Consider the following 56041-nt stretch of genomic DNA (forward strand, 5'->3'; position numbering starts at 1 on the left):
CCGTGTCGTGAAAAAACTTTCCGGAATTTCCCCGTACGGGGAAATTCCGGAAAGTTCGTCGGTTGCGTTCGTACGCGTATCGGTCAGGAAACTCCGTTGCTCATCAGGAACGCTTTGATAAACTCGTTCAGGTCGCCGTCCAGCACGGCTTGCGTGTCGGAGGTTTCCTGTCCGGTGCGGTGGTCTTTTACCAGCTTGTAGGGATGGAGCGTATAGCTGCGGATCTGCGAACCCCATTCGATCTTTTTCTTCTGTCCTTCCAGTTCGTTCTGCAATTCCATCCGTTTTTCCAGCTCGCGCTGGTAGAGTTTGGACTTCAGGATGCGCAGCGCGTTCTCTTTGTTCATGATCTGCGAGCGGGTTTCGGTGTTCTCGACCACGATGCCCGACGGCAGGTGACGCAGGCGTACGCCCGTTTCGACCTTGTTGACGTTCTGGCCGCCCTTGCCGCCGCTGCGGTAGGTGTCCCATTCGATGTCGGCCGGGTTGACGACGATTTCGATCGTGTCGTCTACCGCCGGCGAAACGAACACCGACGCGAAAGTCGTCTGCCGCTTGTTGTTGGCGTTGAACGGCGACAGGCGTACCAGCCGGTGGACTCCGTTTTCGCTTTTTAGGTAGCCGTAGGCGAACTCGCCGACAAATTCCAGCGTCGCCGATTTGACCCCCACTTCATCGCCTTCCTGCAGGTCGACGATTTTTACCTGGTATCCGTTCGCTTCGCCCCAGCGGGTGTACATGCGCAGCAGCATGGCCGCCCAATCGAGGCTCTCGGTGCCTCCGGCCCCGGAGTTGATTTCCATGATCGCGCCCAGGTGATCCTCCTCGCCGCCGAGCATGTTGCGCATTTCGAGCGCTTCGATCTTTTCGAGCGTCGCCCGGTAATGGGCGTCCAGCTCTTCGGCGGATGTAAGCCCTTCCCGGACGAAATCGGGCATCAGCGACAGATCGTCCGCGGCCGACGCGATTTCGTCGTAGGCCGTGATCCAGTATTTGATCCCGGCGACCTTTTTCAGTTGTTTCTCGGCTTTTTCGGGATCGTCCCAGAAATCGGGAGCCTGCGTGCGGCTCTCCTCTTCTTCTAATTCGATGCGTCGGTTATCGACGTCAAAGATGCCTCCTCAACGAATCCTGTCGTCTTATAAGCTCTTTAATTTGTTCCGCGGTTATCATACTATAATATTTAAGGTGTAAATTCGAAAAGAGTTAAACTTCCGCCTCGATCGTTTTCGGACAGGCCATCGGTTTCAGGAACGTCAGGTAGATCATCCGCAGCCAGGTGAACGTGAAGCAGTAGATGTTCAGTTGCAGCGTGTCGCACAGGAACCGCATGACCGGCGTCGGGCAGACCAGATCGACCGGTACGGCGACCAACAGGACGAAGTTCGCCCAGAAGAGCGTCCTGTCGAGCCGGGTTTTGCGGGCCTGTACCCAATACCAGAGCAGATAGCCTGCCAAGGCGATGACATAAGTGTGTTTTTCGGTCGAGAGGCTGAACAGGATCACCCAGCCCATCAGGATGCCGAGCGAGCCGGCCCGGAAGTCGAACCAGTCGAACTGTTTGCGATTCACTACGAACAGGACGGCCAGCAGGGCGATCGATCCCATCTGTACGTAGGTCATGACCGGGGTCAGCAGGTCGTGGATCGGGTAGAGGTTGAACAGCGCGTAAAACTGGAACTGATCGACATGCAGCGACAGCACCTCGGCCCAGCGGGCGTAGAACGGCATCAGGCCCGACGGCTCGATGCTGACCAACGGCAGGAAGACGAAAACCGCCGCCAGCGCGATCGTGAACAGGATGTTACGCCAGAACTTCGGGTAGCACAGCAACAGCGCCAGTTCGAAAATGCCGTATATCTTGCAGAACCCGGAGATCAGGATCAGCGTGATCGCCCAGAAAGGTTTCCCGCGCTCCAGCAGCGTGAAGGCGAACAGGAACAGGTAGGTTACTACCGGGTTGAACTGCATCGACATCTGCGTCGTCGCGAGGATCATCGCCGTGTAGAGGTAAGTCTGGCATTTCTGATTCTCCGTAAGCCGGGGCAGCGTGAAAATGGCGCAGAAGAACATCGAGAAGTTGAACAGGTTCCATACGAACGGGCCGACCGTCATGCCGAGGTAGGCGAACGGCGCGAACAGGATTGCGAACAGCGGGCCGTACAGGAAGTCGTACTTTTCGACGCCGTAGGGGTCTTCCCCTTTCCAGAAATCGAACGTGCCGTTCTGGAACGTAAAAAAGTTGTATTGTTTGCCGTGCGACACTTCCAGCAGCGTCAGTACGAAAGTCAGTACAAAGCCGAGGATGAAGATATTGCGGCGGTTCAGAAAAAAACGACTGATGTTTTCGGTAAATCGGGACATGGCGTTGGTTTGGGTTTCGTGGGAAAATCAGCCGGCGACCGAGCATGGGATACCGAGCGCTTCGACGCGCGCGGCGATCGCCCGGAGTTCGGGAACGGATACTTTGCGAAGGTTCTCGGCCGGGGTATCCCGGTCGATCGTGTAGACCATTACCTGACGCGGAGCGATTTCGGCGATTCGTGCCAGCCAGGCCGATACTTCTTCTTCGGTGGTGTTGTCCACCGTCCGCCCGCCGTACTCGCCGCGCAGGAACATCGTCTGGATAATCAGCCGTCCGTCGAAGCGTTTCATGTTCTCGACCGTGCGGGCTACCGAATAGTCCCCGCGCGGAAGATCGATCTGCCGCACCGTGGCGTCGAATGCCGAATCGAGTTTCAGGATGTTGTTGTCCACCTTCAGCAGGGCTTCGCGCACCTCTTCCCGCCCGATCATCGTAGCGTTGCTGAGCACCGATATTTTGGCTTTCGGGCAGAGTTCGTCGCGCGCGGCGATCGTATCGTCGATGATGGCGCCGAACTCGGGATGCATCGTGGGTTCGCCGTTGCCTGCGAAGGTGATGACGTCGGGCGGAGTTCCCGCTCCGGTCATTTCGAGCAGTTTGGCCCGCAGTAGTTCGCGTACGGTCGCCCGGTCGTTGAAACGAGGTTTCGCACCGCGGCCGGCCCATCCGCATTCGCAGTAAATGCAGTCGAAACTGCACAGTTTGTTGTCGAGCGGCAACAGGTTGACCCCCAGCGACAAGCCGAGCCTGCGACTGTGTACAGGGCCGAAAATCACTTGATCGTACAGCGAAGTGCTCATGGCGTCTGGTCTTTTATCCGGCCAAAGATACGAAATGAATCCGGATCGTGCAATCGGCTAATCGGTTTCGCCGACCACTTCGATCAGCGCGCGGGTCAGTTTCTCCAGATCGTGGTCCTTTATTATATATGGCGGCATGACGTATGCCAACCTGCCGAACGGCCGGATCCAGACGCCCTCTTCGACGAACCGGCGCTGCATCGTCGCCATATCGACCGGTTTGCGGAGTTCGAGCACTCCGATCGCGCCGAGGACGCGCACGTCGGTCACCTGTTTCATGCCGGCAGCCGGGGCCAGTTGCGCGCGGAGCAGATTTTCGATTTCGGCGATCCGTTGCAACGGGGAGTTGTTTATCAGGATGTCCAGCGATGCGTTCGCTACGGCGCAGGCGAGCGGATTGCCCATAAACGTCGGCCCGTGCATGAATTCCGGCGGATTGCCCGAAGAGATGACGTCGGCGACCCGTTCGGTCGTCAGCACGGCGGCAAAACTCATGTAACCTCCGGTCAGCGCTTTGCCCACGCACAGGATGTCGGGCGCGATACCGGCCCATTCCGATGCGAACATCCGTCCGGTGCGGCCGAAGCCGGTGGCGATCTCGTCGGCGATCAGCAGGATGTCGTACCGCGTGCACATTTCCCGCAACCGGCGCAGGTATTCGGGGTGGTAGAACCACATGCCGCCGGCTCCCTGCACGATCGGTTCGACGATCACGGCGGCCAACTCTTCGTGATGCTGTTCGATGATTTCGGCCATCGGCGCGAAATCGCGGTCGTCCCACTCCTCTCCGAACCGGACAGCCGGTTGCGGCGCGAAAAATTGTACCGGCAGCCGTCCGGTAAAGACCGAATGCATTCCGGTGACCGGATCGCATACCGACATGGCGTGCCACGTGTCGCCGTGATAGCCGCTGCGGATCGTCGCCAGCGTATTTTTGCGCGGCGTGCCCTGCGCATACATGTACTGCATCGCCATTTTCACGGCGACCTCGACGGCCACCGACCCGCTGTCGCAGTAGAAAATTTTCTCCAGCCCGTCGGGGGTCAGGCTTACCAGCTTGCGGGCCAGTTCGACGGCGGGAGTGTGCGTCAGTCCGCCGAACATGACGTGAGCCATGTGCTGAAGCTGCGCCTCGACGGCTTCGTTCAGTTTCGGATTATTGTATCCGTGGATCACCGACCACCAGGACGACATGCCGTCCACGATCCGCCGTCCGTCCGAAAGTTCGATGTGCACCCCGTCGGCCCGGACGGCGTGGAAAACGCTCAACGGCTGTTTCATCGACGTGTACGGATGCCACAGGTGCGTTCTGTCGTAGTCGAGTATCTCTTTTGTCTCTCTGTCTTTCATCTTAAAGCCCATCTTTGTTGTAAAAATAGTAAATTTAACAGACTTTTTGCGGAAGAGTTTGTGGCAGCGCCGGACATTTGAAGGAAAGATTGTATCGAATGCGGCCGGAGCCGTTATGTATGATACGCTTCAAAGGGGTTTGTACATAGGCCCATGAGAAAAAATATGAAAAAATATTGGAAAAATTAGAATAATCCATTGCATTTTAGATTTTATCTTGTATATTTGCAATGTGAAATAGATGTAGTGCTGATTATATATAGGCAAATCAAAATATTTATCGAATCGTTAACTTTTAAAATTATTGAATTATGGCACGTTTATCTTCTCCGATTCCGGCACAGCAGCCTATGATTGTAAGGTATGTGCAACCCAACCGCAGTGGAATTCAGGCAAACAATTATGCCCGTCACAGCATCGGTTACGTAGTGCGCGGGAAGAAATGCATTTACTACGGCGATTTGTGCCACGAAATACCTCAGGGAACATTATTCTATATGGGAACCGGCAGTCATTACACGGAAGACATTCCGGAGGCCGGTAAGAATTTCGAGCAGATCGTGTTTTATTATACTTCCGCTCAACTTTCCAAAGTGTTGAATAACCTGAGCGTGGTTTATCAACTGCACATAACCAACGATCACAGCTGTCCCGATTGCGAGCAACAGACGCATGTAAGCTACCCTGCGACGAGCGCCATCAAGAATTTCTTCGGAACGGTCAGCCAGTACCTTAAGGACGACTTGTTCAGTCAGGATACGACGGCGGAAATGATCAAAATCACCGAACTGGTCTATCTGATCCTCACGCAAAAGGAATGTTGCCTGAAGAGCAAGATCCTGAGCAATATGGACCTGATGAAAGAGAGTTTCGAGCAGACGATCCAGGATTATATCTTCTCCGATATTTCAGTCGAAGAGCTGGCCGAAAAGTGCAACCGCAGCCTCACTTCGTTCAAGAAAGAGTTCCGGAAGCATTTTTACGAACCGCCTCACAAATGGTTCATCCGCCAGCGCCTGATGCATTCGCGGCTGCTGCTGATATCGACCAACAAGTCGATCTCCGAAATAGGAAACGAATGTAACTTTCCGAATACGTCCCACTTTATCAAACTATTCAAAAAAGAATACGGTTTCACGCCTGCGAACTACCGCCATCGCCATGCACAGAGCGATTCCGGGGTCGCGTCGGAAACCAAAGGTTTCGTTCCACACGGCACTCCGGCTGTTCCTCAGCTTTGATCTGAATATCGTATGGACACCGGGCGAACGGAGCGTATGAATGGTTGTGAAGATTTATAAGTCGTATTGAATGGCAGGTATTTATATATTGATTCAAGAATCTATTTTTAGTAAGAAGTTATAAAAGAAATTATAAAAAAAAGCGAAGTTTTGGAATAGAGTACCTCCTTCGTTCGGTTTTTTATCGGGTATGCGGCGACCGGGTTTTCCGGTTTTGCCGCATACTTTATTTCTGTTGGCGACGAAAAAGTATATTAAAAATTTGGGGAATTGAAAAATAGTTCTTACATTTACACTACCTAATTGATCAAAGCTAACTAACCTTTTATGAATATCGGCAGCTTCCGAACGAAGCTGCCGATATTTTTATACCCCGGAGGAGACGATTTCTTCATTTGCGGCAGAGGCGAAAAGTATATGGCAAAGAGACGCTTACCGAACGGGTGTTCCGGAGCGGATCGTCGGTCGGGAAGCCGTTCTTGCTGCCAACGGCCGTCGCGGAATCGGCCCGCTCCTGCGGATAGAAGCGGAGCCGGATGCCGTGCGTTATTCGTTGGGCAGGTCGATGTAGTAGTTCACGTTTTCGGCGGTCAGGATGTCCATCGACATGTAGTTGTCGGCACTGGCCGGCGTGGTTTTGAAAACGAACAGGTTGCACAGCGCTCTGACGCCCCGGTAGGCCTGGGTTTCGCATTTTTGGGCGATGATATAGTCGAGGTAGCCCGATTTCATGCACTTCACATTCCGCTCCAGCGGGTCGAAACCGAGCAGGATGCGATCGCCCATGCCGTGCGCCTGCAGGTATTCGGCTACGATGTAGGCGCGCGAGTTGAAGATGATGATGTGCCGGATGTCGGGATGCGCTTCGAAAAAACGGTCGAGGATTTCGGTATTTTGCGCACAGTCGGACGGATACAAGTAGTCGACCCATAGCCGGCATGCCCGCTTTTCCTGTTTTATGAAATGCAGGAAACCGTCCTGGCGGATCGATGCCGTGTTGCTGAGCGCGTCTCCGCTGCGGTGGAACCGAAAACAGGCGACCTCCGCCGGGGCCGAATTCCGCAACAGCAGGCTCGCTCCCAGGTAGCCGCTTTCGAAGACCGGCATCCCGTAATAGGCCAGATAGGGCGTGCCGGGCAGTTTCGATTCGATGAAAACGAACGGCACTTTTTTCCCGGCCAACTCCGTAACGAACTCCGTCGCGGCTTCGCGGAACATCGGGACGATCAGCACGGCGTCCGGCAGGTCGGCCAGCGTGTCGCTGCAAGCCTGCCGGAACGATTCGACTCGAAACTGGTCGTAACGTACTACCTGCACTCCGATATTGAAATCGCGGCACTCTTCATAAGCTCGCAGGACGCCCCGGTGCGCGATCTCCCAGAAGTCTCCTCCTTCGAAGTCGGGCATCAGGCAGGTGATCCGGTAATGACGCCGGGAGGCGAGCAGCGAAGCGTACGCGTTCGGTTTGTAGTCGATTTTCCGCACCACTTCCTGTACTTTCCGGAAACTTTCGGCCGACACTTCGCCGCGGTTGTGGATCACCCGGTCTACGGTGCCTTTCGAAACTCCCGCGAGCTGGGCGACGTCTTTTATCGTAACTTTTTTATCCGGTTTGCTCATGCCTTGTCGTGTTTTGTCTGTTCGCCGTGGTTTGCGGCCGGTCGTCGGATGTCCGTACCGGTAGCAAAACTCCCGGTAAAAATAGCGAATATTTTCCAGAGTGCTGAATTTTATTTCGTGCACGTGCACGAAACTCCGGAAAATTGATTACTTTTGGCTTCGGTATATCGGAAGGTTCCCTGGGGAACGACCGATAAAATCTGAAAATCACATGGGCCCGTTCATAGGAGAAAATTTCATGCTGACGACCGATGCGGCCGTCGAACTCTATCACAGGTATGCTGCGAAGATGCCGATCATCGACTATCACTGTCATCTCGATCCGAAAATGATCGCCCGCAACCACCGTTTCAGCGGTATTACCGAGGCATGGCTCGGCGGCGACCATTATAAATGGCGCGCGATGCGGGCCAACGGCGTTTCGGAAGAGTATATAACCGGCTCCCGAAGCGATTACGAGAAGTTCGGGAAGTGGGCCGAAACGGTTCCGTATACGATGCGGAATCCGTTGTACCACTGGACGCACCTCGAACTGGTCCGGCTGTTCGGGATCGACCGGGTGCTGTCGCCCGCTACGGCGCGTGAAATTTACGACGCCTGCAACGCCGCGCTGGCGACCGACGCGTTTACGGCGCAGGCGTTGATGCGGCGGTGCAACGTTCGGGCGGTCTGTACGACCGACGATCCGGTCGATTCGCTGGAATACCACCGCGAGTTGGCTGCCGGCGATTTTGCCGTCCGGGTGTTGCCTACGTGGCGTCCCGACCGGGCGTTGGCCGTAGCCGATGCGGCGGACTACAACGGATACCTCGCACGGCTCGAAGAGGCGTCGGACGTTTCGATCGGCTCGTATGCTCAGTTGTTGGACGCGTTGCGTAGGCGGCACGACTGCTTCGCAGCGGCGGGATGCCGCCTTTCCGATCACGGGATGGATACCTTCCCGACGGACGATTATACCGAAAACGACTTGCGTCGCATTTTCGATAAAGTGCGCGGCGGCAGCACGCTCCATCCGCAAGAAGTCGCGCAGTTGCAGGGCGGTCTGTTGTTCGAACTGGCCGTGATGGACAGCGAAAAGGGGTGGACGCAGCAGTTCCACATCGGGCCGATCCGCAATCCGAACACCCGGATGTTCCGCAGGCTCGGCCCCGATACCGGCTACGACGCCATCGGCGATAAGCCCTGCGCCGAAGCGGGACACCGTTTCTTCGACCGGCTCGAGTCGCGCGGCGCGCTGGCCAAAACCATTCTGTATAACCTGAATCCGAAAGATTTCGAAGTGCTGGCCGCGATGGCCTATTCGTTCAACGACGGATCGGTGCCGGGTAAGATGCAGTTGGGTTCGGCGTGGTGGTTCCTCGACCAGGAGCGGGGTATGCGCCACCAGATCGATACGCTGTCGGCCTTCGGGTTGCTGGGGCGTTTCGTCGGGATGCTGACCGATTCGCGCAGTTTTCTGTCGTACCCGCGTCACGAATATTTCCGCCGTATCCTGTGCGACGTGATCGGCGCCGACATCGAGAGCGGGCGATTGCCGCGCAGCGAGACGGCGTTTATCGGGCAGTTGGTCGAGGATATCTGCTACGGCAACGCCGAGCGTTATTTCGGTTTTTTCGAAAACGATGATAAGCGACAATAGGAAAACGTTTTACGGGCGGGCTACCTCGAAACCGATGCCCGCGATGCGACTCTCATAGTTCGGAATTGTTAAAAACGCTAAAAATATGTCAAAAGTTGTAACTTTCGGGGAGGTGATGCTGCGTCTGGCGACTCCGGATCGCCTGCGCTTCGGACAGGCCGGTTCGTTCACCGCCACGTTCGGCGGCGGCGAGGCGAACGTAGCCGTTTCGCTGGCCAATTACGGCCTGCCGGTCGAATTCGTAACGCGCGTGCCGAAAAACGATATTGCGGATGGCTGCCTGCGCGAGTTGCGCAAATACGGCGTAGGCACGTCGCATGTCGTGTACGGCGGCGACCGGCTGGGGATTTATTTCCTCGAAACCGGGGCCGTAGCGCGGCCGAGCAAAGTGGTTTACGACCGCGCGCATTCGTCCGTTTCGGAGATCGCTCCGGGCATGGTCGATTGGGAAAAAGCGTTGCAGGACGCATCGTGGTTCCATTGGACGGGCATTACGCCGGCAATTAGCCAGGGGGCTGCCGACGCCTGCCTCGAAGCGATCCGCACGGCCAACCGGCTCGGCATTCCGGTGTCGACCGACCTGAACTACCGCAAAAACCTGTGGAAATACGGCAAGACGGCGGCCGAAGTGATGCCGGCGCTGGTCGAAGGGTGCGACCTGATTCTCGGCAACGAGGAAGATGCCGAAAAAGTGTTCGGCATCAAACCTGAAGGCTTCGATGCCGCATCGACCGGCGGGCGCGTCGACGGCGCGCGTTTCGAATCGGTCTGCCGCCAGCTCACGGCGCGTTTTCCGCGGGCCAAACGCGTGGTCATTACGTTGCGCGGCGCGGTGAACGCCGATCATAACACCTGGAGCGGCGTATTATGGAACGGCCGGGAACTGTTGCAGGCTCCGACCTACGATATCACCGACATCGTCGACCGGGTCGGCGGAGGCGATTCGTTCATGGGCGGCCTGATCTACGGGCTGCTGGCCTACGGCGACGACCGCCGCGCGCTGAACTTCGCGGTGGCGGCTTCGGCGCTGAAACATACGATTTACGGAGATTTCAACCTGGTAACGGTTGCGGAAGTGGAAAACCTGATGAAAGGAGACGGATCGGGCCGCGTCGTCCGCTGACTCGCGCATCGTTCAACCTTAAAAACACGGAAAAATGGCAAGATTTTCAAAAATAGAGACATTGTCGGCGATCGTTTCGACCGGCATCGTCCCGGTATTTTACCACCAATGTCCGCAAACGGCCAAAGACGTGCTGAAAGCGTGCTACGACGGCGGGATCCGCGCGTTCGAATTTACGAACCGCGGCGAATTCGCCCACGAGGTGTTCGCCGAACTGTCGAAATTCGCAGCCGCCGAATGTTCCGGCATGGTGCTGGGCGCGGGTTCGGTTGTCGACGGCCCGACGGCGGTGCTGTACATCCAGCTCGGCGCGAATTTCATCGTTGGCCCGATGTACAACCCGGACGTCGCGAAGGTCTGCAACCGGCGGCTCGTTCCCTACACGCCGGGTTGCGGTTCGGTCACCGAGATCAGCGCGGCGCAGGAGGCCGGCTGCGACCTGTGTAAAATTTTCCCGGCGGGGTGCGTCGGCGGTCCGTCGTTCGTCAAAAACATCAAGGCCCCGATGCCGTGGAGCATGTTGATGGCTACCGGCGCAGTCGAGCCGACCGAAGAAAATCTGTCCGGTTGGTTCCGTGCGGGGATCACTTGCGTCGGCATGGGCTCGAAACTATTCCCAGCCGAGGCGATCGCCGCCGGGGATTGGGATTCGATCGCCGGCAAATGCCGCGAGGCGCTGTCGATCGTCGCCAAATACCGGAAATAACCGAAACTAACTAACCAAACTTCAACCTACGATGAGCAAACTGAACGAAAAAATGACCAATTACCGGTGGGTGATCTGCTCGATGCTGTTTTTTGCGACGACGGTCAACTACCTCGACCGCCAGGTGCTGTCGTTGCTGCAGCCGATCCTTGAGGAGGAGTTTCACTGGACGGATAACGACTACGGTTCCATAACGGCTGTGTTTTCGTTATTCTACGCCGTATCGATGCTGTTCGCCGGCCGTTTCGTAGACCGGGTAGGAACGAAAAAAGGGTATGCGTGGTCGATTGCCGTTTGGTCGCTGGGCGCGGCGCTGCACGCCGTGTGCGGCGTCGTGACCGAGCGGTGGGTAGGTCTCGAAAACGCCGAGGCGTTGCGCCTGGCGCAGGGGGCCGATCTCGTCGCGCAGATCTCGATGGTCAGCGTGACGGCCTTCGTCGTCTGCCGCTGCGTACTGGCGCTCGGCGAAGCGGGCAACTTCCCGGCGGCGATCAAGGCGACGGCCGAATATTTCCCGAAAAAGGACCGGGCTTTCGCGACCGGGATCTTTAATTCCGGGGCGAACGTCGGAGCCATCGTGGCCCCGCTGACCGTGCCGGTAATGGCCGAACTGTGGGGGTGGGAGACGGCGTTCATCGTCGTCGGCCTGGTCGGGTTCGTCTGGCTCGGGATCTGGCAGTTCGTTTACAAGAGGCCGGAAGAAAATACGAAAATGAACGCCGCCGAGCGCGCCTATATCAATCAGGATATCGAGGCGGACGCCGCCGCCGGTCTGGTCGCGGCCGAAGCTCCGGCGCGCAAAATGTCGTTCGTCGAATGCATGAAATACCGTCAGACCTGGGCGTTCGCGTTCGGCAAGTTCATGACCGACGGCGTGTGGTGGTTCTTTCTGTTCTGGACGCCCGCCTACCTGAAGGCGCAGTACGGCATGGTCGGCACGCAGATCGCATGGCCGATCGCGGTGCTCTACACGATCACGGTGTTCGGTTCGGTGTTCGGCGGAAAATTTCCGACCTATTTCATCAACCGGGGTATGAACCCTTATGCCGGACGTATGCGGGCGATGCTGATTATCGCGTTTTTTCCGCTCGTGGTACTGTTGGCGCAGCCGCTGGGATACCTTAGCTATTGGGTGCCGATCCTGCTGATTTCGGTCGGGGCCTCGGCGCACCAGGCTTGGTCGGCAAACATTTTTTCGACGGTCGGCGATATGTTTCCGCGTAGCGCGATCGCCACGATTACCGGTATCGGCGGTATGGCGGGCGGCCTCGGCTCGGTATTTATTCAGAAAGGAGCCGGGATGCTGTTCACTTACAGCGGCGATGCGAACCTCGCGTTCATGGGATTCGAGGGCAAACCGGCCGGATATGCGATCGCATTTATCTTTTGCGCCGTAGCCTATGTCGTGGCGTGGTGCGTGATGAAGGCGTTGGTTCCGAAATACAAACCGATCGCCGACCGGTAATTACGCCGGCGGATCGGTTGCTGCATGTCGGCGCACGGCAAACGGGCAACGACGCCTTTGCCGTGCTTGCGCTGGCAGCCGAGGGCGATCTATATACGGTTGGCAAGCTGCTCGGACATTCCGATATTCATTCAACACAGGTGTATGCGGATGTGGTAATGGGAACCAAGATAGAGGCAGTAAGCCGGGTTTCGGAATTGCCTGGCATTTTTATTAGAACAGAAACGCGGATTATCTAAATGCATTATTTTGTGCTATGAATAACGGGATTAATAACTGTGATAAGATTGACTTAGGTTTTGTTCACAAAAGAAATGATAGCCCTCTGCGGACTGGATTGCAGTGTCTGTATCGCCCGACTGGGGAAAAATCCGCCTTATCCGGGTTGTTGGAGCGATGGAGAAGGCAAACCCGAACATTGCGCCCGGTTATGCAAAATTGCGTTCTATGAACATCGCCGGAACTTGGATGACGGCTATTGCGACAAATGTCGGCATTATCCATGCGGACATATCCTCGGAATGGAAGAAAAATATCAGCATGAGTATCCGATGAAGGAATCACTTATGAACAACTTTTCCGAAATGCGCCGATTGGGGATGGATGTGTTTTTGCGAAACGAAAACGCGAAATGACGTTGCTCACATTGCGGCGGCGTCCTTTGCGTCCATACTGGAAAATGCATTGATTGCGGTAACGTGAACTGTTGAGTAAAAGCGTTGCACCGTAGAACCGCGACGCTTTACAGCACAAAAGAGTGTGAGGGGGAACTGTTAAGATTGGCTAAATCGCCAATCTATCTATTAGTTGATAATATCAACTAATATTGCTGCTTTTGTGCCCATAAAAAGAGAGTGAAGCATGAATGACATTCTATTCTTTGTACTGGTCGCCAAAGAATTACAGTTCACGTTTAAGAAACGGATATCCGGGAAGCTGGAGATTCCGGTCGAGTCTTTAGGTGTCCTTATGGCTATACGGCATAAAGCAAGCATGATTCAACAGGAAATCGCAGACACATTAAAAAAGGACAAGTCCGCAATTTTACGCCATATCAATCTGTTTGAAAGTCAGGGATTGATAACCCGTTCAAATACGGCGAATGACAAGCGTATGAATGTCATACAGATAACGGAAAGGGGAAGGCAGCTATTGGTGTCGGCAGATGCCGAATTGGACAGCCTGTCGAACTTTTTGTTTGACGGAGTGAGCAAATCCGACCTGGATATATACGGCAAGGTGCTGACACATCTGAAAAACAAAATCGAGGCCATCAGTCAAAAAAAATAACAAAATGACCGCGCGTCCATTCGTATCCCTTGCGACTTTCGCCACTTTTCTTTGTCTGGCGGTTTCCGGTGTAGCCTTGCAGATGACGAACCACCAGCCGTACACTCCTGTAAAAGTGTTCTTTACAGTCTTGCACAATGTCTCGGCAATCTTCTTTCTGGTATTCTCGATACTCCACATCCTGAAAAATTGGAGAGCCATTAGAGCATATATAAAAGGTAAAGCCGCAGGGAAGATAAGCCGTGAATTTATCGTCTGCTGTATTCTCCTGCTTGTTCTCCTGATTGTCTGCTGGCTGAAAACGGCATACGATACGCGTTACACATATATAACTACCAATAACCAAAATACGCCATGAGTAAGATGAATAAGCTACAACGTATCCATACTCCATACATATGGGTGAACCCCAGAGCGTGTGCTGCCTGCTGGAAATGTATCGACAACTGCCCGCGCGATGTTATTGGCAAAGTCGGTTTCTTGTGGCACAAACACATTGTCATCCGAAATGCCGATAATTGCATCGGCTGTAAAAAGTGTATGAAAAGCTGCCCTTCGGGTGTTTTCAGCGAAAGCATGTCGAATGTCGTGATGAAACTGCTTAAACGTATTTGACAAGAATTATTACCTAATCCGGGGAATCTGCACCATGTCCCATAGCGTTCGTGCCACGGCCATGCTTCGGGCAACTGAAAGTTGATTGATGTTGTCTTCATAATGGAACGGGCTTTATCGTGCTGCGAAAGTACGGTAAAGCCCAGTATGACGAAAAAACAGGGTTTTAAGATAATCTGTACCCGACTATGGAACAGAACCGGAACATCAATCTGTGGGAAATTGTCATAACCCGCATAAAGAAAGGATAGCGGTTTCTGAAAAACAGCCCCTGAGAAGATTGGCGTATCAGTTGAATACGGCTATCCCATTTCTCGATGTCGCGGCCATTGTCAAGCCCCCAGTTGAAACGTGCCGAAACTTTTTTGACGGTATCATGCTTGTTCTGATTCTTAACCGATAATGTCCCGCACAGGTCAAACCATATCTCGCAGCCGGGAAAGTGTTTCAGCAGTTTTTGAAACAGGGATTTGATTTCGTCCTCCCGGAAATACATTACCACACCCTCGGCAATAAAAAGAAATTCAGCCTCCGGATTCGCGGATTTCAGTTCCGCCATCCACTTTTCGTCAAACATTGAACCGGGGACATACGTTTCATTCTCTGCCGGAGGCAAAAGTCTGTCACGGGCAGCGATTACTTCGGGAAGGTCAAGACTGTAATACCTTGCAGAAGATTCTATTGTTGTACGTTGTGTACGGGCATCAAATCCACACCCAAGATTGACAATGATCGGATTGACGTGTGATTTCACATAATCGCGAACCACATTGTCGAGATACCAGGCACGGACATTGCACCCTACTTCGCTGAGGACTGCACCGTCGAACTTTGAATAGTCGTATGGTATCTGCTCAACCAGTCTTTCAGCGACAGGGTCGCGGATGATAGCCTTTTCTCCGCGACGGCTTTCTTTGGCCCGCATATATAGCGGAATAAGGAGCGTTTCAGAAACGGTGTCTGCGAAAAATGTGCTGTTCATTCTTTTTGTCCTTGTTTTGTCAGTTTCCAAGACATTACACAGAGAATGGCGCTGACGATTAGAATAACCGGCAGCAAGGGAAGCTGTACGATGGAAAAATCCGTGAACAGTTCACAGGTGTGGAACAGGTTGAACAACAGAATGAAGGTGGCGAGCAAGCCGTTCAGAATGTTCCATGAGCGGGTTTTCCCATATAGGGATAACAGAATACCGCATACAGGGACAAGATAGCTTATCGACATCATGAATGTAAGCAGTCCTTCGGGAGCATGCCCCGTTTCGCTTATGGCAATGGCCTCATTCCAGAAAAGCGGCATGAGATCGGCAAGCGAATGTAGAGTCAGGCCACACATGACGGCCACCCACAGGATAGCGATTTTGGTATGGCGGCCTGTCCGATTGATGATGTTTTTATCTTCCATTGTAATGATTTGTTAATAAATTCAAAGTTATACAGGGAAAACAAGGAATGAAATACCCAAAAGTGATGAAATTTAAGCGGCAGAGTAAAAAAACCACCGAAAGCACGGTGAGGTTGGCGAAGTAGTTCTGTTCGGGACGTGTGTCCGATGTGATATGGAATCGTCTTTTCATCCCGTCGCCTACTTAGTCTTATCCGCCAGTCGTAGCGACCTTCAGCCACATCGCCAATTTTCTTATAGGCGCGGTCTGTCTGTAATTCGGTCTGCTTTCCCTTGTCACGGGCAAAGTTCACAAGCCAGTTTCCTTATTTCAGCTTCCGCCTGTTTGGTAAACGGATTCTGCAGCCGTTCTTTCTCCTTTGGCAAGGATGCTTCCAATTTCCGATTCCGGTTCTTGATTTCTGCATATCTGCCGCGCCCTGCGATGTTGGCAAGCCCCGACAGTATGGTGTTGCCGCTTTCCCTGTCAGCCCAGCTGCCCTTCCCGGCAATCTCCTCGTCAAGTTTCGCGCGAGTGCGCTCTTGGGCGCGGTTCTCGATGTCGAGCCATTCAGTCTCAGTCCTCGCCTTCTCCATTTCTGCGACGGCTGTTTCCCGTCCCGCCTCCGCCTGTAACCTACACTACCTAATCTCCGTTAGAAATAGAGTTTTACCCCCATTCCCGGAACAAATGCAAATTTCTCCAGATCGGAACTGATTGTGTAAATGCCCGTGGGCTTTACGTATAGGTTGAACATCTCTGTGATGATGAACTCCACCTGGTACCGATAAATAAAATTAAAGGAAGAGGCTAAACAGTAAAAAAATTCTCTGAAAATTGAAAATCCAAAAGAAATCTCCATGAAGAGTACAAACAAAAAGAGGGCGACTAAAATTTTTTGGTCGCCATCTTTAACAGCTCATACAATATCTGCCGAATGGATCGTTTCGATCCTCGTTAGGAGATCGGATTATTCGAAGGATTCTCGTATAGGGACGAAATAAAATCCTTCAAGAGTATACCTTATGAAAGAATTAATTAACGTCGGATCAGTTGTTTGACATTGAAAGCCGACGTAAGAAACAGAAAACAGAACCGTTGCCTTTTCGTTACATCGACCTAATTATAAGAAGGTAACAGTCCGATTTTACAGACTGTTACATTGATTTAAAGACGTTCTATTTCGTGGGTTTTCGCTTTGCGGGGCAGCGGTTTGTTTTTACAAAATAATCGCTACCTTCGCACAGTGGTCGAATCTGAAGGACATTGCGGTTATGAGCGGAAAACATACGAAGATCGTTTGGATGGTCTGTCTGGTCGTACTGCTGTTTGCCGGTATGCGGGCTTCTTCGCGGCTCCGGCCGGGAAAAGGGTTTCGGCTGTGTATGCAATCTTATACTTTTCAACGTTTTACGCTCGAACAAGCCATGGACAAAATCTGTGAATTGGGAATAAAGTATCTGGAAATTTTTCCGGGTCAGCGTTTCGGCGGTTACCAGTCCGTCGAGTATGAATGCAATTGGGAAGATTCGGTTCCCGATATCCGGGAATGAATCGTCCGTTTTCGCCGTATTTGCGATAGACTTTAACCGATTTTAAGTGGAAAAGATGAAAATAAAACTGTTTACGATACCCAATATCCTGACGCTTTGTAATTTGCTGTCGGGATGTGCCGCGGCGGTTTTCGCGCTGTGCGTGAACGACCTGCAGTGGGCTTTCTGGTGCGTGGTTGTCGCGGCCGTGTTCGATTTTCTGGACGGTTTCGTGGCGCGTCTTTTGAAATCCCATTCGGCGATCGGCAAGGAACTCGATTCGCTGGCCGATATGGTGAGTTTCGGGTTCGCTCCCGCTGCCGTATTGTATACGATGTATGCGATGACCGGCGGCAGCGACGTCTGGGGTTTCGCCGTGTTCGTCGTGGCGGCCTTTTCGGCCCTGCGTCTGGCGAAGTTCAACCTGGACGAGAATCAGACCACCCAGTTCATCGGCCTGCCGACGCCCGCCTGCGCCTTGTTTTTCGTGTCGGCCGGCTATCTGATGCAGGCGGGGGCTTTTACGGCTCCGGCCTGGGTGATGATCGCCGCCGCAGTCGTTTTTGCGGGTCTGCTGGTATGCAACGTGCCGATGTTCGCCCTTAAATTCACCCATTACCGTTTCGCCGGCAACCGGGTGCGCTACGTATTCGCACTGTGTTCGTTGGCGGCTCTGTGCGCAGCGGGGATTGCGGCGATTCCGTTTATCATTCTGGCTTATATCGTCGTTTCCGTATCGGTGTATGCGTTCCGGACGCAGCGGTAAGCGACCGTCTTCGGATTGCATGAAATTTGCATGTGTAATATTTTTGCTACCTTTGCCGTTATTTCGGGAGGTAATTGCCTGCGACTGATGTTTGGAATATCAAAAGGGTATGCGTTAAAAGTGTTATTCGGGACGGTTTTTGTTCTGAACATTTGTGTCGCATCGGCGCAACGGCCGATTACTTCGAACCAGAACCGCAATCAGTACGGGACTCTTCCCGGACTTAATAACCAAAATCAGAACCAGATGCAGTACGGCAGCATCGGCGGGGTACAGGACAACGACGCCCCCGAAGAGGAGGCCGATACCACCAAAAAACCGCCCAAGATCCGCAAGCCGCTGGAATCCTATTTTTTCAACGATTCGATCCGCGCCCGGCAGAGTTTCGCGTGGAACGTGAACCTCGAGCGAAACGATATCGATATCATCGACGTGGACACTGCGCTGGTCGGTTTCCAGAACGAGTATCCTTACCTCCAGAACAACGTGGGCTCGGCCTACCTGGGCAACTTGGGCGCCGCCTCCGTGCCGCTCGACTATTTCCTTCGTCCGCAGTACCGCAACTTCAGTTTCGCCCAGTCTTTCGATGCCTACCTGTTCACTCCGCAGCGGGTGCGTTATTTTAATGTCAAGAAGCCGTTTACGCATTTGTCCTATTTTATGTCCGGGCAGACCCGCCGTCTCGAAGAGAGTTTTTGGGGGGCCCATGCGCAGAACGTTTCGCCTTCGACGGGGTTCAACGTCGATTACCGCAGCCGCGGTACGCGCGGGATCTATACGTGGCAGGGTACGCGCGAGCGCAATCTGTCGCTCGCCTTTTCGCATACCGGCAAAAAGTACAGCGTTCATGCGGGCTATATTTACAACATGCAGAACGTTAAAGAGAATGGCGGTATCATGCGCGACGAGGACATTACCGATACGGTCTTCGAAATGCCCGAGTTGATTGAAGTGCGTTTGCAGGATGCCCGCAATCAGCTTAAAAACAATACTTTTTATATCGTGCAGTCTTACGGGGTGCCGTTGCGGAAACTGACCGACGAGGATTTTTCGATCGCTCAGAATTCTTCGTTTTTTATCGGCCATTCGCTGGAACTGAGCAAATTCTATAAGAAGTACACCGATACGAAGGCGAAAAGCGGCGATTTCTACGAGAACTGGTATATCAGTCCCACCCAGAGCGTCGACTCGATGTACGAGCGCGTGCTGTCGAACCGGATTTTCGTTCAGATCCAGCCGTGGGATCGGGACGGCCCCGTCGGGGTGATCAACGCCGGGATCGGCAACGACGCCCACCATTATTACCAGTTCAGCATGGAGGACTACCTGACCAACAGGAATAAGGGGGTCAACAAGAACGGGACTTTCGTATACGGTTCCGTCGAAGGAAAATTCAGGAAATATTTCAGTTGGGACGCCAATATCAAGTACCACCTGTTCGGATACCGCAGCCAGGATCTCGAGCTGGGCGGCGACGTGGCGTTCTCGGTTTACATAGCAGGCAAGCCAATCACTCTGAAAGGCAGCATCGGGCATACGATCAGTACGCCCGACTACTGGACGGAGAACTATTTCTCTAACCACTATGCGTGGAACAACTCTTTTGCGAAAGAGTCTGAAACCCGAATCTCTGCGACTCTGAGCGTCCCGTCCGTAGGACTCGAATTGGGCGCTTATCAGAGCCTTTTGAAAGACAGGATCTATTACGACGCTCAGGCGCTCCCTGCCCAGCACGGGGGCAATGTCAGCGTTTCGGGTTTGTATGCCAGAAAGGATTTCCGCATCGGCGGACTCCATTTGAACCACAGGGTATTGCTTCAGTTTAGTACAGTTCAGGAAGTTGTCCCGGTGCCTCTGGCCAGTGCTTATCTCAGTTATTTTTACGAATTCAACGTGGTGAAAAACGTGCTGCGGCTGCAGATCGGTTTGGACGGACGTTACAATACGGAGTATTATGCGTTCGGTTACAATCCTGCGACGGCGCAGTTTTACAACCAGCGTGAAAAGAAACTGGGAAATTATCCGATGATTGATGTGTTTGTCGCTGCCAAGTGGAAACGCATGCGGATTTTGGCCAAGATGCAGCATCTGAACGACAATTTGTTCGGAGACCGTAACTATTTTACGGTGCTCCATTATCCGCAGAACAAACGGGTCTTCAAAATGGGATTTTCCTGGAGCTTCTACGACTGATGCGTAAGAGCTGCCCCCGAAAACAGTTTTTATGATTTACAAATCGATTGTATCGTGTAAGTTATTTTTGTTCTTCAGTTTATTGATCCTTACCGCCTGCGGCGAACAGCGGCAGGCCGAACTCCCCGAACGGGTACGGCTGACGGTCGCTATGGACGACGACATGCCCGGCTACTTCGTGTTCGGCGGGGAAAATTACGGTTACCAGTACGATCTGTTCAAGGCTTATGCCGATTACCGGGGGCTTGAATTGCAGGTTGTGCAAGGTCTTTCCGCATCCGAGCGTTCGGAGAAGCTGGCGCTCGGCGAGTTGGATTTCGTGACCGCGCTTACGGCTCGGATCGCTGCGGCGGAAATCCCCGCCTCGGTTCCTATTTACAACACATCCTATGTTTTGCTGGCTGATAAGTCCCGCGCTGCCGCGGCGCGCAAGGCGAAACATTTCAACCTCTCGTCTTTCGTCGGCGACGGACGGGTGCTGATCTCTTCGGGTTTTAAAAAATCGAAAACGTACGGCATGTTGCTCGATTCCCTCTCGTCGGCTGCGATTTACGTATCGTCCCGCAACAGTTTCGAAATGCTCGAGGCGCTCGGCGACGGACAGTACGACTACCTGATCTGCGAAATGAGCGAAGCCCAGCTCGGATGCGCGCTGTCCAAAAACGTCGAGCAGGTCTATACTTTCGCCGAGCCGGTTTCGCTGAGCGCGGTCGTTTCGCCGCGGGATGAAGGGTTGCGGCAGGATTTCGAAGCGTGGCTGAACCGTTTCCGCAACAGCGAGGAGTACGCCATGCTGAACTACCTCTATTTCGAAAAAGGGATCGTCCGTCAGGTGGTGGGCCGCGGGCTGGCTTCGTCCCGCGCCGGCGGAATTTCGGCCTTCGACAAACTTTTCAAGGAGATTTGCGAGAAAGAGGGCTACGACTGGCGTTTCGTCGCGGCGATCGCTTACAACGAATCCCGTTTCAATCCGTTCCTGGTGTCGAGCCGCGGCGCGCAGGGCCTGATGCAGATCATGCCGCGGGTGGCCAGGCAGTTCGACGTGCAGGGCAATGTGATGGATCCGGAAAACAATGTGCTGCTGGCGGTGAAGATATTGGGAAAGATCGAGAAGTCGCTGCGTTTCGCTCCCGGAACATCCGAAATGGATCGGATGAAAATCGTTCTGGCGTGTTACAACGGCGGGATCGGCCATGTGACCGATGCGCGGAATCTGGCCCGGAAATACGGCGCGAATCCCGATTCGTGGAACGATGTTTCGGAGTACCTGACCTTGAAGTCCGATCCGCAGTATGCCCGCGACGAAGTGGTGCGCAACGGTCGTTTCGTCGGCCGGCAGACGCTCGCATTCGTCCGCGACGTGATCAGCCGTTATTCGGTCTATTGCCGGAACGTCTCGCGGTAGCGTCCCGTACTGCCGGGTTATGGCTTGTTTAAATTCGGCCGGCGCTGTTTCTTGCGTCGGCCGAATCGGTTTTATACGGCGGATCGGTTCATGCCGTATTTGAAAGAGACCGGGCCGGTTTGCGGGAATCCCGTACTCCCGTCGCCGCGTTGCTTCCCCGCCGTTTTTCGGGCCGTAATCCGCCGATTTGTAGAATGTCGATAGCTGTTAATGCATTGAATTAAAGCGTTCTGTATTCGATAGAATGGCGGATGCGCTTGTCCGGATTCAGCTTGGTCCGATTTTATCTGACTGTTTTGGTTACTTTCTTTCTTTCCGCGAAACGCTGCGACTTTTCCCTGCTTTTTTTGCTGTCCAGAAAGAAGATCAGCGCGAGGGCCGACAGGATATCGACGAACAATAACACATTGATGTTGACAATCGGGGCCAGCAGAAAATTGGCGATGATATAGACGATCTGGATGCACAGGATGAGCCAGAAACTTTGCCGCTGGGAACATCCGATTTGCAGGAATTTATGATGAATGTGATTTTTGTCGGGACAGAACGGGGAGTGCCCGAGACAGATTCGTTGGATGAACAGCCGGGTCGTGTCGAACAGCGGGATGAAGATAATGCTCATCAGCGTTACCAGGGTCAGCTGCGAATTTCCCGTGCCGTTGTTCGCGGAAGCCAGTTGCAACAGCAGGAATGCCGTGATGTAGCCGAGCGTCAGCGACCCGCAGTCGCCCATGAACACTTTCAGCCTTTTGCCGAAGTAGTTGTACCGGAAAAACGCGGCGACCACTCCGACGGTGGACGCGGACAGCAGCGCCAGCATCGGGTTGCCGCTGTGCACCAGCAGTACGGTCAGCGTCAGTAGGGTTACGATGCTCAGCCCCGAGCAAAGCCCGTCCATCCCGTCGATCAGGTTGAAGGCGTTGATAACGACCATGACGATGAGTACGGTCAGCGGCGTCGACATCCAGTCCGGTATGGCGTATATTCCGAAAATTCCTTCCAGGTTGACGATGCGTCCCGCCGGCAATACCAATAGCAGCGCGACGAACAGTTGTACGAGCAGTTTGTATTTGTAAGTCAGGCCGATGATGTCGTCCCAGAGTCCTACGGCGGCGATTGTGATCAGTCCCGTGAAGAAATAGAAAATGGTTTCCTGGTAAATGGTTTCGACGTCCGGCATTCCGTTTCCGCCTATGGTGCATTGTATGCCCCGGATCAGAAAGTAGGCGATCAGCATACCCGGCAGGAACGACACGCCCCCGAGCCGCGGAATCTGCTGCGTATGGATCTTACGCGGATTCGGCGTATCGAAGATGCGCTTTCTTTTGGCGATTAGTATGATGCGGGGGATAGCGACCCGCCCGATCATAAAACTAATGCATGCGCCGGCGATTAAATAAAACAAAGTCGGATTCATAAAGTTGTTTGGTTGTGATAAAGGTAGGCATTTCTCTGTTCGGAACAAAATTATCCGAGCAGGTTGTCTTGATGTTTTCTTTCCCGGAAAAGCGACCGATTATCTTAATCGGTTAGGAAGTTATGAATTATAATCGAGCGTCGGTTTACGATGTTTGTTTCGTATTCGGAATATTCAGGCGAAGTTTTTTTTCAAGGGCGAAGAGTACGTTCTCGCTGCTGTTGCGTCCCGCCATGACGCTGCATACGTAATCTCTTCCCCAACCGTTTTCGCGTGCGACTTCGGCATAGACTCCCCGATGGCGTGCGGCTTCCGAACGAATAGCCGCAATACGCTCCTCTTTTCGTTCAATTCTTTTTTTCATAATCGGCAATATTTGATACCTTTGTTGTAGTAATACGCAAAAATACCCAATTTTTTTGACATAAAAAACAATATTGTCAATTATTTGTGTCACCACGATGGATTTAAAAGGGCGGATTAAAATACTGAGTGTGCATTTGGGACTATCCATCCGGGAATTTGAACGCGAGTGCGGATTGAAACGGGGGAATATTTCCAACATGACAGGCGCTCTGGGGTCGGACAAGTTGTCGAAGATTATCCAGCGTTTCCCGAGCATCGACCTGTACTGGCTGTTGACCGGGCGGGGGAATATTTTCCGGGACGCTTCCGACGCCGGCGGCAAAACGAACTGCGAGGACGAAGACTTGCCGCTGGTGATCGACAGCATGGTGTCCAACCTGACCAATTATACGGAATTGCAGTTGCGCCAGTTGAAATTGCTGCAAAAACTGATCGATCAGAATAAAAAAGAGCGCGATCCTTTGCAGAATCGATAAAAAACGGTACTTTTGCACCCTACTTACTTCAGTAGGTTGTGTAAAACCAATTAAAAATTACAAAATGCCTGTAAAAATCAGATTAGCACGCCGCGGTAAAAAGGGTTATCCTTTCTACCACATTGTCGTTGCCGACAGCAGGGCGCCACGTGATGGTAAATTCATTGAGAATATTGGGTCGTATAATCCCAATACCAATCCTGCCACAATCACACTCAACTTTGACCAAGCATTGGCATGGTTGCAGAAGGGCGCTCAACCTACCGACACCTGTAGGGCGATTCTTTCCTACAAAGGGGTCATGTACAAGAAACATTTGCTGGGAGGCGTCAGCAAAGGTGCGTTCAGCGCCGAAGTGGCCGATGCCCGTTTTGCCCAGTGGATGGAACAGAAAGCCGAAAAGATCGCAGCTAAGGAGTCCAAACTCAGCGGAGACAAAGTAGCCGATAAGAAAGCCCGGTTAGAAGCGGAAAAGAAAGTGAAGGAAGCCCGTGCCGAAGCCGTTGCCGCCAAGAAAGCGGAAATCGCCGCCGCCGCTGCTGCCGCTGCCGCCGAGTCGACCGAGGCCGAGACCGAAGCGCCTGCCGAAGAACCGGCTGCCGAAGCCTGATTTTTTGCCCGATGCAGGAGCGACGTAAAACGGCGGTCGGCCGTATCGCCAAGTCTTTCGGACTTTCGGGCGAGTTGATGGTCAGTCTGTTTGATACGTTTCCTGCCGATTTTGATACGAAGGAACCGCTTTTTGTCGTGATCGACAAACTGGCGGTTCCTCTTTTTTGCGACCGTTTCGAGCGTCGCGGAAGGCGTAGCGCGCTGGTCGTATTTTCCGATTTCTATTCCGAGAAACGCACGGACGAGTTGATCGGCTGCGAACTTTTCCTGGAGGGGGAGGAGGATGCGCCGGACGGAGAACTGCTGGATCCGGATGCCGATGAATTTTATCCGGAAGACCTGGTCGGATTCGGCGTAATGGTCGATGAGGCCGGGGAGGGGATCGTGACCGGATTTATTGACGGGGAGAATCCGCTGTTCCTGCTGTCGCTGGACGGAAAGTCCGTTTACGTTCCCGTCGCCGACGAGTTTATTACCGAGATCGACGTTGCCGGGCGGAAAATCCGGATGCAACTGCCCGAAGGACTGATCGATCTGAACGATTGATATGCGAAGCGCGCCTGCCGCGCCGTCGAAACGAGTCGGGCGGTCAGCCCTTCTCCGAAACCGGTTCCTCCGGTTTTTCGGGTTCGCTCTGCGAAAGTTTTTTGAAAATCTCGCGTCCGACCCATGCGTCGGTCGCCGCGTAAAGTTGCTGTGCGGGCGTCAGTTGCTGCGCTTCCCAGTTGCTGAGACGCTGGGCTTTCGAGATGCGGATGTTCAGCGTGATGGCGGCCAGCTTGCGTAGACTTTTGTCGGTAATCCCGTACCGCGGGGCTATGTTCTGCAATTCCACGAATTTTTTTGGAGGAAACCGGTGCCACGAACGCAGCATCCGGACGTCTTCGTATACGGCGACGCCGACTTTGGCGATCCGGTCGGAAGAGAGTACGCGTTGTACGGATTCGGGCAGCCCGATCAGGTTCAGCCGGAACAAGAAGGCTTTGTCGTCGGCCGAGAGTTGTAGCAGCGCCACCTTGTTGAAATGTCCTTTCGTGAACGACGGCCGGGTCTCCGTATCGAATCCGATCAACGGGAAGCGGCTCAGGTATTCGCAGGCAGCCTCCGCCGCTTCCGGAGTATCGACGACGACGATTTCCCCGGGGAATGCCCCTATCGACAGTTGGTTGATCGCTTCGTTGGTTATGCTTTCCGCGTAAATTTTTCCCATCGGCCGCAAATTTACGGATTTATCCGAAGTTTCCCGTCACTTTCCTCGATTATTTTCTTTTCCCGGAGCAGGACGGTCACGCACTCCAGGATATGACGGATGTCGCGGCGTATCTGCGCTGCGAGCGACCGCACGTCGGCCGGCCCGTCGGACAGCCGGGAGAGGATTTCCCGTTGCAGGGCCTGTTGTCCGGGTGTATCCGTCCCCCTTTTTTTCTGTTCCAGGCAACGGTCGCACGCGCCGCACGGGACTGCATCCGTTTCTCCGAAATAACGCTGTATCAATACGCTGCGGCACTCCGCCGGGTCGGTGGCGTAACGGAACATGCTGTCGAGCCGTTTTTCGGCCACGGCTTTGCGCCGGGCGTAGCTTTCCGGCGAGATCCGGACGTTGGCCACCGGCAAACGCTCTTCGGAAAGGATCAGCATCGGACTTCTTCCGCCCGGAATGTAGCGGATGATGTGCAACTGCCACAATTTCTTAAAAAGTTCGTGCAGACGGGCCACGGTGTATCCCGACAGATGCGCCAGTTCGTCCTCGTCGATCGCGGCGAAGTCGCTGAAAAGTCCCGTATAACGGCGCAGCAGCACGGTGATCAGGTGGTCGAGTTCCTTGCGGTCGACGCGAATCCGGTAGAGTTCGTCGCGCGGCACGACGAACCGGATCCGCGGCGGGTTATCCGACTCGTCGGTCAGGATCAGGTAGCCGTTCGTCTGTAGGATTTTGATGGCGTTGAGCGCTGTCGGGACGAAAAAGCGGAATCGCGCGGCGAATTCGTAGACGTTGAACGGGTGGACGGTTCCCTTGCCGTCCCCTACGGCGACGGAGAGGTAGTTGAACAGCGCTTCGTATACGTTCAGGATCGTTTTTACGGGCGGAAAGTCGAGTTGCATCCGGCGCGTCGCCAGCGGGGTATCTCCCTCGGACAGCAACAGCACCGCATAAGCTTTTTTACCGTCCCGTCCGGCCCGTCCGGCTTCCTGGTAATAGGCTTCCAACGAATCGCACGGGTCGTAGTGCACGACGATCCGGACGTCCGCCTTGTCGATGCCCATACCGAATGCATTGGTAGCGACCATGACCCGCAGCCGTCCCCGTATCCAGTCGTCCTGCCGCGCTGCCCGCATCAGGTATCCCATGCCGCCGTGGTAGAATCCGGCCGTTATGCCGTTTTCGTTCAGGAATCCGGCGATGGTTTCCGTCTTTTCGCGGGTGCGTACGTAGACGATGCCCGTTCCCGGAACGTTGTTCAGAATGCGCAGCAGGTGCTCGTGTTTGTCTTCTGTGTTGCGCACTACGTAACAAAGGTTGCTGCGCGCGAAACTCGTCCGCAGGACGTGCGGTTCGCTGAATTTCAGTTGTTGCATGATGTCTTCGGCCACTTCCGGCGTTGCCGACGCGGTCAGCGCCAGCACCGGTATTTCGGGCTGCAACTCCCTCAGCCGGGCGATCCGCAGGTAAGACGGGCGGAAGTCGTATCCCCACTGCGAGATGCAGTGGGCTTCGTCGACGGCCAGCAGCGATACCCGCATTTTGGCGAAACGCGTCCGGAACAATTCGCTGTCGATGCGTTCCGGCGCAATGTACAGGAATTTCACGTCGCCGTAGACGCAGTTGTCGAGAATCCGGTCGATGTCGCGCGGCTGCATACCCGAATGAATCGACTCGGCGAGGATGCGCCGGCGGCGCAGTTGGTCGATCTGATCTTTCATCAGCGCGATCAGCGGTGTCACGACGATGCACACCCCGTCCAAAGCAAGGCCCGGTACCTGGTAGATGACCGATTTCCCGCCTCCGGTAGGCATCAGCACTAACGTATCCCGACCTGCGCAGACCGATTCGATCGTTTCGAGCTGTAACGGACGGAAATCGTCGTACCCCCAGTATCGTTTCAGTATTTGGCGCAGCCGTTCGGTCATCGGCGGGCCGGGATTCCTACGGTCTGCCCCAGTGCGATATGCTGCGACGATTTCAATCCGAGCGTTTTGGCGACCTCTTCGCGGTTGACCGTCGAGTGAACCACCACGGCCAGCCCTTCGGAAGCCCCGTACAGGTAGACGTTTTGCGCGATCAGTCCGGCGTCGATACCGGCGGTGACGGCGTTGCCCTGCATGTCGCCCTGCGTCATCCGCATGTAGTCGGCCACGAAGATCAGGATCCAGTCCCCGGTGCGGGTGTACTCCTGGCTGTTGACCTTGCCGCGCAGATCGCCTTCGGCGACCGGAACCAACGCGTGCGCTTCGGCGTCGTAGCGGTAAGCCCCCTTACGACCGATCAGGTAGAGGTCGATCTCCTGGCGGTTCAGCGCCGACGGCGCCGTGCGGCGGCCGTCTTCGCGGTTGATTCCCCAAGCTGCCCACAGCAGGTCGGAGAGTTGTTGCTGCGAAAGCGATTTTTCGCCGTCCATCGTGCGGTTCGTCGCACGTTTCGACAACGCCTCCATCAAAGGCATTCCTCCGGTTTTGGACGGAGCCGGAAGTTTGATGATATTGTTCTGTGCCATAGCCCATGAAGTTAATAACAGTGTCGTAAGTGTCAAAATTGCTTTTCTCATCGGATTCGGACGTTTTGTTCCTACAAATTTAATTTATTTTTTTTACCTTTACTAATGCTAAAACGAACGGACGGCGTTGGACGCGTTCGTCTTCCGTAAATTTTATAAATTGTTTTTCCATGAAAAGAATACTTGCTTTTTTGTCGCTGGTCGTTTTGTGCTGCGCCGAAGCATCCGCTCAGACGCCGCAGCTGTTGTATCCGGACGGGAAGTTCGACGGCGACAACGGACTCGACTCTTCGGTCACGGCCGATCGCGACGGCGTCCGTTTCGGCGTTGCCGTCCCGGATTATTTCCTGTTCCGTCCTGCGCCGGACAAGGCGAACGGACAGTGCGTCGTCGTCCTGCCCGGGGGCGGTTACGGTTGTGTTTGCTACCAGCGCGAGGGGATCGACGTAGCCCGCTGGCTGAACGAAAACGGAATTACGGCCGTCGTCCTGCGCTACCGGATGCCGAACGGACACAGCGAAATACCGCTGACCGATGTGCGCCGAATGTTTCGCACCGTGCGCGAAAATGCCGCCGAATGGGGAATCGACCCGTGCCAGGTCGGCGTCATGGGCTTTTCGGCGGGGGGGCATCTGGCGGCCTCGGCTCTGACGCTGTTCGAATTCAGTTACGCGCGTCCCGATTTCGGGATACTGATCTATCCGGTGATTACGATGCAGGACGGATTCTCTCACGGGGGAAGCCGCGATAACCTGATGGGCAAAGATCCGTCCGAAGATCTGATCCGGAGATTTTCGACCGAGCGGCACATCGTTGCCGCCACGGAACATACTCCCGCCACTTCTCCGTGTTTCATCGCGCTGAGCAGCGACGACGAAGTGGTTCCGACGCGCAACAGTACGATGTTCTACGATTCGCTGTGCTCGAAAGGCGTTCCCGCCGAACTGCACGTTTATCCCACCGGTCGTCACGGTTGGATCGGCGACTTCGTCTATTGGGACGAGTACCATGCGTCGCTGTCCCGCTGGCTAAAGCAATTGCGAAAGAAAGCCGCGGCGGCCGATACCGCCTGTCCGAAACTTTCTCGGTAGCGGAGAACGGCCGTTTTGCGGATTGTAATGCCGACCGGTATGGTTCTTAGACCGGCGATTTCGATTACGTCTGCCGTTTCAGCGGGTAATGCTGGAGGCGTCCGCGCCGGACAGCGGCCGAACGGAATCGGGATTTTCCGAGTTTTCGCAAAAAATGCGGTAAACTTGGAAAATCGAAAATCTTTGTTTACATTTGTCTTATCGAAAAGGTTCTGACCCCCCGACAGGGGTCGGGATTTTTTCTTTTTGTTAACGCAAACGAATCGATGAAACCGAAGACACGATTTTATGTTTATGTGGCATTCCTGCTGCTCTCGGTGTTTTGCCTCGGGGGAAGCGTGGTGTTGTGTCTGTTCGACGGGGAGATGCGCAATTACCTGACCGTGCTGATCCTGTCGTGTTGTGCGGTAACTTTTCTTTACCTGCTGCGGCAGATGCTCAATCTGAACGATAAAGGTTGAAAAGCCGCGGCGTGAATTCCTGAAAACATTTAAACTCAATCATTATTATTATGGCATCAAACGTTGTTTATTTAACCGAAGCGGGTTTACAAAAGCTGAAAGACGAACTGGATCACCTCCGTTCGGTCGAGCGTCCTGCTATTTCCGCCGCGATCGCAGAAGCCCGCGACAAAGGCGATCTGTCGGAGAATGCAGAGTATGATGCGGCCAAAGAGGCTCAGGGCATGCTTGAGATGCGTATTGCCAAGTTGGAGGATACCGTTGCCAATGCAAGGGTGCTCGACGAATCGCGTATTGACACCAGTACCGTTCAGATTCTGAACCGCGTAACTCTTAAAAATATAACCACCGGGAAGGTCGTGGAGTACACCCTGGTTTCCGAAAACGAGGCCAACCTGAAAGAGGGCAAGTTGTCGATCGGTACCCCGATCGCACAGGCGCTGCTCGGACACAAAAAGGGCGAAGAGGTCGACGTTACCGTTCCGTCGGGCGTGCTGCGTTTCGAGATACTGAATATTTCGATCTGACCGGTTGGGTTTCCTGAATATATTTACGGATCCGGTCGATTTCGACCGGATCCGTTTTTAATTAATTTATAATCTGTCTTTTAGGGATGGCCCGTTGTCCGAGATAACCGTCCTGTTTGTTGCCTGTTAAATTAATTGTCGATTTCTTTTTTGTATAACTCCCACAATTTGTCGTTGTTGATGGGCGATCCGATTAGACGTACACGATTGTTTTTATCTAAAAGTAACGTATGATAAGCGGATTCTTGAGGTAATCCGTTTGCTGAAATAAAATTAGAGGTTGAATCGTAAATTACAGGAATATCCGGCAAAGCTTCACGGATGTAATGTTCAGTTAAATTTCTGTTTTTGCTCTGTACGATAAATATAAAAGACGGATTTTTATCGAGTAGTGACAATTCTTTCTTTTTCAGGAACCATTCTTCCAGCCTCCAGGAACAGCGCTCACAATCTGATGATTCGGCGAATATTACGATTTTAAAATGGGATGTATCCATCATGTCGGAGATTAGCGTATCTTTCCCATTGATGCAATAGGAATGGTTTTTAATTAAAATTTGCTTGTCGAGAATCTTGTCGAGTAATTCAGGCGCATCTGTGCGATTATTATTTACGCAGGCAAAAAGAAGTATGTTGGTTAATACGACAAAAATTATTTTCATTTCAAATGATAGGTTATCAGGACTCCGTCGCCTTTGTCCATATGTTTTTTTACTGAATCCGGTAATGTACATAATCCGTTTTTCATCTGAAAAATATAAGTCGAATAATCATAAAGTGAAAAAATCTGATTGTCGAAATAAGCCAGTGGTTTTTGCAAAAAGCGGGATGTATCTTTGATTATGTTCGTGCCCACCACCGTTTGGCGATTCAGATCGTATATGAAAGGCTGTCCTCCGTATTTATCTTCATTGAATTGTCCGATCATATATTTGGGTGTCATGATCGGTGTTTCGCTCAGATAATGAAATCCGGATAGTCTTTCCGGGTCGTTTTTTGCCTCTAGTGGGGCTTTTCTGTTTTTGAAATCGATGTGATAAACTTTCACTGAATCCGGCGCTTTTCTGTCGAAAACGGCTATGGAATCTGAAACCAGCGTATTAAAGACGAAATATCCCTTGGAATGAGTTAAATACGAGAATCGGGATAAGACGCTACAGTCGTTTTCATTTGTCGGGAAAATGCTGTTTTTGATATTCATATCCGAATCGGTAATATATATGCGGTAAGGTTGTTGGCCGGGAGAAAGGATGGCGCCGTCGACTACAGCCCATGAAAAAATGTAATTTCCGTTATCGAAAACAGCCATATCATAAACAACAAACGGTAGAGTTTTCTTTGTGATGAAGTTCCCGTTTTGGATGTCATGTAGCAACAATTCGTGTTTAATATTGTCGATCAGGTAAATAAATTTGTCGTCTACGGTAAAATTGCGAAGTTGGATATACTCTTTCGGCCCGCGCCCCCTGTTCCCTGTTTTGTATAGAAATTTCCCGTTTCTGTCAAAAACCAGTACTTGGTTTCGGCCTATAAAATCAAAAATAAAGATTTTATCGTTTTTTACGATTAATTTATCGATTTCTCTAAAAAGACCGTCCGGATGGGCTTCCAATAAAATATATTCTACGGTGTCGATATAGTTCGCTGCGGTACTATCCTCTTGTTCGATCCAGGAAAGATTTTTTTGATCGTTTTGCGATATCGTATTTGGTTGTTGAGTACAGGCAGAGATGCTGGATAAAATTATGCAGGGTAAAATTGTCTTTATAAAATAGTTCATCATGAGATAATATTATTTATGCTTTAACAACAGAGACAGATTTTTATATCTGTCTCTGTTGTTTATATTCGATTAACCGTGTAAATTGCATGGACGGCGTTCGCAATGTGTACCCGTTCCTTGACAGGTTACAACCGTTGTCTGGCAATAGATTGGTTTCCCTTTTTTGTCATAGCCGATAAGAGCGCCGCAAGTAAAACTCATAGGAGCTCCTTTGTCTGAAGATGATTCATCTTGACTTAGAGCCTCTATATCTCCCACCAGTAGATCATATTTAGTATTTGCCGGTGTGGAAACGTTGTAAAAAGTTACTGCCGCAACACTAAATGCGACTGCTAAAAATAAATTTCGTTTCATTTAATAGTTTTTTTAATTAATATGAATTAAATTTTGTTTGAAATAAAATCGAGAAATACGTAATTTCTCCGTCTGACTGTTTGTTTTGCTATACACATCCTTTTTGTTAATTTATAGAATGTGATTTTGATTTGCTAAATTATAATTTTTTTTGTAATTATTATTGTTTGAATTGTTTTGTGCTGTAAATTAGACTAAAATTAGCATAATGGCTGAATGTAGTAAGTAGTAACCAACAAAAAAGTGCCGAAATTGTTTCCGACACTTTTTCTTTAGCTGGTTTGTCCGGGAGGCCCGGAGAAAGCGCTATTTCACTGTTTTAACGATTTTTTCGAATGCTGCGGCGTTGTTCATAGCCAGATCGGCCAGGACTTTCCGGTTGAGCCGGATTCCTTTGGCGTTCATCTTACCCATGAATTCCGAGTAGGTCATTCCCTGACCGCGGACAGCGGCGTTGATACGCTGAATCCACAGGCTGCGGAACTGACGTTTTTTGTTCTTGCGGTCTCTGTACGCATAGGTGAGACCTTTTTCTACGGTGTTTTTGGCGACCGTCCATACATTTCCCCTTGAACCAAAGTTACCTTTGGCAAGTTTCAAAACTTTTTTTCTTCGGGCTCTGGATGCAACTGCATTTACTGACCTTGGCATAATTGTAAAGTTTTACGAGCGGTTAGCGGCATGGTTCTCCCACACTCTTCGGGGCTAAGTCACTCTTTGTTTGACATTGATGTAAAACGCGCGGCGGTTTATTTAACCAGCAGCAGTTTTACGTTGGCTTCATCGACCTTCGAGATCAGTCCCGAGTAGGTGAGATTCCGTTTTTGTTTTTTCGTTTTCTTCGTCAGGATGTGACTTTTGAAAGCATGCTTTCTTTTGATCTTTCCTGATCCGGTGAAGTCGAAACGCTTCTTGGCACCGGAATTGGTTTTCATTTTCGGCATTCTACTAAAAATTTTAATGTTAAACAGCCTTCAAAGGTAGGAATTAATCCCGGAATAAAAAAATCCCGTTTTTACGAAATATTTTTCGACTTGAGTGATTTTTAATTAAAGTTATTTTAATCAGATGTTTATGAGGGATGGCTCCGTCGTTGTTCCGGTATCGTATTTTCCGATCGCCCGATAAAAATTTCCGATTTGCAAGAACCGGGCGAAATGCTTATTTTTACGTCACCAACCAAATCGGAATCGAGTCATGGAAGAAAAAATTCTCAAAGCCCTTCAGGAAAAGGGTGCGATGCGTCCCGGCGACATCGCGGCTGCTGCCGGCGTCGAAAAAGCCGAAGCCGACAAAGCGATCAAAAAACTGGTCAAAGAGGGCAAGGTCTACTCTCCGAAACGCTGCTTTTACGACATTCAGAAGTAGCGGCATGAACAGATTGATCTTGTATCTGTCGGCGCTGATCCTGTTGTTCGGCGCCGATAGTCTCGTTGCCCGCAACCGTCCGCTGAACATAGGTTCCTACAACATCCGTTGCAACAACCCCGGCGACGGCGAAAATGCGTGGCCGAACCGTAAGGAACGGGTTAAAGCGCTGATTTTATTTCATGAGTACGATGTTGTCGGCGTGCAGGAGGCCCGTCCCGAGCAGATGGAAGACCTGCAACAAATGCCCGGTTTCGCGTCGGTCGGCGTCGGCCGCGACGGGGAGGCGGGAGGCGAGTTCTCAGCGATTTTCTACCGCGTCGACCGGATTCAGGTACTCGACAGCGGAACATTCTGGCTCTCCGAAACGCCCGAAAAGGTGTCGAAAGGCTGGGACGCCGCTTTGAACCGGATCTGTACGTGGGCCAAGATGAAGGACCGCGCCACGCGTCGGGTGTTTTACTTTTTCAATACGCATTTCGACCATATCGGTCCCGTGGCGCGGCATAAGTCGGCCGAACTGCTGGTCGCCCGGATCCGCGAGACGGTCGGGGAGAAGTATCCGGTCTTTTGTTCCGGCGATTTCAACTCGGGGGCCGGGAGCGATCCGGTCGAGGTGATGCTGAGCGCTTTTTCCGATGCGGAAGCCGTGTCGCAGACGCCGCCCTATACGCCGGGTTGGAGTTACACCGATTTCGGGGTGAAGGTTCCGGAGCGGTTGATGAAAAAAGGCAAGATCGACTTCCTGTTCGTCAACGACCGCGTGACGGTGCTGAAATTCGGCATCCTGACCGATTCGGACGGGCGCAATCATCCGTCCGACCACTTTCCCGTCTTTGTCGAAGCGTTGTTGAAATAATCACGGCGGCGAACGGGGAACTGTAAAAATGGGAAAACTGCTGGTTTGGATTATGATTCTGGGAAGCGTCGCCTCCTCCGTCGCCGCGCAAAAGCGCAGCGATCCGTTCTTTTTTATCCAACTGAGCGATCCGCAGTTGGGATTTATCGACGACAACCGTTCCTACGCCCGCGAGACGGAGTTGATGGAGCTTTTTACCGATGCGATCAACCGGCTGCGGCCCGCGTTCGTGGTCGTGACGGGCGATATGGTGCACGACCTGAACGACGCCGGACAAGTGGCCGAATTCGACCGGTTGATCGCCCGGATCGATCCGGCGATCCCGGTCTATTTTACGCCGGGCAACCACGACGTGGGCAACGAGGCAAGAGACCGGCTGGTCGAGGCTTATATTAAAAAGTACGGTTACGACCGTTTCGCATTCGCACACCGCGGCGCTTACCTGATCGGGTTGAATACGCCGGTCGTCTGGGCCGATTGTCCCGACCGCGAGCGGAAGCAGTGGAGATGGCTCGCGGCGAAACTGAAACGCTCCCGGAGGTATGGCCGTACGATCGTGCTGGGACATCATCCGTTTTTTCTCGAATCGGCCGATGAGAAGGACCGTTACGAAAATATCCCGTCCGTTCGCCGCGGAAAGTACCTCGACCTGTTCGCGCGGTACGGCGTGGACTGTTACCTGTCCGGGCACCTGCATTTCTGCGCTTCGGGTTCGTTTGGGGGCGTGCGATTCCATACCGCCGGGGCCGCCGGTCGGCCGCTGGGCAACGACCGTTCCGGATTCCGGGTCGTAAAAGTTTTCCCGGAGAAGATCGAAACCGTCTATTACGGTTTCGACCGGCTGCCGGAGCGGATCGACGGATTCCCGGCCGGGAATTAGAGCGCGGGTGGGGAATTCTCAACATTTTTTCGTTACTTTGCAGACTGACATTTATTAGCTTATCCGCATGGAGTCTAAACAAGCCCTCAAACGATGGATGCCGATATTGGTGGCGCTGGTCGTTTTCGTCGTGATCAACCTGTTCTATTTCGCCCCGCAGTTCGACGGGAAAGTGCTGGCTCAGCACGATATTCTGCAATATAAGGGCAGTGTCGAAGACATTATGCAGCACCGTGCGAAGTATGGCGAAGATCCGCAATGGGAAGGCAATATGTTCAGCGGGATGCCGGCCTACCTGATCAACGTACAGTACGAAGGCACGATCATCAAGACGCTGGCCCGCGTATTTTATTTCCTCGGACAGCCCGCTTCGCTGATTTTCATTGCGATGGCGATGTTTTTCTTCATGCTGTTGTGTATGCGGTTCAATCCGTGGATCGGAATCGTTCCGGCTCTCGCTTACGGTTTTTCGACCTATTTCTTCATCATTATAGGGGCCGGACACATTACAAAGATGCTCGCGCTGGCCTTCGCTCCGATGCTGTTCGGCGGCGTGTATTACGCGTTCCGGCGGAATATGTGGATTGGCGCCGCGCTGACCGGTGTTTTCGCCACGATCGAAATCGGGGTCAATCACCCGCAGATTACCTATTATTTCTTATTTATTTTGATTGCTTTCTGGGTCAACGAGTTGGTGCTTTCGATCCGGGAAAGGATATTGCCGCATTTTGCCAAAGCGACCGGACTGCTGGCGCTGGCGGCCGTGCTGGCCGTAGGGAGTAATGCGGGAATGCTTTATTATATCGACAGCCATTCGTCCGAGACGATGCGCGGCGGTAGCGAACTGACTTCCGCTGATGGGAAGAAGCAGGACGGACTCGGCCTGCAGTACGCTACGGCGTGGAGTTACGGTAAGGCGGAGACTTTCAACATGCTGATTCCGAACCTGTACGGGGGAACTTCGCAAGGCGGGTTTTCGCAGGACGGGGAGGTCGCCGGGGTGCTGAGGAATTACCGCGCCGACGTTTCGCAGGTTCCCGCGTACTGGGGGCCCCAGCCGATGACCAGCGGCCCCGTTTACCTGGGGGCCGTGGCGTTGTTGCTGGCCGTGCTCGGCATGTTCGTGCTGCGCGGGCGTTCGAAATGGTGGGTGTTCGTCGTGACTCTGCTCGCGGTGCTGTTGTCCTGGGGAAGTAATTTTATGGGATTCACCGAGTTGTTTTTCAACTATTTCCCGATGTACAATAAGTTCCGCACCGTGTCGATGATCTTGGTGATCGCCGAATGGAGCGTGCCGTTTCTGATGGCCGTCGTGTTGCAGCGGCTCTGGTGCGGCGAATTCGACCGGCAGCGGTTGATGAAAGGACTTCGATCGGCGGTGCTGACGGTCGGAGGAATCGCGTTGCTGTTCCTCGTGTTCGGCGGCGCGCTGATGTCGTTTTCCGGTCAGGGCGAAGATCAGCTTCCGCAGGAGGTGGCTTCGGCGATGCGTTCCGAGCGCGCCTCGATGATGCGGGCCGATGCGTTCCGTTCGTTGCTGTTCGTGCTGTTGGCGGCCGGCGTAGTCTGGGCGTTCGCGGCGGAAAAGATCAAGAAGACGGCTTTCGTGCTGCTGCTCGGCGTGTTGGTGACGGCCGATATGGTGCCCGTCAACCTGCGCTATCTGAACGGCGACACATTCGTTTTGCCGAACCGGGCCGAAATCCGTCCGACGGAGGCCGACCGGCAGATCCTGGCCGACTCGACCGGCGAGCCCGGATACCGGGTGCTGAATCTTTCGGTCAGCACGTTCAACGACGCTTCGACTTCCTATTTCCACCGTTCGGTCGGCGGCTACCACGGAGCCAAGCTGCACCGCTACCAGGATCTGATCGACCGCCATCTGTCGAAGATGAATATGAACGTGTACAATATGCTCAATACGCGCTACGTCATCGTGCCGGATCAACAGACGGGCCGGTTATCCGTGCAGCATAATCCGGAAGCCAACGGCGCCGCCTGGTTCGTCGATTCGGTAGCTTTCGTCGAAACCCCCGATCTGGAGATCGATGCGCTGACGACGACCGATACCAAACGGGTGGCCGTAGTCGACGAGCGCTTCGCCGATGCGTTGCAGGGAGTCGTGCCGGCGGCCGACTCGACTGCGTCGATCCGGATGACCGAATACAGGGTCAATCTGCAACGTTACGAATATACGGCCCCGGCGGAAGGGGTCGCCGTATTCTCCGAAATTTATTATCCGCACGGATGGACGGCCTATGTCGACGGCGAAGAGGCGCCCTATTTTCGTGCCGATTACGTGCTGCGGGCGATGGCGTTGCCGGCGGGAAACCATACGGTCGAGTTCCGTTTCCGCGCTCCGCACTATGCGGCGCTGACGGCCGTTACGCGCGCCTGTTCGCTGTTGCTTTTGGCCGGGCTGGTCGCAGCCGTCTCCGTCGCGGCGGTACGCAAACGCAAACAAACGGAAAATAGCTGATTAGGTTATGGCTGTAAACAATAACAGGAAAATCAAACGCAAGGTTCGGAATGCCTACATTATTTCGACGGTCAGCATCGCGCTGGTGCTCTTTCTGCTCGGCGCGGTGGGATACCTGATCCTCGGCGCGCTGAACGCTTCGAACCGGCTGAAAGAGAACGTGTCGGTGTTCGTGATGCTGAAAGACGGCATTCCGGAGGAGACTTCCGCTGCGGTAAAGCGGCAGTTGGAGACGAACCCCGCGATCCGGGAAGTGAAATTCATTCCGAAAGACCAGGCGGCGGCCGATTTCCAGGCCTATCTGGGAAGCGATTTCGTCGAATTTCTGCAGACGAATCCGCTGCCGGATTCCTACGAGGTGAAACTGGACGGACGTTCGGCCGAAACAGGGGCGCTGTCGGCCCTCGAGAAGCAGGTCATGTCGTGGGACGGGGTCGACGAGGTGGTCTACCAGCGGAACGTGATCGAGCAGGTTACGTCCAACATCAATAAATTCAACCTGGTGCTGTTGCTGTTCGGCGGCGCGCTGCTGATTATTTCGCTGATCCTGCTGAACAATACGATCCGCGTTACGATTTTCTCGAAACGTTACCTGATCCATACGATGAAGCTGGTCGGGGCCACGCGCTGGTTTATTACGAAGCCGTTCCTGGGCGGCAGTATCTTGCAGGGAATCTATGCCGGGCTGATCTCGTGGGCGATGCTGGCCGTGATGATCGCCGGGCTGCACGAAGGGCTGCCGGAGGTGAAGTTCGTTTCGGATCAGTTGCAACTGCTGTTCATTTTCGGGGCGATGATGGTGGGGGGTATTCTCATTTCGCTGGTGTTCACCGCTTTCGCCGTTCGTAAATTCCTGCGGATGCGGACCGATAAGTTGTATTTGTATTGATTTTTTCGGAATCCGGCCCGGTTTTACAATGATTGCCGGCCGGTTGCGTTATATTTTAGAGCATAACAGGCGGCGGGCCTGCCGTCATAAACACGGAGAACGGATGAAAAAAAATGAGAAAAACACGACGGACGCCGGAAAATCGAACCGGATGCCGTTGACTTTTACCAATTATAAGTTGATGCTGATCGGCTTTGCCGTGATCGTCCTCGGATTTATCCTGATGAGCGGCGGCGGCAGCGACGATCCGAACGTGTTCAACGAGGATATGTTCAGTTTCCGGCGCATTACGCTCGCTCCGCTGTTGGTGCTGGGCGGTTTCGCCTTCGAGATTTACGCTATTATGAAGAAACCGAAAAAGGAGGAGTAACCGATGGAGGTGTGGGAAGCGGTCGTCTTGGGGCTGGTACAGGGACTTACGGAGTTTTTGCCGGTGAGCAGTTCCGGCCATTTACAGATTTTCAATACGTTGTTCGGTCTTCAGGGCGAAGAGAACCTGACTTTCGCCGTCGCGGTGCACGCCGCTACGGTATGCAGCACGATTGTGGTTTTCCGCAACGAACTGGCCCGGTTGATCGCCGGATTTTTTCGTTTCCAGTGGAACGACGAAACGATCTATATTTGCAAAATAATGCTTTCGATGGTACCGGTGGCGATCGTCGGATTTTTCTTTAAGGATTATGTGGAGGAACTTTTCGCATCCGGATTGTTGGTCGTGGGGATTTCGTTGCTGATTACGGCTGCGCTGTTGTCTTTCGCCTATTACGCCCGTCCCCGGCAGAAAGCGGAAATTTCGTTCAAGGATGCTTTCGTAATCGGGCTCGCGCAGGCTTTCGCGGCGATCCTGCCCGGTCTTTCGCGTTCCGGATCGACTATTTCGACCGGACTGATGCTCGGCGACCGCAAGGAAGAAGTAGCCCGGTTTTCGTTCCTGATGGTGCTGATCCCGATTCTCGGCGAGGCATTCCTCGATGCGATGAAGGGCGGGTTCCACCCTTCCGAGAGCGGAATTTCGGCCGTTGCGCTGCTGGCCGGTTTCGTTACGGCCTTCGTGTCGGGATTCATTGCCTGCCGCTGGATGATCGGGATCGTGAAGCGGGGCAAGCTGATCTATTTTGCCGTGTACTGCCTGTTGGTCGGCGCGGCGTCCATCGTCTATTCGCTGGTCTGAATCCGAATTGAACAGTCTTAAAAAAATTCATTTTGAAACAACCGCTTTCTGCCGATCTGCCCTTTGCCGAAGGGTATGTGCTTCCTATCGACAAACCCCTTGGGTGGACCTCTTCGGACGTCGTCCGAAAAATTAAGGTAATAATGCGCCGGCTGGGACATCGCAAGATCAAGGTCGGACATGCCGGCACGCTCGATCCGCTGGCCACCGGCGTCCTGATCGTGTGTCTGGGACGCGCGACCAAACAGGCCGAAGCGTTGCAGGCGCAGCCGAAAGAGTACCTGACGACGCTGGCGTTGGGAGCGACTACGCCCAGTTTCGATATGGAACACCCGGTCGACCGGACTTTCCCCTACGAACATATTACGCGGCAGATGCTCGAAGAAGCCTTGCGCGCGATGGAGGGCGAACAGATGCAGTTGCCTCCGGTCTATTCGGCCAAGTCGATCGATGGCAAACGGGCCTACGAATACGCCCGGCAGGGGACGGAAGTGGAGATGCGCCGCGCGCCGGTTACCGTGTACGGGATGCGGCTCGAGTCTTTCGAACCGCCCCGGGCGACGCTCCGGATCCGGTGCAGCAAGGGAACTTATATTCGTTCGATCGCCCGCGATCTCGGTGAAAAGCTGGGCAGCGGGGCCTACCTGACGGCGCTTTGCCGTACCCGTAGCGGCGATTTCACGCTGGAAGACGCCTATACGCTTCCGCAGGTGCAGGGGCTGCTGTTTCCCGATCCGGATGGAACGGAGGACGTGCGCCGGTAGGCCGGAGGCTCCGTTCGCGCGAAAAAGATCGGCGCAGTGAAACAAAAGCCAAAATTTTGCGTATAAATAGTATTGTCCCGTTTGAATTTGCAGATTCCAAAGTTCATTTCAATAAATAATGAAATTATCTCAGTATAATTACAATTTCACGGCCGATATGTTGGCCAAATATCCGGCCGAGTGCCGGGACGAATCCCGGCTGATGGTGCTGAACCGCAAAACTGGAAAAATCGAGCATCGGGTTTTCAAAGACGTAGTCGATTATTTCAAGCCGGGGGATATTTTCACTTTCAACGATACCAAGGTGTTTCCGGCCCGCCTGTACGGCAACAAAGAGAAAACGGGCGCCGAGATCGAGATCTTCCTGTTGCGCGAGCTGAACCGGGAACTCCGGTTGTGGGATGTTCTGGTGGATCCGGCCCGCAAGATCAGGATCGGAAACAAACTCTATTTCGGTGACGACGACCTGCTGGTGGCCGAGGTGATCGACAATACGACTTCCCGTGGACGGACGTTGCGTTTCCTGTTCGACGGCGATTACGACGAATTCAAGGCCGCCCTGTTCAAACTGGGCGAGACGCCGCTGCCCAAGTGGATCCGTACGAAGGTTGAGCCGATCGACGACGAGCGTTACCAGACCATATTCGCCAAAAACGAAGGAGCCGTAGCTGCGCCGACAGCCGGCTTGCACTTCAGTAAGCACCTGCTCAAGCGAATGGAAATCAAAGGAATCCATATGGCTTTCCTGACATTGCACGTCGGCCTCGGAAATTTCCGGACGGTGGACGTAGAGGATTTGACCAAGCACAAAATGGATTCGGAACAGGTGATTATTCCGCAGCAGACTGCCGAACGGGTGAACGAAGTCAAGGATGCGGGCGGCAAGGTTTGCGCGGTCGGTACGACGGTGATGCGTTCGATCGAGAGTTCCGTGTCTACCGACGGCCGGCTGAAGCCGTTCGAAGGCTGGACCAACAAGTTTATATTCGAACCGTACGAATTCAGCGTGGCCAACTGCATGATCACCAATTTCCACCTGCCCTATTCGACGCAGTTGATGATGGTGGCGGCTTTTGCCGGTTACGACCTGTTGATGGACGCTTACGAAGTGGCCCGTACGGAGGAATACCGTTTCGGGACCTACGGCGATGCCATGCTGATCCTGTAAACGGGCAAAAAAGCCGTTGCGCAGCACGGTAATCGTAAAAAAAATAGTATCTTTGTATCAGGTCTCAAATCCTATTGATGAAAAATTCGTACCAATGAGTAACTGCAAAATTCTTTATGTCTGTCAGGAAATAACTCCGTATCTCCCTGAAAGCGATATGTCCGTTTTATGCAGAACGCTCTCCCAAAATATGCAGGAACGAGGAAATGAGATTCGAACCTTCATGCCGCGTTACGGTTTGATCAACGAACGGCGCAACCAGTTGCACGAGGTGATCCGCCTGTCGGGAATGAACCTGATCATCGATAACAACGACCATCAGCTGATCATTAAGGTCGCTTCGATTCCTGCGGCGAGGGTGCAGATCTATTTTATCGACAACGAAGATTATTTTCACCGCAAGGCGATCGTCCGCGACGAGAACGGCGTTTTGTTCCCGGACAACGACGAGCGGGCCATCTTTTTTGCCAGGGGGGTGCTGGAGACGGTCAAAAAACTGCGCTGGACGCCGGACGTGGTGCACTGCCACGGATGGTTCTCTTCGATCGTGCCGGTTTACCTGCGCAATCTGTTCGCAGACGATCCGATATTCAAAAAAGTGAAGATCGTCGTTTCGCTTTACGACGATGCGTTCGAAGGAGAGCTGGACAAAAAGTTCAAAGCCAAGATACAGGGCGAGGGCGTGCCTAAAAAATATCTCGATTATCTGGACGATCCCACATACGAAAACCTGATGAAGTTCGTTATCAACTATGCGGACGGCGTAATTTTCGAGACGCCGGAGCCTGCTGCGCCGATCGTGGATTTCCTGCATGAAAAGAAAAAGCCTTTTCTGGAGTTCCAGGATAAAACGACGGCAGAATATCTGGATCATTATCAGGCGTTTTACAACAAAATACTCGCAAATGAATAGGCCGAATCGAAGAGGGATCGCAGCGACACTGTTGCTCACGGCAGCCATCTTGTTTTCTTGTACGAAAGTGGATAATCAGTTCGGGGACGATTTCATTCCCGACGACGAGCAGATGAAGGTCTGTTTGGACACTTTGCGCGGTATCGACACTTACCTGACCGAGTCGGATTCGTTCCCGACGAGCGGAATGGTCTACGGTTATATGGGATCGGGTTGGGATCCGGTTTTCGGCCGGACGAAAGCCTCTTTTTGCGCCCAGTACAACATGAATTATTTTACGACGGGCAGCGAAATGTTCGGTATCGCGCCGGTGTTCGACTCGTTGATGTTGTGGCTGACGTTCAACGGTTCGTTTTACGGCGACTCGAGCAAAACCCAGAAATTCAATATCTACGAACTGACCGGGTACTTGGACAGCGATACGACTTATTATGCCGATTTCGACCCGTCTTCCATCGTGAGCGACAAGGTGCTGTTCAGTTTCGAGATAACCGGCGTCCCGTCCGAAGAAGTGATGCTGAAGCTGGACAGCGAAGCCGCTATCGAGTTCGCCCACCGGCTGATGGATACCACGGGGGGGACTTATACCAGCGATTCCCTGTTCCACGATGCGTATAAGGGATTCTGTTTTGCTCCGGATCCTTCGTCCGACCCCGATGCGTGCGTTTACCGGCTCGCCCTGGCGTCGATGGAGATGGGGCTCTATACTCGCAACTTTACCGATGCGACGGCGACGACTCCCAAAGATACGGTCATTACTTATTATTCGTTCGACAATACGCTGTTCAATCAGGCCCATGTCAGTATGATCAGCCATGATTACACGGGAACTCCGATTCAGGGGATCAACGATACGCTGACGACTTCGACGCCGCTGCCGTACGGTTATGTGCAGACGCTGGGCGGGGTGGCTACGTTCGTGCGGTTTACCGACGATTTCGTCGATCAGTTGCTCGGGAAGGTCGTCGCTCCGTACAATTCGATGGTTATCAACAAAGCGTCGCTGGTCTGGTCGCTGGCCGATCCTACCGCAGAGAATTTCAATCAGGCGCCTTCGCGGATCGGTTCCTATTCGGATTATAGGAAGTTTACCGGGATTCCGGACTACGACTATACTTACGAAACGAGTTCCGGCACGAGCCTGATATACGGAGGTTATCTGGATCGGACGAACGGCAATTACGCTACCGACATCACGATCTTTCTGCAAAAACTGATCGCCAAGCCCGACAGCGCTCCTCGGACGATGACGCTGGGCCCCGGCGGAGACCTACTCGCCGAATTCAAACAGGTGAAGCTGAAGACCGGGGCGAGCGATCCGCCGTTGCGGGTGATCGTCGCTTATACGTTGGTAAAATGATTCGGAAACAAATCAACGAAACCTAAAGGAGTAGAACTTTAGGTTTTCTCTTTATAATACAATAATGAAAGTCGCGGTATCGGGCAACCGGACCGCCGAAAAACGAAAATATTTATGCAGGAAAATCTGGTGATCGTGGAGTCTCCGGCCAAAGCAAAGACTATCGAAAAATTTTTGGGTAAGGGCTATGTGGTAAAATCCAGTTTCGGGCATATCCGGGACCTATCGAAGAAAGAGTTGGGAATCGACATCCAAAATGATTTTACACCGCATTACGAAATATCTCCCGATAAGAAGAAGACGGTAGCGGAGTTGGAAAAACTCGCCAAGGAGGCCGGCACGGTTTGGCTGGCGTCCGATGAAGACCGCGAGGGGGAGGCCATCGCGTGGCACCTGTCCCAGGTGCTCGGGCTGAAAGACGACAAGACCAAGAGGATCGTTTTCCATGAGATCACGAAAAATGCCATTTTACATGCCATCGAAAATCCGCGCACGATCGACCTGAATCTGGTCAATGCCCAGCAGGCGCGCCGGATTCTGGATCGTCTGGTGGGATTCGAACTGTCGCCGGTTCTGTGGAAAAAGATCAAGCCGTCGTTGTCGGCCGGACGCGTTCAGAGCGTGGCCGTACGGCTGATCGTCGAGCGCGAGCGCGAGATCATGGATTTCAAGGCCGCGGCCTATTACCGGGTGCTGGCCGATTTTACGGTTACCGATGCGGACGGGAAGAAATCCGCGTTCCGGGCCGAACTCAGTAAACGCTATGCGACCGAACAGGAGGCGCTCGCGCTGCTCGAAAAGTGCAAGACCGCCGTCTTTACCGTACGGAACGTCGAGCGCAAGCCGTCGAAAAAATCTCCGGCCGCGCCGTTCACCACGTCCACGTTGCAGCAGGAAGCCGGGCGCAAACTCGGTATGTCGGTGAGCCAGACGATGTCGGTAGCGCAGCGGTTGTACGAGGCGGGGTATATCACTTATATGCGTACCGATTCGGTGAACTTGTCCGGACAGGCGATCGCTGCGGCGAAAGCGGAGATCGTCAAGCTTTTCGGTGAAAAATATTCGGAAGTCCGCAACTATAAAACCAAAACGAAAGGAGCACAGGAAGCGCACGAAGCGATCCGCCCGTCTTACATGGATAAGACCGTGATCGACGCCGCTCCGGCCGAAAAAAGGCTGTACGATTTGATCTGGAAACGGACGATCGCCTCGCAGATGGCGGCGGCCCAGACCGAACGGACGGTGGTCGATATCGAGATCAGCAATGCGGAGGAGCGTTTCGTCGCTACGGGCGAGACCGTGCTGTTCGACGGTTTCCTGAAATTGTATTCCGAATCGACCGAAGACGAGGCGCAGGAGGGCGAAGAGGCGCTGCTGCCCCCGTTGAAACAGGGGGATCGGCCGGAGGCGAAAAGCGTTACGGCGTTGCAGCGTTTCACGCAGAGTCCGCCGCGTTACAGCGAGGCGTCGCTGGTCAAAAGGCTTGAAGAGCTGGGGATCGGTCGCCCGTCCACCTATGCGCCGACGATTTCGACGATCATCACGCGCGGCTATGTGGTTAAAGAGAACCGCGAGGGCGGCAAACGGGGGTATGTCCAGTTGAAACTCGAAAAAGGGGAGATTGTCCGCAAAGAGCTCAGCGAGCATGTAGGGAAAGAGAAAAACAAGCTTTCTCCGACCGATATCGGCATGTTGGTGACCGATTATCTCGACCAGCAGTTTACCGATGTGATGGACTATAATTTTACGGCGATGGTCGAAAAGGAGTTCGACGAAATTGCCGAAGGGGATAAAAGTTGGGTCGATATGATCCGTAAGTTCTACGAAAAGTTCCATTCGACGGTGGATCGGGCGCTCGAAAGCCAACCGGTCAGAAGCAGTCAGCCCCATCTGCTCGGAACCGATCCGAAAAGCGGCAAGCCGGTTTACGTCAAAATCGGACGTTTCGGCCCGGTCGCCCAGATCGGCGATGCCGACGATGCGGAGAAACCGCGTTTTGCGAGCCTGAGAAAAGGGCAGTTGATCGCTTCGATCACGCTCGAAGAGGCGCTCGACCTGTTTACGCTGCCGCGTACCGTCGGCGAGTTCGAGGAGAAAGAGGTGGTGATCGGCATCGGCCGGTTCGGGCCTTATGTGCGGCACGACGGCAAGTTCGTCTCGTTGGGCAAGACAGACGATCCTTATACGATCGAATTGGATCGTGCCGTATCGCTGATCCGGGACAAGCGCGAGAAGGACGCCAAGGCGAAGGAGCCGATCCGCACTTATCCCGAGGACGACGGATTGCAGGTACTGAACGGCCGTTATGGCCCTTATATCGCTTGGCAGGGGAAAAATTACCGCATCCCGAAAGGGTACGTGCCTGCCGAACTGACGCTCGAACAGTGCCGCGAGATCATCGCAAAATCAAAAAAATAACGGATTGCTTCCGACGAAAAGCCCCGCATCGAACCGATGCGGGGCTTTTCGTTTTTTCGGCGCGAGCGGAGGCTATGGTTTGAAGATCAGCGCTACCGCGTGAGCTTCGATCCCCTCTTCGCGTCCGACGAAACCGAGGCGTTCGGTGGTGGTCGCCTTGACCGATACGGCTTCCGGAGCGATTCCCATCGCGGAGGCCAGCGTTTCGCGCATGGCTGGAATGTGCGGTTTGATTTTGGGACGTTGCAGACAGAGCGTGCAGTCGACATTCCCGATTGCGTAGCCCTGCCGTCCGATCAGTTCCACGGTACGGCGCAGCAGGATCTTGCTGTCGATGCCTTTGTACGCTTCGGAAGTATCCGGAAAATGCAATCCGATGTCGCCGATCGCGGCGGCTCCGAGCAACGCGTCGCACAGCGCATGGATCAGTACGTCTCCGTCCGAGTGGGCGACGCAGCCGAGGGCGTGTTCGATACGTATGCCTCCCAGCCACAACGGGAGCCCCTGCGCTAATGCGTGCACGTCGTATCCGTGCCCGATTCTGAAATTCATCATTGGCCGAAGTTTTGTACAAACTAACGAAATTATGATTACATTTACAAGGAAGATTAAATTTTTAAGGAAATGTCAGAAATTGCACAATTGACCCCTCGGATCGTGTGGGACTATTTCGACCAGATAACCCGGATTCCCCGTCCGTCCAAGAAAGAGGAGAAGATCATGGCTTACCTGGTCGATTTCGCCAAAAGTCACGGGTTGGAGTACCGGCGCGACGGCGTGGGCAACCTCGTGATCCGCAAACCGGCGACCGAAGGGATGGAAGACCGTTCGACCGTCGTCTTGCAGAGCCACGTGGATATGGTGTGCGAGAAAAACAGCAGCGTGAATTTCGATTTCGAGAAAGATCCGATCCAGACGCGCATCGCGGACGGTTGGGTTACGGCGACCGGCACGACGCTCGGCGCCGACTGCGGCATCGGCATGGCGGCCGAGCTGGCGGTGCTGGCTTCGGCGGACGTTCCGCACGGACCGCTGGAATGCCTGTTCACGGTAGACGAGGAGACCGGACTGACCGGGGCCTTCGGGCTGGGCGAGGATATGCTTTCCGGCAAGTATCTGATCAACCTCGATTCGGAGGATGAAGGGCAGATTTTTATCGGCTGCGCCGGCGGGATCGATACGGTGGCTACGCTGAATTACCGGCAGGAAGAACCGGTCAAGAATTACGAATTTTTCCGGATCGACGTTTCCGGTCTGCTCGGCGGTCATTCCGGCGACGATATCGAAAAGGGCAGGGCCAATTCGAACAAAGTGTTGAACCGTTTTTTGTGGAGGATCGACGCGAGCGATATCGACCTGCGGCTCGCCTATTTCGACGGCGGGAACCTGCGTAATGCGATCCCGCGCGAGGCGTTTGCCGTTTTCGGCGTTCCGTCCCGCGAGGTGAAACGGGTCAGGCGTTTTTTTGAGGAGTTTCGGGACGACCTGAAACGCGAATACGGGACGATCGAAACCGGAATGGATCTGGCGCTGACCGATATGCCCGCGCCGGATACGGTAATGGATATCGAAGCGCAGCGTAGTCTGCTGGACGCCGTGTGCGGCGTGCCGAACGGCGTGCTGGCGATGAGTCCGGTGATGCCGGGCATGGTCGAAACGTCGACGAACCTGGCTTCCGTCAAATTCGTCGGCGAACTGTTGGTCGAAATCACGACTTCGCAGCGTTCTGCGATACAGAGCGCGCGGGATGCCGCGTCGGCATCGGTCGAATCGGTGCTGCGGCTGGCCGGCGCCGACGTAAGTCGTTCGGACGGCTATCCGGGCTGGAATCCCGATCCGGATTCCAGGCTGCTGGAGGTGGCCCGCAGTGTTTACGACAAGCTGTTCGGCGCGCAACCGCAGGTGCGGTCGATCCATGCCGGACTGGAGTGCGGTCTGTTCTTGCAAAAATATCCCGATCTGGAGATGATATCCATCGGTCCGACCCTTCGCGGCGTACATTCGCCGGACGAGAAGCTGGAGATCGCTTCCGTCGGACGGTTCTGGCAGTTTCTGACCGGAATACTCGGCGCGTTGAAAAACGCCGGCGATCGGTGACCGCAGGCGTTTTCCGCAGATTTTCCGATAACCGGGTTAGCGGGTCGTTTTGCGGCCCGGATATACTTTTAGCGCTTCGCGCAGGCATTCGGCGGCGGCCAGCAGGTCTTCGCGCTTGATGACGTAGGCGATGCGCACCTCGTCGTGTCCGAGGTAACACGAGGCGTAGAATCCGGTCGCCGGGGCCAGCATGACGGTTTGTCCTTTGTATTCGAACTCTTCGAGTAGCCATTGGGCGAAACGCTCGCTGCTGTCGATCGGAAGCTTCACGATCGAGTAGAACGATCCTTTCGGCATCGGGCAGTAGACCCCTTCGATTTTGTTCAGCGCCTCGACGATGCAGTTGCGGCGCGCGGCGTATTCGTCGTGCACTTCCCGGAAATAACTCGCCGGAGTGTCCAGCGCCGCTTCGGCCGCCACCTGGGCCAGATAGGGCGGGCACAGCCGCGCTTGTCCCATCCGCAGCGCGGCGGCGATGATCGCCTTGTTGCGCGATACGAGCGTTCCGAGCCGTACGCCGCACATGCTGTAACGTTTCGACACCGAGTCGATCATTACCACGTTCTGTTCGATTCCCTTGAGGTTCATTACCGAGATGCATTGCGTCCCGTCGTAGCAGAATTCGCGGTATACTTCGTCCGCCATCAGGTACAGGTCGTGCCTCAGCACGATATCGCGCAGTTGCGCGTACTCCTCCTCGGAATAGACGTATCCGGTCGGGTTGTTCGGGTTGCAGATCAGAATCGCTTTGGTGCGCGGCGTAATCAGCCGTTCGAAATCCTCCATCGGAGGCAGCGCGAAGTCGTTGGCGATGGTCGACGAGATCGGCTTGATATTCACGCCCGCTTCCATCGCGAAGCCGTTGTAATTGGCGTAGAACGGCTCGGGTACCAGTACCTCGTCGCCCGGGTTCAGGCAGATGGTCATGGCCATGAAAATCGCTTCCGACCCCCCGACGGTGATCATCAGGTCGTCGGCCGTCACGTCGATGCCGACGCTTTCGTAGTATTTGACCAGTTTGCGGCGGTAACTTTCGTTACCCGCCGAATGGCCGTATTCGAAGACGTGATCGGAAATATTCTTGACGGCGTCCACGGCGACCTGCGGCGTGCAGATGTCGGGCTGCCCGATGTTCAGGTGGTAGACTTTGATTCCGCGGCTTTTTGCTTTTTCGGCATACGGTACCAATTTACGGATCGGCGAGGGGGGCAGGTATACCCCCTTATCGGATAAGTTAGGCATGAAAAAATATTTTAAAACACCGCAAAGCTATAAATATATTTTTATAGTACCTTTGCCGTCGATGAAAATAATGAAGATTTCTCCGAAAACAGCGATTCAGGCGGTCGTTTCTGGCGTCGTAATCGGGGCGTTGCTCAGCCGCGATTATCCGAAGGCGGGACTCGTCGTGTCGGCGTGTTTCATCGCATTTTACCTCGGGCTGACTTTCCGTCGCAGAATGTGCTATCTGCTGCATTTCGTGTCGGGCGGGATCGAGAAACGGTTTCTGGCCGTTTCGTGGCTCTGTACGCTCTATCTGCTGATCGCTGCGTTGGTCGCCGGCACGGTCTATAACTTTTTCCTGCTGCTGGCTCTGGGGCTCGATTATTTTTTGTACGACAAGCGCCAGCGGGCGTCGGCCGGAAAAGAGAAAGGGGCCGGGGAGTTGTAGCCTGCTCCGGCGGAGGTTCGGGGCCGGTTTTTCGGGCCGGCGGTTTCGCCGGAATCCAAAGAATCGGAAATAAAAGATGAAATTTTCGTCGAAAAATTTGCAAATATTCAGTTTTTGGCTACCTTTGCACCGCTGAATCAGTCAATCTGGTTGCGCGATGGCCCATTCGTCTATCGGTTAGGACGCAAGATTTTCATTCTTGAAAGAGGAGTTCGATTCTCCTATGGGCTACGAAATAAAGATGAAATAAATAAATTTACGAAAATGGCAAATCACAAGTCATCGAAGAAAAGAATACGCCAGACCGAGGTGAAAAACGCCCGGAATAAATATTATCACAAAACGGCCCGTAATGCCGTAAAGGCGTTGCGCAATACGACTGAGAAGGATGCCGCCGTAGCGTTGCTTCCGAAGGTGACCGCCATGCTGGACAAACTCGCCAAAACGAATGTGATCCACAAGAATAAAGCCGCCAACCTGAAAAGCAGCGTTCAGCTTCACGTCAACGCGTTGTAGTCTGCCGTTTTCGGCGTCGAATATAAAAGCCATCCTTTTCCGGGATGGCTTTTTTACGTGTCCGATGCGAGATACCAGAGGAAATAAAAAACGCCGGCTATTTTTAGCTGGCGTTTTTTGATTGCGGTAGATTGCGTCGAATTATCCGAGATAGGATTTCAGCAATTTGCTCCGGGTGCTGTGGCGCAGTCGGCGGATTGCTTTTTCTTTGATCTGACGGACGCGTTCGCGGGTCAGTCCGAATTTCTCGCCGATCTCTTCGAGCGTCATTTCCGAGCAGCCGATCCCGAAGAAATATTTGATGATGTCGCGTTCGCGGTCGGTCAGCGTCGACAGGGCGCGTTCGACTTCCGTGCCGAGCGATTCGTTGATCAGGCCGCGGTCGGCGATCGGCGAATCGTTGTTGACCAGCACGTCGAGCAGGCTGTTGTCCTCGCCGTCCGAGAACGGAGCGTCCACCGATACGTGGCGTCCCGAAACCCTGAGTGTGTCGGTCACCTTTTCTTTAGGCAAGTCCAGCTCGTTGGCCAGCTCTTCGGGCGACGGAGTCCGTTCGTGCTCTTGCTCGAACCGGGCGAACGCCTTGTTGATCTTATTGAGCGATCCCACCTGGTTCAGCGGCAGGCGGACGATGCGGCTCTGTTCGGCCAGCGCCTGCAGGATCGACTGGCGGATCCACCATACGGCATAAGAAATAAATTTGAAGCCGCGCGTTTCGTCGAACTTCTCGGCGGCCTTGATCAGTCCCAAATTCCCCTCGTTGATCAGGTCAGGCAGCGACAGGCCCTGGTTCTGGTACTGTTTCGCAACGGAAACCACGAACCGAAGGTTGGCGCGAGTCAGTTTTTCGAGGGCTTCCTTGTCGCCCTTTTTGATCCGCTGCGCCAGATCTACCTCTTCCTCTACGGTAATCAAATCCTCTTTGCCAATCTCCTGCAGGTATTTGTCCAGCGATGCGCTTTCGCGATTGGTAATGGATTTGGTAATTTTTAATTGTCTCATCGTATAGTTCTCTTGTTGATACCTAACTAAACTTTTATGAAACGTTGCAGCGCTCCGTGAAAGAGCCTGCAACGTTTCTCAAGTAACAACGGGGAAAGTTTCTCCGCCTATTTCGGCATGATCAGCAACCGGTCGCGCGTGCCGTCCGGGTTGATCCATTCGATCGATTCGATTGCCGACGTAATGCGGTTCAGGTCGTTTACCGAACTGATGGTCGAGTTGTTGATCCGCGTGATGACCGATCCTCTGCGGATGCCCGCCTTGTCGAGCAATCCTCCTTCGTGAACGCCTGTCACTACCGCACCTCCTTTGATCTTAAGCGATTTCAGCGCTTTTTCCGACACTTCGGCGAACTCGCCGTTCAGCGCATCGTAGGCCGAAACTTGGTCTTTGGTGATCACGTCGGTGTTACCAGTCTTATTACGCAAGACCACTTCGATTTGTTTCACGTCCGAGCCTCTTTTTACGCTTACCGTGATCTTATCGTTCGGTCGGTGCTTGGCGATCTCTTCAGAAACCTGGGCCGATCCTTCGATTTTCACCCCGTTTATTTCGGTGATGATGTCGCCCGTCTTGATTCCTGCGGCTTCGGCAGCGCTGCCCGGGTATACTTCGCCGACGTAAATACCGCCTTGTTCCTTGATACCGGTCGATTTGCCTTTATCGCTTTCGAGGAACGCTTCGTCGATCGCGTTGTAGCCGATGCCCAGCATGGCCCGCTGTACGACGCCGTACTCTTTCAGGTCGACCACCACTTTTTTAACGATCGAGGTCGGCACGGCGAACGAATAGCCGATGTAACTTCCGGTCTGCGACTGGATCAGCGTGTTGATGCCGACCAACTCGCCTTTGGTATTCACCAGCGCGCCTCCGCTGTTGCCCGGATTGACGGCCGCGTCGGTCTGGATGAACGATTCGAGGCTGTACTGCGTCGGCAACGCCTGCAGGCTACGCCCCTTGGCGCTGACGATCCCGGCCGTGATCGTATTCTGCAGTCCGTACGGGCTGCCGATGGCCAGCACCCACTCGCCGAGACGCAGAGCGTCCGAATTTCCGATCGGAATGGTCGGCAGGTCGTTCGCGTCGATTTTGATCAGCGCCACTTCGGTCGTCGGGTCGGTGCCGATGACTTTGGCGTCGAACGTTCGTTTATCGTTCAGCGTCACTTTCAGTTTCGACGCGTTGTCCACCACGTGGTGGTTCGTTACGATATAGCCGTCCGGACTGATGATGACGCCCGATCCGCCGCTTTTGCGCTCCTGCGGCCGCGGCTGTTGCTCCGGCTGTTGCCGGTACTGGCCTCTCGGAATGCCGAACAGGTCGAAGAACTGTTCGAAGCCGCCGTCGTCGCCGTATCCGCCGCGATAACCTGCGCGGGACGAGATTTCCTGCGTGTTGACAATGTTAACGACTCCCTTGACGGCATTTTCGGCCGCATAGGTGAGGTCTGGATATCCGCCTTCCTCATAGGCGGTGAAGTGCGTGCCGACGTTCGATGCGAACGATTCGGCGGGCGTATAGCTGTCCTTGTCGGCTGCTTTCGTTACGGTGTAAGCAGTTACTCCGCTTGCAACCATCGAGACTGCCAGCACCCCTGCCCATACAAAACCCTTTTTCATAGAAACAATAAATTTTAGTGAATGAATTTGTCAGTTATAAAAAAGGTAGAATTGGTTCATTGTGTCTGTTTCCTGTTTTTTAGCGGTTCCTCTTCGCGCTCCGCGCACGCTTTTCGGCGGAGTCTGCGACGAGAACCCAGTTGCCGTTGGTTTTTATTTTATTTATATAACTGCGAAACTTCGCGGAATATTGTCCTGACGATGCGGTTTTGCGGTTCCGGCGTTTTACGGGCGGGCTGATCCGGCTTCCGGACACGGCCTTTCCTCGGAACCGGTAAAAATAACGATTCCTATTTTTTAAATATTGTATGGATACCGTCGAAAAAATCGTTCCCGCAGTCTTTTTCCCGATAGGTTTTTGCTGGGCGCGTGAACGACCCGGAGCGGAAAAGCCTGTCAGACGTCGTGCGAGAGCGGTTGCGGAACGATCTCCGACGTGTCGAAGTCGCCCCACCGTTCGGCGACGTAATCGAGCGTAGCGACGATTTCGGCCGGATCGTTCAGCGTTACCAGCTTCAGCCGCGTAGGCTTGAAATCGGGCAGTCCTTTGAAATAACAGGAGAAATGGCGCCGCATTTCCAGCACGCCGACTTTGTCGCCCTTGAATTCGAGCGATTTTGCGAAGTGGAGTTTCGCCAATTCCACTCGCTCGTGCACGGAAGGCTGCTTGAGTTGTTCGCCGGTCTTCAGAAAATGGCGGATTTCTTTAAATATCCACGGCCGGCCGTAAGTGGCGCGGCCGATCATGATGCCGTCGATGCCGTAGCGTTCGAATGCCGCCGCAGCCTTTTCCGCCGAGTCGATGTCGCCGTTGCCGATGATCGGGATATGCATTCGCGGGTTGCGTTTTACCTCGCCGATCAGCGTCCAGTCGGCCTCGCCGCGGTAAAGCTGCGCCCGCGTCCGGCCGTGGATCGTCAGCGCGGCGATTCCCGCGTCTTGCAGCCGTTCGGCGATCTCGACGATGTTTTTCGAGTCTTCGTCCCAGCCGAGGCGGGTTTTGACGGTTACCGGCAGGCGTACCGCATCGACGATCCGCCGCGTCATTTCGACCATCTTCGGCACGTCGCGCATCATGCCGCTGCCGGCTCCGCGCGCGGCGATCTTGCGTACCGGGCAGCCGAAATTGATGTCGATCAGATCGGGCCGTGCCGCCTCGGCGACCCGCGCCGCCTCGACCATCGGTTCGATCTCGTTGCCGTAGAGCTGGATGCCCACCGGGCGTTCGTAGTCGTAAGTGCGGAGTTTGGCGACCGATTTGGCCGCGTCGCGGATCAGTCCGTCGCTCGATATGAATTCGGTGTAGACCATGTCCGCTCCGAACCGCTTGCACACGTATCGGAACGACGGATCGGTCACGTCTTCCATCGGGGCCAGGAACAGCGGCTTGTCCCCTAAATCTATGTCGGCTATCCGCATCGGTTGTATTTTGACGGCAAAAATAGCTATCTTTGTGCTGATTTTGAAATCACGAAACCGCAAATCATGAATATCGAACAGTTTTTGCAGGATAAAGTGCGGGCCGCAGTGACCGCGCTGTACGGCGAACCCGCCCCCGGACAGGTACAGATACAGAAAACCCGCAAGGAATTCGACGGCGATATGACGCTGGTGGTCTTCCCGTTGCTGAAACTCAGCCGCAAAAATCCGGAAGCCACCGCCGCGGAGATCGGCGAAGCGCTGGTCGCCTCGACGCCCGAAATCAAAAGTTTCAATGTAATCAAAGGATTTTTGAACCTGTCCCTTAGCGAATTGTTCTGGAGCGAGCGCGTGAACGAAATCCTCGCCGATCCCGCTTACGGGCAGGCCGCTCCGACCGGGCGGACGGTGATGGTCGAATACTCCTCGCCGAACACCAATAAGCCGTTGCACCTGGGCCATATTCGCAACAACCTGCTCGGCTACTCGGTGGCCCGGATTCTGGAGGCGGGCGGTAATAAGGTGCTGAAAGTGAATTTGGTCAACGACCGCGGAATCCATATCTGCAAGTCGATGCTCGCGTGGCGGAAGTTCGGCGGCGGCGAGACGCCCGCTTCGTCCGGCATGAAGGGCGATCACCTGGTCGGGAAGTACTACGTGGCCTTCGATAAGGCTTATAAGGCCGAAGTCAAAGAACTGACGGCCGGCGGTATGGACGAAGAAACAGCCAAGCGCGAAGCGCCGATTATGAAAGAGGCCCAGGCGATGCTGCGCAAGTGGGAGGCCAAAGACCCGGAGATTTACGGGTTGTGGCAGACGATGAACGGCTGGGTGTACGAAGGTTTCGACAAGACGTACGAAGCGATGGGCGTCAGCTTCGACAAGGTGTACTACGAATCGAATACCTACCTGCTCGGCAAATCGATCGTCGAGGAGGGACTGGATAAAGGGGTGTTTTTCCGTAAGGAGGACGGCTCGGTCTGGTGTGACCTGACCGCCGACGGTCTCGACCAGAAGCTGTTGCTGCGCGGCGACGGTACGTCGGTCTACATGACGCAGGACCTCGGCACGGCCTACACTCGTTTCAAAGAGGAACGCCTGGACGACATGATCTACGTCGTCGGCAACGAGCAAAACTATCATTTCCAGGTAT

Annotated in this window: 57 protein-coding genes and 1 tRNA gene (1 of these 58 cut by a window edge); 35 read left to right on the plus strand and 23 right to left on the minus strand. The window is 53.8% G+C overall.

The genetic code is table 11. The annotated features are described in order from the left end of the window. Positions 1–83: 83 nt before the first annotated feature. The 4 genes from prfB to bioA form a co-directional block, all read right to left on the minus strand. A protein-coding gene (gene prfB, locus C1A08_RS06615) for a peptide chain release factor 2 (RefSeq protein ID WP_373419256.1) occupies positions 84–1173 on the minus strand; the annotation gives its coding sequence in 2 pieces (ribosomal slippage) (positions 84–1118 and positions 1120–1173; 1089 coding nt in all). A gap of 33 nt (positions 1174–1206) precedes the next feature. After that, entirely contained in the window at positions 1207–2364 is a 1158-nt protein-coding gene (locus tag C1A08_RS06620; protein WP_101572253.1) for a glycosyltransferase family 87 protein, read from the minus strand. A gap of 27 nt (positions 2365–2391) precedes the next feature. After that, positions 2392–3165 carry a radical SAM protein gene (locus C1A08_RS06625; RefSeq protein WP_101572254.1) on the minus strand — a complete coding sequence of 258 codons (774 nt, stop codon included), beginning with the start codon at positions 3163–3165 and terminating at the stop codon, positions 2392–2394. Between the two features lie 57 nt (positions 3166–3222). Further along, positions 3223–4515: an adenosylmethionine--8-amino-7-oxononanoate transaminase gene (gene bioA, locus C1A08_RS06630; protein ID WP_055205830.1), complete on the minus strand. Its 1293-nt coding sequence runs from the start codon at positions 4513–4515 to the stop codon at positions 3223–3225. 311 nt (positions 4516–4826) lie between these two features. Here bioA and C1A08_RS06635 point away from each other — a divergent pair, with 311 nt between their 5' ends. Continuing rightward, positions 4827–5756, plus strand: a complete 930-nt coding sequence (locus C1A08_RS06635) for a helix-turn-helix transcriptional regulator (RefSeq protein ID WP_228385810.1) — start codon at positions 4827–4829, stop codon at positions 5754–5756. Positions 5757–6302: 546 nt separating this feature from the next. Here the strand turns inward: C1A08_RS06635 and C1A08_RS06640 are convergent. Further along, positions 6303–7376: a substrate-binding domain-containing protein gene (locus C1A08_RS06640; RefSeq protein ID WP_055205172.1), complete on the minus strand. Its 1074-nt coding sequence runs from the start codon at positions 7374–7376 to the stop codon at positions 6303–6305. A 211-nt stretch (positions 7377–7587) separates the two neighbouring features. Between C1A08_RS06640 and uxaC the strand changes: the two genes are divergently transcribed. The 7 genes from uxaC (at position 7588) to C1A08_RS13540 (ending at position 14214) form a co-directional block, all read left to right on the plus strand. After that, complete coding sequence (gene uxaC / locus C1A08_RS06645; RefSeq protein ID WP_101572260.1) at positions 7588–9015, plus strand: glucuronate isomerase; 1428 nt, start codon at positions 7588–7590, stop codon at positions 9013–9015. 85 nt (positions 9016–9100) lie between these two features. Next, complete coding sequence (locus C1A08_RS06650; protein WP_101572262.1) at positions 9101–10138, plus strand: sugar kinase; 1038 nt, start codon at positions 9101–9103, stop codon at positions 10136–10138. Between the two features lie 34 nt (positions 10139–10172). Then, entirely contained in the window at positions 10173–10844 is a 672-nt protein-coding gene (locus C1A08_RS06655) for a bifunctional 4-hydroxy-2-oxoglutarate aldolase/2-dehydro-3-deoxy-phosphogluconate aldolase (protein WP_101572264.1), read from the plus strand. A 31-nt stretch (positions 10845–10875) separates the two neighbouring features. Continuing rightward, the gene (locus C1A08_RS06660) at positions 10876–12309 is read left to right on the plus strand and encodes an MFS transporter (protein WP_216645975.1); all 1434 of its coding nucleotides are present in this window, start codon (positions 10876–10878) and stop codon (positions 12307–12309) included. A gap of 861 nt (positions 12310–13170) precedes the next feature. Further along, a complete protein-coding gene (locus tag C1A08_RS06670; RefSeq protein WP_101572266.1) occupies positions 13171–13599 on the plus strand; it encodes a MarR family winged helix-turn-helix transcriptional regulator in 429 nt (142 codons plus the stop codon). A gap of 4 nt (positions 13600–13603) precedes the next feature. Beyond that, the gene (locus C1A08_RS13535) at positions 13604–13957 is read left to right on the plus strand and encodes a DUF4405 domain-containing protein (RefSeq protein WP_101572268.1); all 354 of its coding nucleotides are present in this window, start codon (positions 13604–13606) and stop codon (positions 13955–13957) included. Positions 13958–13962: 5 nt separating this feature from the next. After that, the gene (locus C1A08_RS13540) at positions 13963–14214 is read left to right on the plus strand and encodes a DUF362 domain-containing protein (RefSeq protein WP_366465300.1); all 252 of its coding nucleotides are present in this window, start codon (positions 13963–13965) and stop codon (positions 14212–14214) included. A 166-nt stretch (positions 14215–14380) separates the two neighbouring features. Here the strand turns inward: C1A08_RS13540 and C1A08_RS06685 are convergent, their stop codons facing one another. The 3 genes from C1A08_RS06685 to C1A08_RS06695 form a co-directional block, all read right to left on the minus strand. Beyond that, positions 14381–15196: a class I SAM-dependent methyltransferase gene (locus C1A08_RS06685; RefSeq protein WP_101572273.1), complete on the minus strand. Its 816-nt coding sequence runs from the start codon at positions 15194–15196 to the stop codon at positions 14381–14383. Beyond that, positions 15193–15618: a hypothetical protein gene (locus C1A08_RS06690; RefSeq protein ID WP_101572275.1), complete on the minus strand. Its 426-nt coding sequence runs from the start codon at positions 15616–15618 to the stop codon at positions 15193–15195. The genes C1A08_RS06685 and C1A08_RS06690 overlap by 4 nt, the downstream gene beginning before the upstream one ends. Before the next feature lie 276 nt (positions 15619–15894). Continuing rightward, the gene (locus tag C1A08_RS06695) at positions 15895–16194 is read right to left on the minus strand and encodes a hypothetical protein (protein WP_101572277.1); all 300 of its coding nucleotides are present in this window, start codon (positions 16192–16194) and stop codon (positions 15895–15897) included. Positions 16195–16872: 678 nt separating this feature from the next. Between C1A08_RS06695 and C1A08_RS06705 the strand changes: the two genes are divergently transcribed. The 4 genes from C1A08_RS06705 to C1A08_RS06720 all read left to right on the plus strand — a co-directional run bounded on the left by C1A08_RS06705 (position 16873) and on the right by C1A08_RS06720 (position 21494). Then, positions 16873–17151 carry a hypothetical protein gene (locus tag C1A08_RS06705; protein ID WP_101572281.1) on the plus strand — a complete coding sequence of 93 codons (279 nt, stop codon included), beginning with the start codon at positions 16873–16875 and terminating at the stop codon, positions 17149–17151. A gap of 55 nt (positions 17152–17206) precedes the next feature. After that, a complete protein-coding gene (gene pssA, locus C1A08_RS06710) occupies positions 17207–17896 on the plus strand; it encodes a CDP-diacylglycerol--serine O-phosphatidyltransferase (RefSeq protein WP_055205252.1) in 690 nt (229 codons plus the stop codon). A gap of 87 nt (positions 17897–17983) precedes the next feature. Beyond that, a complete protein-coding gene (locus C1A08_RS06715; protein ID WP_081032624.1) occupies positions 17984–20089 on the plus strand; it encodes a putative porin in 2106 nt (701 codons plus the stop codon). Positions 20090–20120: 31 nt separating this feature from the next. Further along, positions 20121–21494: a transglycosylase SLT domain-containing protein gene (locus tag C1A08_RS06720; protein WP_180951536.1), complete on the plus strand. Its 1374-nt coding sequence runs from the start codon at positions 20121–20123 to the stop codon at positions 21492–21494. A gap of 283 nt (positions 21495–21777) precedes the next feature. Here the strand turns inward: C1A08_RS06720 and C1A08_RS06725 are convergent, their stop codons facing one another. Then, positions 21778–22911 carry a glycosyltransferase family 4 protein gene (locus C1A08_RS06725; protein ID WP_101572283.1) on the minus strand — a complete coding sequence of 378 codons (1134 nt, stop codon included), beginning with the start codon at positions 22909–22911 and terminating at the stop codon, positions 21778–21780. A gap of 145 nt (positions 22912–23056) precedes the next feature. Beyond that, positions 23057–23275 carry a hypothetical protein gene (locus tag C1A08_RS06730; RefSeq protein WP_055205255.1) on the minus strand — a complete coding sequence of 73 codons (219 nt, stop codon included), beginning with the start codon at positions 23273–23275 and terminating at the stop codon, positions 23057–23059. 136 nt (positions 23276–23411) lie between these two features. Here C1A08_RS06730 and C1A08_RS06735 point away from each other — a divergent pair, with 136 nt between their 5' ends. From C1A08_RS06735 to rimM, 3 genes are all read left to right on the plus strand, one after another. Then, positions 23412–23753, plus strand: a complete 342-nt coding sequence (locus tag C1A08_RS06735; RefSeq protein WP_101572285.1) for a hypothetical protein — start codon at positions 23412–23414, stop codon at positions 23751–23753. A gap of 64 nt (positions 23754–23817) precedes the next feature. Then, positions 23818–24363 carry a 30S ribosomal protein S16 gene (locus tag C1A08_RS06740; protein ID WP_081032616.1) on the plus strand — a complete coding sequence of 182 codons (546 nt, stop codon included), beginning with the start codon at positions 23818–23820 and terminating at the stop codon, positions 24361–24363. A gap of 11 nt (positions 24364–24374) precedes the next feature. Next, complete coding sequence (gene rimM / locus C1A08_RS06745; protein WP_101572287.1) at positions 24375–24911, plus strand: ribosome maturation factor RimM; 537 nt, start codon at positions 24375–24377, stop codon at positions 24909–24911. 43 nt (positions 24912–24954) lie between these two features. Here the strand turns inward: rimM and C1A08_RS06750 are convergent, their stop codons facing one another. Genes C1A08_RS06750 through C1A08_RS06760 form a run of 3 tightly spaced genes read right to left on the minus strand, consistent with a single transcriptional unit; the run spans position 24955 to position 28078 of the window. Continuing rightward, a complete protein-coding gene (locus tag C1A08_RS06750; RefSeq protein ID WP_055205421.1) occupies positions 24955–25575 on the minus strand; it encodes a 3'-5' exonuclease in 621 nt (206 codons plus the stop codon). Between the two features lie 11 nt (positions 25576–25586). Next, positions 25587–27494: a RecQ family ATP-dependent DNA helicase gene (locus tag C1A08_RS06755; protein ID WP_101572289.1), complete on the minus strand. Its 1908-nt coding sequence runs from the start codon at positions 27492–27494 to the stop codon at positions 25587–25589. Next, entirely contained in the window at positions 27491–28078 is a 588-nt protein-coding gene (locus C1A08_RS06760; RefSeq protein WP_228385809.1) for a SagB/ThcOx family dehydrogenase, read from the minus strand. Before C1A08_RS06760 ends, C1A08_RS06755 begins: the two co-directional genes overlap by 4 nt. A 170-nt stretch (positions 28079–28248) precedes the next feature. Between C1A08_RS06760 and C1A08_RS06765 the strand changes: the two genes are divergently transcribed. From C1A08_RS06765 to greA, 3 genes are all read left to right on the plus strand, one after another. Beyond that, a complete protein-coding gene (locus C1A08_RS06765; RefSeq protein ID WP_101572293.1) occupies positions 28249–29169 on the plus strand; it encodes an alpha/beta hydrolase in 921 nt (306 codons plus the stop codon). A 266-nt stretch (positions 29170–29435) separates the two neighbouring features. Further along, positions 29436–29630 carry a hypothetical protein gene (locus tag C1A08_RS06770; RefSeq protein WP_055205262.1) on the plus strand — a complete coding sequence of 65 codons (195 nt, stop codon included), beginning with the start codon at positions 29436–29438 and terminating at the stop codon, positions 29628–29630. A 50-nt stretch (positions 29631–29680) separates the two neighbouring features. Further along, positions 29681–30157: a transcription elongation factor GreA gene (gene greA / locus C1A08_RS06775; protein WP_055205263.1), complete on the plus strand. Its 477-nt coding sequence runs from the start codon at positions 29681–29683 to the stop codon at positions 30155–30157. Between the two features lie 131 nt (positions 30158–30288). Here the strand turns inward: greA and C1A08_RS06780 are convergent, their stop codons facing one another. The 5 genes from C1A08_RS06780 to rpmI form a co-directional block, all read right to left on the minus strand. Next, complete coding sequence (locus C1A08_RS06780) at positions 30289–30819, minus strand: hypothetical protein (RefSeq protein ID WP_101572295.1); 531 nt, start codon at positions 30817–30819, stop codon at positions 30289–30291. Continuing rightward, positions 30816–31940 carry a 6-bladed beta-propeller gene (locus tag C1A08_RS06785; RefSeq protein WP_101572297.1) on the minus strand — a complete coding sequence of 375 codons (1125 nt, stop codon included), beginning with the start codon at positions 31938–31940 and terminating at the stop codon, positions 30816–30818. The genes C1A08_RS06780 and C1A08_RS06785 overlap by 4 nt, the downstream gene beginning before the upstream one ends. Before the next feature lie 69 nt (positions 31941–32009). After that, positions 32010–32294 (minus strand): hypothetical protein, encoded by a 285-nt coding sequence (locus C1A08_RS13085; protein ID WP_145996532.1) that lies wholly within the window; start codon positions 32292–32294, stop codon positions 32010–32012. Positions 32295–32600: 306 nt separating this feature from the next. Further along, complete coding sequence (gene rplT / locus C1A08_RS06790; protein WP_055205264.1) at positions 32601–32945, minus strand: 50S ribosomal protein L20; 345 nt, start codon at positions 32943–32945, stop codon at positions 32601–32603. 98 nt (positions 32946–33043) lie between these two features. Beyond that, complete coding sequence (rpmI, locus tag C1A08_RS06795) at positions 33044–33238, minus strand: 50S ribosomal protein L35 (RefSeq protein WP_055205265.1); 195 nt, start codon at positions 33236–33238, stop codon at positions 33044–33046. A 253-nt stretch (positions 33239–33491) separates the two neighbouring features. Between rpmI and C1A08_RS06800 the strand changes: the two genes are divergently transcribed. From C1A08_RS06800 to topA, 12 genes are all read left to right on the plus strand, one after another. Beyond that, positions 33492–33662, plus strand: coding sequence for a MarR family transcriptional regulator (locus C1A08_RS06800; protein WP_055205266.1), 171 nt, complete (start codon positions 33492–33494; stop codon positions 33660–33662). Between the two features lie 4 nt (positions 33663–33666). Further along, positions 33667–34521, plus strand: a complete 855-nt coding sequence (locus C1A08_RS06805; protein WP_055205267.1) for an endonuclease/exonuclease/phosphatase family protein — start codon at positions 33667–33669, stop codon at positions 34519–34521. A gap of 28 nt (positions 34522–34549) precedes the next feature. Beyond that, the gene (locus tag C1A08_RS06810; RefSeq protein ID WP_055205268.1) at positions 34550–35401 is read left to right on the plus strand and encodes a metallophosphoesterase; all 852 of its coding nucleotides are present in this window, start codon (positions 34550–34552) and stop codon (positions 35399–35401) included. Between the two features lie 67 nt (positions 35402–35468). After that, positions 35469–37880: a YfhO family protein gene (locus C1A08_RS06815; protein ID WP_101572299.1), complete on the plus strand. Its 2412-nt coding sequence runs from the start codon at positions 35469–35471 to the stop codon at positions 37878–37880. A gap of 7 nt (positions 37881–37887) precedes the next feature. Then, the gene (locus C1A08_RS06820; RefSeq protein ID WP_055205270.1) at positions 37888–38769 is read left to right on the plus strand and encodes a cell division protein FtsX; all 882 of its coding nucleotides are present in this window, start codon (positions 37888–37890) and stop codon (positions 38767–38769) included. Positions 38770–38872: 103 nt separating this feature from the next. Beyond that, positions 38873–39139 carry a DUF3098 domain-containing protein gene (locus tag C1A08_RS06825; RefSeq protein ID WP_055205271.1) on the plus strand — a complete coding sequence of 89 codons (267 nt, stop codon included), beginning with the start codon at positions 38873–38875 and terminating at the stop codon, positions 39137–39139. Positions 39140–39142: 3 nt separating this feature from the next. Next, entirely contained in the window at positions 39143–39940 is a 798-nt protein-coding gene (locus C1A08_RS06830) for an undecaprenyl-diphosphate phosphatase (protein WP_101572301.1), read from the plus strand. A 32-nt stretch (positions 39941–39972) separates the two neighbouring features. Then, positions 39973–40704: a tRNA pseudouridine(55) synthase TruB gene (gene truB / locus C1A08_RS06835; protein WP_257937059.1), complete on the plus strand. Its 732-nt coding sequence runs from the start codon at positions 39973–39975 to the stop codon at positions 40702–40704. Between the two features lie 118 nt (positions 40705–40822). Then, positions 40823–41872, plus strand: a complete 1050-nt coding sequence (gene queA / locus C1A08_RS06840; RefSeq protein WP_101572303.1) for a tRNA preQ1(34) S-adenosylmethionine ribosyltransferase-isomerase QueA — start codon at positions 40823–40825, stop codon at positions 41870–41872. A gap of 94 nt (positions 41873–41966) precedes the next feature. Next, positions 41967–42785 (plus strand): glycogen/starch synthase, encoded by an 819-nt coding sequence (locus C1A08_RS06845; protein ID WP_101572305.1) that lies wholly within the window; start codon positions 41967–41969, stop codon positions 42783–42785. Beyond that, on the plus strand, positions 42778–44145 hold the full coding sequence (locus C1A08_RS06850) for a DUF4270 family protein (protein ID WP_172970806.1): 1368 nt from the start codon (positions 42778–42780) through the stop codon (positions 44143–44145). Before C1A08_RS06845 ends, C1A08_RS06850 begins: the two co-directional genes overlap by 8 nt. Before the next feature lie 114 nt (positions 44146–44259). Beyond that, positions 44260–46563 (plus strand): type I DNA topoisomerase, encoded by a 2304-nt coding sequence (topA, locus tag C1A08_RS06855; RefSeq protein WP_101572309.1) that lies wholly within the window; start codon positions 44260–44262, stop codon positions 46561–46563. Between the two features lie 72 nt (positions 46564–46635). Here topA and ispF read toward each other — a convergent pair whose 3' ends face one another. Next, positions 46636–47118 carry a 2-C-methyl-D-erythritol 2,4-cyclodiphosphate synthase gene (gene ispF, locus C1A08_RS06860; RefSeq protein WP_101572311.1) on the minus strand — a complete coding sequence of 161 codons (483 nt, stop codon included), beginning with the start codon at positions 47116–47118 and terminating at the stop codon, positions 46636–46638. Between the two features lie 69 nt (positions 47119–47187). Here ispF and C1A08_RS06865 point away from each other — a divergent pair, with 69 nt between their 5' ends. Further along, a complete protein-coding gene (locus C1A08_RS06865; RefSeq protein ID WP_101572313.1) occupies positions 47188–48660 on the plus strand; it encodes an aminoacyl-histidine dipeptidase in 1473 nt (490 codons plus the stop codon). Positions 48661–48696: 36 nt separating this feature from the next. Here C1A08_RS06865 and C1A08_RS06870 read toward each other — a convergent pair whose 3' ends face one another. Beyond that, complete coding sequence (locus C1A08_RS06870) at positions 48697–49902, minus strand: pyridoxal phosphate-dependent aminotransferase (RefSeq protein ID WP_055205280.1); 1206 nt, start codon at positions 49900–49902, stop codon at positions 48697–48699. 61 nt (positions 49903–49963) lie between these two features. Here C1A08_RS06870 and C1A08_RS06875 point away from each other — a divergent pair, with 61 nt between their 5' ends. From C1A08_RS06875 to rpsT, 3 genes are all read left to right on the plus strand, one after another. Beyond that, the gene (locus C1A08_RS06875) at positions 49964–50332 is read left to right on the plus strand and encodes a hypothetical protein (RefSeq protein ID WP_147387404.1); all 369 of its coding nucleotides are present in this window, start codon (positions 49964–49966) and stop codon (positions 50330–50332) included. Between the two features lie 159 nt (positions 50333–50491). Continuing rightward, positions 50492–50563 (plus strand) — tRNA-Glu (locus C1A08_RS06880). A 33-nt stretch (positions 50564–50596) separates the two neighbouring features. Continuing rightward, entirely contained in the window at positions 50597–50848 is a 252-nt protein-coding gene (rpsT, locus tag C1A08_RS06885; protein ID WP_055205282.1) for a 30S ribosomal protein S20, read from the plus strand. A gap of 141 nt (positions 50849–50989) precedes the next feature. Here rpsT and C1A08_RS06890 read toward each other — a convergent pair whose 3' ends face one another. The 3 genes from C1A08_RS06890 to dusB all read right to left on the minus strand — a co-directional run bounded on the left by C1A08_RS06890 (position 50990) and on the right by dusB (position 54888). After that, complete coding sequence (locus C1A08_RS06890) at positions 50990–51850, minus strand: sigma-70 family RNA polymerase sigma factor (protein WP_055205283.1); 861 nt, start codon at positions 51848–51850, stop codon at positions 50990–50992. A gap of 107 nt (positions 51851–51957) precedes the next feature. Beyond that, positions 51958–53469, minus strand: a complete 1512-nt coding sequence (locus C1A08_RS06895; protein WP_101572317.1) for a Do family serine endopeptidase — start codon at positions 53467–53469, stop codon at positions 51958–51960. Positions 53470–53865: 396 nt separating this feature from the next. Continuing rightward, complete coding sequence (dusB, locus tag C1A08_RS06900) at positions 53866–54888, minus strand: tRNA dihydrouridine synthase DusB (protein ID WP_101572318.1); 1023 nt, start codon at positions 54886–54888, stop codon at positions 53866–53868. Between the two features lie 66 nt (positions 54889–54954). Here dusB and argS point away from each other — a divergent pair, with 66 nt between their 5' ends. Further along, positions 54955–56041, plus strand: partial view of an arginine--tRNA ligase gene (gene argS, locus C1A08_RS06905; RefSeq protein WP_101572320.1) — the 5' portion only. It continues 695 nt past the right edge of the window; the window shows 1087 of its 1782 coding nt (coding positions 1–1087); the start codon lies at positions 54955–54957; the stop codon falls past the right edge of the window.

The organism is Alistipes sp. cv1 (assembly GCF_900240235.1).
Lineage (GTDB): Bacteria > Bacteroidota > Bacteroidia > Bacteroidales > Rikenellaceae > Alistipes_A > Alistipes_A hominis.

Excerpts from the sequence above, each read along its gene's own strand:
- C1A08_RS06690 (WP_101572275.1), bottom strand. The coding sequence starts at position 15,618 with ATGGAAGATAAAAACATCATCAATCGGACAGGCCGCCATACCAAAATC.
- C1A08_RS06850 (WP_172970806.1), top strand. The coding sequence starts at position 42,778 with ATGAATAGGCCGAATCGAAGAGGGATCGCAGCGACACTGTTGCTCACG.
- C1A08_RS06670 (WP_101572266.1), top strand. The coding sequence starts at position 13,171 with ATGAATGACATTCTATTCTTTGTACTGGTCGCCAAAGAATTACAGTTC.
- ispF (WP_101572311.1), bottom strand. The coding sequence starts at position 47,118 with ATGATGAATTTCAGAATCGGGCACGGATACGACGTGCACGCATTAGCG.
- C1A08_RS06780 (WP_101572295.1), bottom strand. The coding sequence starts at position 30,819 with ATGAAAATAATTTTTGTCGTATTAACCAACATACTTCTTTTTGCCTGC.
- C1A08_RS06640 (WP_055205172.1), bottom strand. The coding sequence starts at position 7,376 with ATGAGCAAACCGGATAAAAAAGTTACGATAAAAGACGTCGCCCAGCTC.
- C1A08_RS06660 (WP_216645975.1), top strand. The coding sequence starts at position 10,876 with ATGAGCAAACTGAACGAAAAAATGACCAATTACCGGTGGGTGATCTGC.
- queA (WP_101572303.1), top strand. The coding sequence starts at position 40,823 with ATGAAATTATCTCAGTATAATTACAATTTCACGGCCGATATGTTGGCC.
- C1A08_RS06810 (WP_055205268.1), top strand. The coding sequence starts at position 34,550 with ATGGGAAAACTGCTGGTTTGGATTATGATTCTGGGAAGCGTCGCCTCC.
- pssA (WP_055205252.1), top strand. The coding sequence starts at position 17,207 with ATGAAAATAAAACTGTTTACGATACCCAATATCCTGACGCTTTGTAAT.
- C1A08_RS06620 (WP_101572253.1), bottom strand. The coding sequence starts at position 2,364 with ATGTCCCGATTTACCGAAAACATCAGTCGTTTTTTTCTGAACCGCCGC.
- C1A08_RS06635 (WP_228385810.1), top strand. The coding sequence starts at position 4,827 with ATGGCACGTTTATCTTCTCCGATTCCGGCACAGCAGCCTATGATTGTA.
- C1A08_RS06830 (WP_101572301.1), top strand. The coding sequence starts at position 39,143 with ATGGAGGTGTGGGAAGCGGTCGTCTTGGGGCTGGTACAGGGACTTACG.
- C1A08_RS06715 (WP_081032624.1), top strand. The coding sequence starts at position 17,984 with ATGTTTGGAATATCAAAAGGGTATGCGTTAAAAGTGTTATTCGGGACG.
- C1A08_RS06705 (WP_101572281.1), top strand. The coding sequence starts at position 16,873 with ATGAGCGGAAAACATACGAAGATCGTTTGGATGGTCTGTCTGGTCGTA.
- dusB (WP_101572318.1), bottom strand. The coding sequence starts at position 54,888 with ATGCGGATAGCCGACATAGATTTAGGGGACAAGCCGCTGTTCCTGGCC.
- C1A08_RS06805 (WP_055205267.1), top strand. The coding sequence starts at position 33,667 with ATGAACAGATTGATCTTGTATCTGTCGGCGCTGATCCTGTTGTTCGGC.
- C1A08_RS06890 (WP_055205283.1), bottom strand. The coding sequence starts at position 51,850 with ATGAGACAATTAAAAATTACCAAATCCATTACCAATCGCGAAAGCGCA.
- topA (WP_101572309.1), top strand. The coding sequence starts at position 44,260 with ATGCAGGAAAATCTGGTGATCGTGGAGTCTCCGGCCAAAGCAAAGACT.
- C1A08_RS06765 (WP_101572293.1), top strand. The coding sequence starts at position 28,249 with ATGAAAAGAATACTTGCTTTTTTGTCGCTGGTCGTTTTGTGCTGCGCC.
- C1A08_RS06760 (WP_228385809.1), bottom strand. The coding sequence starts at position 28,078 with ATGGCACAGAACAATATCATCAAACTTCCGGCTCCGTCCAAAACCGGA.
- C1A08_RS06865 (WP_101572313.1), top strand. The coding sequence starts at position 47,188 with ATGTCAGAAATTGCACAATTGACCCCTCGGATCGTGTGGGACTATTTC.
- C1A08_RS06845 (WP_101572305.1), top strand. The coding sequence starts at position 41,967 with ATGAGTAACTGCAAAATTCTTTATGTCTGTCAGGAAATAACTCCGTAT.
- C1A08_RS06685 (WP_101572273.1), bottom strand. The coding sequence starts at position 15,196 with ATGAACAGCACATTTTTCGCAGACACCGTTTCTGAAACGCTCCTTATT.
- C1A08_RS06785 (WP_101572297.1), bottom strand. The coding sequence starts at position 31,940 with ATGATGAACTATTTTATAAAGACAATTTTACCCTGCATAATTTTATCC.
- C1A08_RS13535 (WP_101572268.1), top strand. The coding sequence starts at position 13,604 with ATGACCGCGCGTCCATTCGTATCCCTTGCGACTTTCGCCACTTTTCTT.
- rimM (WP_101572287.1), top strand. The coding sequence starts at position 24,375 with ATGCAGGAGCGACGTAAAACGGCGGTCGGCCGTATCGCCAAGTCTTTC.
- rpsT (WP_055205282.1), top strand. The coding sequence starts at position 50,597 with ATGGCAAATCACAAGTCATCGAAGAAAAGAATACGCCAGACCGAGGTG.
- C1A08_RS06650 (WP_101572262.1), top strand. The coding sequence starts at position 9,101 with ATGTCAAAAGTTGTAACTTTCGGGGAGGTGATGCTGCGTCTGGCGACT.
- C1A08_RS06730 (WP_055205255.1), bottom strand. The coding sequence starts at position 23,275 with ATGAAAAAAAGAATTGAACGAAAAGAGGAGCGTATTGCGGCTATTCGT.
- greA (WP_055205263.1), top strand. The coding sequence starts at position 29,681 with ATGGCATCAAACGTTGTTTATTTAACCGAAGCGGGTTTACAAAAGCTG.
- uxaC (WP_101572260.1), top strand. The coding sequence starts at position 7,588 with ATGGGCCCGTTCATAGGAGAAAATTTCATGCTGACGACCGATGCGGCC.
- C1A08_RS06655 (WP_101572264.1), top strand. The coding sequence starts at position 10,173 with ATGGCAAGATTTTCAAAAATAGAGACATTGTCGGCGATCGTTTCGACC.
- C1A08_RS06740 (WP_081032616.1), top strand. The coding sequence starts at position 23,818 with ATGCCTGTAAAAATCAGATTAGCACGCCGCGGTAAAAAGGGTTATCCT.
- C1A08_RS06750 (WP_055205421.1), bottom strand. The coding sequence starts at position 25,575 with ATGGGAAAAATTTACGCGGAAAGCATAACCAACGAAGCGATCAACCAA.
- C1A08_RS06755 (WP_101572289.1), bottom strand. The coding sequence starts at position 27,494 with ATGACCGAACGGCTGCGCCAAATACTGAAACGATACTGGGGGTACGAC.
- C1A08_RS06875 (WP_147387404.1), top strand. The coding sequence starts at position 49,964 with ATGAAAATAATGAAGATTTCTCCGAAAACAGCGATTCAGGCGGTCGTT.
- C1A08_RS13085 (WP_145996532.1), bottom strand. The coding sequence starts at position 32,294 with ATGAAACGAAATTTATTTTTAGCAGTCGCATTTAGTGTTGCGGCAGTA.
- bioA (WP_055205830.1), bottom strand. The coding sequence starts at position 4,515 with ATGAAAGACAGAGAGACAAAAGAGATACTCGACTACGACAGAACGCAC.
- rplT (WP_055205264.1), bottom strand. The coding sequence starts at position 32,945 with ATGCCAAGGTCAGTAAATGCAGTTGCATCCAGAGCCCGAAGAAAAAAA.
- C1A08_RS13540 (WP_366465300.1), top strand. The coding sequence starts at position 13,963 with ATGAATAAGCTACAACGTATCCATACTCCATACATATGGGTGAACCCC.
- C1A08_RS06695 (WP_101572277.1), bottom strand. The coding sequence starts at position 16,194 with ATGGAGAAGGCGAGGACTGAGACTGAATGGCTCGACATCGAGAACCGC.
- rpmI (WP_055205265.1), bottom strand. The coding sequence starts at position 33,238 with ATGCCGAAAATGAAAACCAATTCCGGTGCCAAGAAGCGTTTCGACTTC.
- C1A08_RS06770 (WP_055205262.1), top strand. The coding sequence starts at position 29,436 with ATGAAACCGAAGACACGATTTTATGTTTATGTGGCATTCCTGCTGCTC.
- C1A08_RS06720 (WP_180951536.1), top strand. The coding sequence starts at position 20,121 with ATGATTTACAAATCGATTGTATCGTGTAAGTTATTTTTGTTCTTCAGT.
- C1A08_RS06895 (WP_101572317.1), bottom strand. The coding sequence starts at position 53,469 with ATGAAAAAGGGTTTTGTATGGGCAGGGGTGCTGGCAGTCTCGATGGTT.
- C1A08_RS06815 (WP_101572299.1), top strand. The coding sequence starts at position 35,469 with ATGGAGTCTAAACAAGCCCTCAAACGATGGATGCCGATATTGGTGGCG.
- C1A08_RS06725 (WP_101572283.1), bottom strand. The coding sequence starts at position 22,911 with ATGAATCCGACTTTGTTTTATTTAATCGCCGGCGCATGCATTAGTTTT.
- C1A08_RS06800 (WP_055205266.1), top strand. The coding sequence starts at position 33,492 with ATGGAAGAAAAAATTCTCAAAGCCCTTCAGGAAAAGGGTGCGATGCGT.
- C1A08_RS06625 (WP_101572254.1), bottom strand. The coding sequence starts at position 3,165 with ATGAGCACTTCGCTGTACGATCAAGTGATTTTCGGCCCTGTACACAGT.
- C1A08_RS06825 (WP_055205271.1), top strand. The coding sequence starts at position 38,873 with ATGAAAAAAAATGAGAAAAACACGACGGACGCCGGAAAATCGAACCGG.
- C1A08_RS06820 (WP_055205270.1), top strand. The coding sequence starts at position 37,888 with ATGGCTGTAAACAATAACAGGAAAATCAAACGCAAGGTTCGGAATGCC.
- C1A08_RS06870 (WP_055205280.1), bottom strand. The coding sequence starts at position 49,902 with ATGCCTAACTTATCCGATAAGGGGGTATACCTGCCCCCCTCGCCGATC.